The 56,903-nt window shown below is 59.9% G+C and carries 52 protein-coding genes (1 of these 52 running past the window's edge); 30 read left to right on the plus strand and 22 right to left on the minus strand.

Translation table 11 applies throughout. The annotated features are described in order from the left end of the window. Positions 1-525: 525 nt before the first annotated feature. From AC1DKH_RS14040 to AC1DKH_RS14060, 5 genes are all read right to left on the minus strand, one after another. Positions 526-1,236, minus strand: a complete 711-nt coding sequence (locus AC1DKH_RS14040) for an SDR family NAD(P)-dependent oxidoreductase (RefSeq protein ID WP_218429619.1) — start codon at positions 1,234-1,236, stop codon at positions 526-528. Positions 1,237-1,279: 43 nt separating this feature from the next. Beyond that, entirely contained in the window at positions 1,280-1,936 is a 657-nt protein-coding gene (locus AC1DKH_RS14045) for a DsbA family oxidoreductase (RefSeq protein ID WP_477753852.1), read from the minus strand. Beyond that, the gene (locus AC1DKH_RS14050; protein WP_007972813.1) at positions 1,933-2,154 is read right to left on the minus strand and encodes a tautomerase family protein; all 222 of its coding nucleotides are present in this window, start codon (positions 2,152-2,154) and stop codon (positions 1,933-1,935) included. The genes AC1DKH_RS14045 and AC1DKH_RS14050 overlap by 4 nt, the downstream gene beginning before the upstream one ends. Positions 2,155-2,493: 339 nt before the next feature. After that, positions 2,494-2,784 (minus strand): hypothetical protein, encoded by a 291-nt coding sequence (locus AC1DKH_RS14055; protein WP_477798457.1) that lies wholly within the window; start codon positions 2,782-2,784, stop codon positions 2,494-2,496. Positions 2,785-3,036: 252 nt separating this feature from the next. Next, a complete protein-coding gene (locus AC1DKH_RS14060) occupies positions 3,037-4,101 on the minus strand; it encodes a S8 family peptidase (protein ID WP_477798517.1) in 1,065 nt (354 codons plus the stop codon). A 267-nt stretch (positions 4,102-4,368) separates the two neighbouring features. Here AC1DKH_RS14060 and AC1DKH_RS14065 point away from each other — a divergent pair, with 267 nt between their 5' ends. From AC1DKH_RS14065 to AC1DKH_RS14075, 3 genes are all read left to right on the plus strand, one after another. Beyond that, on the plus strand, positions 4,369-6,303 hold the full coding sequence (locus AC1DKH_RS14065) for a RecQ family ATP-dependent DNA helicase (protein WP_477798458.1): 1,935 nt from the start codon (positions 4,369-4,371) through the stop codon (positions 6,301-6,303). 232 nt (positions 6,304-6,535) lie between these two features. After that, positions 6,536-7,762 (plus strand): 3-hydroxyacyl-CoA dehydrogenase, encoded by a 1,227-nt coding sequence (locus AC1DKH_RS14070; protein ID WP_477798459.1) that lies wholly within the window; start codon positions 6,536-6,538, stop codon positions 7,760-7,762. Between the two features lie 79 nt (positions 7,763-7,841). After that, the gene (locus AC1DKH_RS14075) at positions 7,842-8,276 is read left to right on the plus strand and encodes an acyl-CoA thioesterase (protein ID WP_477753848.1); all 435 of its coding nucleotides are present in this window, start codon (positions 7,842-7,844) and stop codon (positions 8,274-8,276) included. A gap of 68 nt (positions 8,277-8,344) precedes the next feature. On the opposite strand, the gene AC1DKH_RS14080 is transcribed toward AC1DKH_RS14075, so the two are convergent. The 4 genes from AC1DKH_RS14080 to AC1DKH_RS14095 all read right to left on the minus strand — a co-directional run bounded on the left by AC1DKH_RS14080 (position 8,345) and on the right by AC1DKH_RS14095 (position 13,349). Beyond that, positions 8,345-8,830: a glycine zipper domain-containing protein gene (locus AC1DKH_RS14080; RefSeq protein WP_477798460.1), complete on the minus strand. Its 486-nt coding sequence runs from the start codon at positions 8,828-8,830 to the stop codon at positions 8,345-8,347. Between the two features lie 354 nt (positions 8,831-9,184). Next, positions 9,185-11,533: an FdhF/YdeP family oxidoreductase gene (locus AC1DKH_RS14085; RefSeq protein ID WP_477798461.1), complete on the minus strand. Its 2,349-nt coding sequence runs from the start codon at positions 11,531-11,533 to the stop codon at positions 9,185-9,187. Beyond that, entirely contained in the window at positions 11,530-12,369 is an 840-nt protein-coding gene (gene fdhD, locus AC1DKH_RS14090) for a formate dehydrogenase accessory sulfurtransferase FdhD (protein WP_108216149.1), read from the minus strand. Before fdhD ends, AC1DKH_RS14085 begins: the two co-directional genes overlap by 4 nt. Before the next feature lie 92 nt (positions 12,370-12,461). Next, the gene (locus AC1DKH_RS14095) at positions 12,462-13,349 is read right to left on the minus strand and encodes a LysR family transcriptional regulator (protein ID WP_477753845.1); all 888 of its coding nucleotides are present in this window, start codon (positions 13,347-13,349) and stop codon (positions 12,462-12,464) included. Positions 13,350-13,477: 128 nt separating this feature from the next. Here AC1DKH_RS14095 and lysM point away from each other — a divergent pair, with 128 nt between their 5' ends. Beyond that, positions 13,478-13,918 carry a peptidoglycan-binding protein LysM gene (lysM, locus tag AC1DKH_RS14100; RefSeq protein ID WP_046040810.1) on the plus strand — a complete coding sequence of 147 codons (441 nt, stop codon included), beginning with the start codon at positions 13,478-13,480 and terminating at the stop codon, positions 13,916-13,918. A gap of 110 nt (positions 13,919-14,028) precedes the next feature. On the opposite strand, the gene yrfG is transcribed toward lysM, so the two are convergent. Further along, complete coding sequence (gene yrfG / locus AC1DKH_RS14105) at positions 14,029-14,691, minus strand: GMP/IMP nucleotidase (protein WP_150755608.1); 663 nt, start codon at positions 14,689-14,691, stop codon at positions 14,029-14,031. Between the two features lie 88 nt (positions 14,692-14,779). On the opposite strand from yrfG, the gene nudE reads away from it, so the two are divergent. Then, entirely contained in the window at positions 14,780-15,346 is a 567-nt protein-coding gene (gene nudE, locus AC1DKH_RS14110; protein ID WP_477798462.1) for an ADP compounds hydrolase NudE, read from the plus strand. Then, entirely contained in the window at positions 15,343-16,170 is an 828-nt protein-coding gene (gene cysQ, locus AC1DKH_RS14115) for a 3'(2'),5'-bisphosphate nucleotidase CysQ (RefSeq protein WP_477798463.1), read from the plus strand. The genes nudE and cysQ overlap by 4 nt, the downstream gene beginning before the upstream one ends. A gap of 139 nt (positions 16,171-16,309) precedes the next feature. Here cysQ and AC1DKH_RS14120 read toward each other — a convergent pair whose 3' ends face one another. From AC1DKH_RS14120 to rfbC, 4 genes are all read right to left on the minus strand, one after another. Further along, entirely contained in the window at positions 16,310-16,765 is a 456-nt protein-coding gene (locus AC1DKH_RS14120; RefSeq protein WP_477753842.1) for a YiiD C-terminal domain-containing protein, read from the minus strand. A gap of 41 nt (positions 16,766-16,806) precedes the next feature. Next, positions 16,807-18,201, minus strand: coding sequence for a sigma-54-dependent transcriptional regulator (locus AC1DKH_RS14125; protein WP_477759702.1), 1,395 nt, complete (start codon positions 18,199-18,201; stop codon positions 16,807-16,809). Then, positions 18,198-20,006 carry a sensor histidine kinase gene (locus tag AC1DKH_RS14130; protein ID WP_477798464.1) on the minus strand — a complete coding sequence of 603 codons (1,809 nt, stop codon included), beginning with the start codon at positions 20,004-20,006 and terminating at the stop codon, positions 18,198-18,200. The genes AC1DKH_RS14125 and AC1DKH_RS14130 overlap by 4 nt, the downstream gene beginning before the upstream one ends. Positions 20,007-20,099: 93 nt before the next feature. Beyond that, a complete protein-coding gene (rfbC, locus tag AC1DKH_RS14135) occupies positions 20,100-20,645 on the minus strand; it encodes a dTDP-4-dehydrorhamnose 3,5-epimerase (protein ID WP_320401895.1) in 546 nt (181 codons plus the stop codon). Between the two features lie 176 nt (positions 20,646-20,821). On the opposite strand from rfbC, the gene AC1DKH_RS14140 reads away from it, so the two are divergent. The 8 genes from AC1DKH_RS14140 to AC1DKH_RS14175 all read left to right on the plus strand — a co-directional run bounded on the left by AC1DKH_RS14140 (position 20,822) and on the right by AC1DKH_RS14175 (position 30,563). Then, on the plus strand, positions 20,822-23,734 hold the full coding sequence (locus AC1DKH_RS14140; RefSeq protein WP_477798465.1) for an aminotransferase: 2,913 nt from the start codon (positions 20,822-20,824) through the stop codon (positions 23,732-23,734). Between the two features lie 275 nt (positions 23,735-24,009). After that, positions 24,010-25,116, plus strand: a complete 1,107-nt coding sequence (aguA, locus tag AC1DKH_RS14145) for an agmatine deiminase (protein WP_477763771.1) — start codon at positions 24,010-24,012, stop codon at positions 25,114-25,116. 242 nt (positions 25,117-25,358) lie between these two features. Beyond that, a complete protein-coding gene (locus AC1DKH_RS14150; RefSeq protein WP_477753836.1) occupies positions 25,359-25,571 on the plus strand; it encodes a hypothetical protein in 213 nt (70 codons plus the stop codon). Between the two features lie 336 nt (positions 25,572-25,907). Continuing rightward, a complete protein-coding gene (locus tag AC1DKH_RS14155; RefSeq protein WP_477763770.1) occupies positions 25,908-26,579 on the plus strand; it encodes a DsbA family protein in 672 nt (223 codons plus the stop codon). A gap of 261 nt (positions 26,580-26,840) precedes the next feature. Then, positions 26,841-28,127, plus strand: a complete 1,287-nt coding sequence (locus AC1DKH_RS14160; protein WP_477798466.1) for an OprD family porin — start codon at positions 26,841-26,843, stop codon at positions 28,125-28,127. Between the two features lie 317 nt (positions 28,128-28,444). Then, a complete protein-coding gene (locus tag AC1DKH_RS14165) occupies positions 28,445-28,939 on the plus strand; it encodes a helix-turn-helix domain-containing protein (protein WP_477798467.1) in 495 nt (164 codons plus the stop codon). Continuing rightward, on the plus strand, positions 28,936-30,213 hold the full coding sequence (locus tag AC1DKH_RS14170; protein WP_477798468.1) for a type II toxin-antitoxin system HipA family toxin: 1,278 nt from the start codon (positions 28,936-28,938) through the stop codon (positions 30,211-30,213). Before AC1DKH_RS14165 ends, AC1DKH_RS14170 begins: the two co-directional genes overlap by 4 nt. Next, entirely contained in the window at positions 30,210-30,563 is a 354-nt protein-coding gene (locus AC1DKH_RS14175) for a DUF1493 family protein (protein ID WP_477798469.1), read from the plus strand. The genes AC1DKH_RS14170 and AC1DKH_RS14175 overlap by 4 nt, the downstream gene beginning before the upstream one ends. A gap of 58 nt (positions 30,564-30,621) precedes the next feature. Here AC1DKH_RS14175 and AC1DKH_RS14180 read toward each other — a convergent pair whose 3' ends face one another. The 3 genes from AC1DKH_RS14180 to AC1DKH_RS14190 form a co-directional block, all read right to left on the minus strand. Next, positions 30,622-32,163 (minus strand): phosphoenolpyruvate carboxykinase, encoded by a 1,542-nt coding sequence (locus AC1DKH_RS14180; protein WP_477798470.1) that lies wholly within the window; start codon positions 32,161-32,163, stop codon positions 30,622-30,624. 180 nt (positions 32,164-32,343) lie between these two features. Beyond that, positions 32,344-33,246: an Hsp33 family molecular chaperone HslO gene (gene hslO, locus AC1DKH_RS14185; RefSeq protein WP_477753121.1), complete on the minus strand. Its 903-nt coding sequence runs from the start codon at positions 33,244-33,246 to the stop codon at positions 32,344-32,346. A 228-nt stretch (positions 33,247-33,474) separates the two neighbouring features. Then, a complete protein-coding gene (locus tag AC1DKH_RS14190; protein ID WP_108216131.1) occupies positions 33,475-33,879 on the minus strand; it encodes an RNA-binding S4 domain-containing protein in 405 nt (134 codons plus the stop codon). A gap of 216 nt (positions 33,880-34,095) precedes the next feature. Here AC1DKH_RS14190 and rimB point away from each other — a divergent pair, with 216 nt between their 5' ends. Together rimB and rimK are read left to right on the plus strand one after the other, a co-directional pair. Continuing rightward, positions 34,096-34,575, plus strand: a complete 480-nt coding sequence (rimB, locus tag AC1DKH_RS14195; protein WP_477753119.1) for a retropepsin-like aspartic endopeptidase RimB — start codon at positions 34,096-34,098, stop codon at positions 34,573-34,575. Then, positions 34,572-35,477, plus strand: a complete 906-nt coding sequence (rimK, locus tag AC1DKH_RS14200; RefSeq protein ID WP_007972871.1) for a 30S ribosomal protein S6--L-glutamate ligase — start codon at positions 34,572-34,574, stop codon at positions 35,475-35,477. Before rimB ends, rimK begins: the two co-directional genes overlap by 4 nt. Positions 35,478-35,580: 103 nt before the next feature. Here rimK and AC1DKH_RS14205 read toward each other — a convergent pair whose 3' ends face one another. Both AC1DKH_RS14205 and ompR read right to left on the minus strand, forming a co-directional pair. Continuing rightward, positions 35,581-36,894 carry an ATP-binding protein gene (locus AC1DKH_RS14205; protein WP_414876977.1) on the minus strand — a complete coding sequence of 438 codons (1,314 nt, stop codon included), beginning with the start codon at positions 36,892-36,894 and terminating at the stop codon, positions 35,581-35,583. A 115-nt stretch (positions 36,895-37,009) separates the two neighbouring features. After that, complete coding sequence (ompR, locus tag AC1DKH_RS14210; RefSeq protein WP_007972873.1) at positions 37,010-37,750, minus strand: osmolarity response regulator transcription factor OmpR; 741 nt, start codon at positions 37,748-37,750, stop codon at positions 37,010-37,012. A gap of 362 nt (positions 37,751-38,112) precedes the next feature. Here ompR and AC1DKH_RS14215 point away from each other — a divergent pair, with 362 nt between their 5' ends. The 7 genes from AC1DKH_RS14215 to tauD all read left to right on the plus strand — a co-directional run bounded on the left by AC1DKH_RS14215 (position 38,113) and on the right by tauD (position 46,475). Beyond that, positions 38,113-40,437, plus strand: coding sequence for a Tex family protein (locus AC1DKH_RS14215; RefSeq protein ID WP_477798471.1), 2,325 nt, complete (start codon positions 38,113-38,115; stop codon positions 40,435-40,437). Next, positions 40,437-40,820, plus strand: a complete 384-nt coding sequence (locus tag AC1DKH_RS14220; RefSeq protein ID WP_056726920.1) for a PaaI family thioesterase — start codon at positions 40,437-40,439, stop codon at positions 40,818-40,820. Before AC1DKH_RS14215 ends, AC1DKH_RS14220 begins: the two co-directional genes overlap by 1 nt. A gap of 232 nt (positions 40,821-41,052) precedes the next feature. After that, complete coding sequence (gene gshA, locus AC1DKH_RS14225) at positions 41,053-42,636, plus strand: glutamate--cysteine ligase (protein WP_477753115.1); 1,584 nt, start codon at positions 41,053-41,055, stop codon at positions 42,634-42,636. Positions 42,637-42,862: 226 nt separating this feature from the next. Next, positions 42,863-43,840 carry a taurine ABC transporter substrate-binding protein gene (tauA, locus tag AC1DKH_RS14230; protein WP_477753114.1) on the plus strand — a complete coding sequence of 326 codons (978 nt, stop codon included), beginning with the start codon at positions 42,863-42,865 and terminating at the stop codon, positions 43,838-43,840. Positions 43,841-43,855: 15 nt separating this feature from the next. Beyond that, complete coding sequence (tauB, locus tag AC1DKH_RS14235) at positions 43,856-44,650, plus strand: taurine ABC transporter ATP-binding subunit (protein ID WP_477798472.1); 795 nt, start codon at positions 43,856-43,858, stop codon at positions 44,648-44,650. Continuing rightward, on the plus strand, positions 44,647-45,480 hold the full coding sequence (tauC, locus tag AC1DKH_RS14240) for a taurine ABC transporter permease TauC (RefSeq protein WP_477798473.1): 834 nt from the start codon (positions 44,647-44,649) through the stop codon (positions 45,478-45,480). The genes tauB and tauC overlap by 4 nt, the downstream gene beginning before the upstream one ends. 158 nt (positions 45,481-45,638) lie before the next feature. Continuing rightward, positions 45,639-46,475, plus strand: coding sequence for a taurine dioxygenase (tauD, locus tag AC1DKH_RS14245; RefSeq protein ID WP_477763763.1), 837 nt, complete (start codon positions 45,639-45,641; stop codon positions 46,473-46,475). A gap of 117 nt (positions 46,476-46,592) precedes the next feature. Here the strand turns inward: tauD and mgrA are convergent, their stop codons facing one another. Further along, on the minus strand, positions 46,593-47,630 hold the full coding sequence (gene mgrA / locus AC1DKH_RS14250; RefSeq protein ID WP_477798474.1) for an L-glyceraldehyde 3-phosphate reductase: 1,038 nt from the start codon (positions 47,628-47,630) through the stop codon (positions 46,593-46,595). Positions 47,631-47,867: 237 nt separating this feature from the next. Between mgrA and AC1DKH_RS14255 the strand changes: the two genes are divergently transcribed. Further along, positions 47,868-48,128 carry a hypothetical protein gene (locus tag AC1DKH_RS14255; protein WP_477753108.1) on the plus strand — a complete coding sequence of 87 codons (261 nt, stop codon included), beginning with the start codon at positions 47,868-47,870 and terminating at the stop codon, positions 48,126-48,128. 24 nt (positions 48,129-48,152) lie between these two features. Here AC1DKH_RS14255 and betT read toward each other — a convergent pair whose 3' ends face one another. Continuing rightward, positions 48,153-50,108 carry a choline transporter BetT gene (gene betT / locus AC1DKH_RS14260; RefSeq protein WP_477798518.1) on the minus strand — a complete coding sequence of 652 codons (1,956 nt, stop codon included), beginning with the start codon at positions 50,106-50,108 and terminating at the stop codon, positions 48,153-48,155. A gap of 376 nt (positions 50,109-50,484) precedes the next feature. Beyond that, complete coding sequence (epsC, locus tag AC1DKH_RS14265) at positions 50,485-51,411, minus strand: serine O-acetyltransferase EpsC (protein WP_477753107.1); 927 nt, start codon at positions 51,409-51,411, stop codon at positions 50,485-50,487. 190 nt (positions 51,412-51,601) lie between these two features. Between epsC and AC1DKH_RS14270 the strand changes: the two genes are divergently transcribed. The 6 genes from AC1DKH_RS14270 to AC1DKH_RS14295 form a co-directional block, all read left to right on the plus strand. Then, positions 51,602-52,594, plus strand: a complete 993-nt coding sequence (locus tag AC1DKH_RS14270; RefSeq protein ID WP_477753106.1) for a D-cysteine desulfhydrase — start codon at positions 51,602-51,604, stop codon at positions 52,592-52,594. Between the two features lie 296 nt (positions 52,595-52,890). Then, positions 52,891-53,691 carry a cystine ABC transporter substrate-binding protein gene (tcyJ, locus tag AC1DKH_RS14275; protein WP_223457337.1) on the plus strand — a complete coding sequence of 267 codons (801 nt, stop codon included), beginning with the start codon at positions 52,891-52,893 and terminating at the stop codon, positions 53,689-53,691. Beyond that, positions 53,691-54,356: a cystine ABC transporter permease gene (gene tcyL, locus AC1DKH_RS14280; RefSeq protein WP_477798475.1), complete on the plus strand. Its 666-nt coding sequence runs from the start codon at positions 53,691-53,693 to the stop codon at positions 54,354-54,356. Before tcyJ ends, tcyL begins: the two co-directional genes overlap by 1 nt. 4 nt (positions 54,357-54,360) lie before the next feature. Beyond that, entirely contained in the window at positions 54,361-55,116 is a 756-nt protein-coding gene (gene tcyN, locus AC1DKH_RS14285; protein ID WP_477753105.1) for an L-cystine ABC transporter ATP-binding protein TcyN, read from the plus strand. 485 nt (positions 55,117-55,601) lie between these two features. Continuing rightward, on the plus strand, positions 55,602-56,366 hold the full coding sequence (locus AC1DKH_RS14290) for a hypothetical protein (RefSeq protein WP_477798476.1): 765 nt from the start codon (positions 55,602-55,604) through the stop codon (positions 56,364-56,366). A 295-nt stretch (positions 56,367-56,661) separates the two neighbouring features. After that, positions 56,662-56,903, plus strand: partial view of an SfnB family sulfur acquisition oxidoreductase gene (locus AC1DKH_RS14295; RefSeq protein WP_477798477.1) — the 5' end (the start) only. 991 nt of this gene lie beyond the right edge of the window; 242 of the gene's 1,233 nt are visible here — the first part of the coding sequence; the start codon lies at positions 56,662-56,664; its stop codon lies beyond the right edge, outside the window.

Here is a 56,903-nt window from a genome sequence, read left to right on the forward strand (position 1 = left end):
CCGCATGCCCACATGCGGTGGGGCTTAATGCCTCTTCCACCGGGACACGACTGCTAAGCTTATCCACAATTGCTGATGCAAAAATCAGCAATCCGCCCTGGGTCAATTTTCAATCGGCAGGGTGGGTCAGTTTTCAATCAGCGCCGACACGAAGCCGGCTTTTTCAACACAATCGGCCGTCTGCTGCCTGTCGCCACGGGTAGCTCTATTTTCTACGGAGGGGATGATCGACAACGTTCGATCTCAGGAGGTTTACCATTCCGTATGCGGCTCTGAATGGTTTACTTGCAGACCGACAGCGTGGTGACATCTTAAAAGTCCCGAGTTCGATTCCACCGAACACCATAACCAGCTGATTTATTAATAGTTACTAGTTGGGGTACGCCGAATTTTCCAACGAACTCCAGACACCCGAAAAACCTAGCCCCGCCGAAACATACCGTTCGTCTGGTGCCGCACCATACAAAACAAAGCCCCTACAGAAATGCAGAGGCTTTGTTGTTTCCGAGCTTTAAAAAAGCGCTTTCAGTGCCCCGCGCTCTGACCACCATCCACATGCAGGATTTCGCCGGTAACGAACTTGGCGCCGTCCAGATACACGACTGCTTGTGCAATATCATCGATCTCGCCCATGTGCCCGACCGGGTGCAGATTGCCCAATGCTGCGTGGGTTTCTTCGCCGTGCATCGGGGTCTTGATGATGCCCGGGCTGACGGCGTTTACCCGAATCCCGCGCTTGGCGTATTCGATGGCCAGGGATTTGGTTGCCGCGTTGAGGCCGCCCTTGGTCAGCGATGCCAGTACCGATGGCACGCCGTCGATGGCGTGGTCCACCAGGCTGGTGGTGATGTTGACGACGTGGCCGCTGCCCTGTTTTTCCATCTCGGCGATGGCGAGTTGGGTGATGTAGAAGAAGCCGTTGACGTTCACCGACAACACATTGGCGTAGTCCTCCGCGGTGTACGCGGTGAACGGCTTGGCGATGAAGATCCCGGCGTTGTTGACCAGGGTGTCGATGCGACCGAAACGGGAAATCGCTTCACGGATGACGCGTTGGGCGGTTTCCGGCTCGCCGATGTCACCGGCCACTGTGTGAATGTCCGGATCGGTGGACGGCTTGATCGAGCGCGATGTGGCGACGATCCGGTAACCGAGTTCACGGAAGGCTTTGACCATACCGTCGCCGAGACCTTGGGATGCGCCGGTGATTACGATGACTTTTTTCGAACTGCTCATGATGAATACCTCTGACAATTAAAAGTGGGGTAGAAATCTGTAATCAGGCTTCGGCCGGTGCCTTGGCCATTTGTCTCAACATCTGTTCGTAGTACTCGACCGATTGCGAGCCGGACACCAGGTGATGACCGTTCAGCACCATGGCTGGGACCGAGTTGATGCCGTGCTGCTGGTAGTAGGTTTCAAGTTCCCGAACCTCATCGGCGAACGCACCGGACGTCAGCACCTCTTGTGCACTTGCCCCATCCAGCCCCGCTTCAGCCGCCAGACGCACCAGCGCCTGGTGATCACTCGGGTTCTGGCCTTCGCTGAAATAGCCCCGAAGCAAAACCTTCTTCAGCTCGACTTGCCGCCCTTCCTGCAACGCCCACAGCAACAAACGGTGCGCATCGAAGGTGTTGTAGAAGTGCGTGCGCTTCTCCAGATCGAACTTGAAGCCGATGGCTTCGCCGCGAGCGATCTGCATGGCCTTACCGGCGGCGATGTCGTCGGCGGTTCTCCCGTACTTGCGCATCAGGTGCTCGACCGCTTGCTCACCTTCGGCCGGCATGTTCGGGTTCAGCTCGAACGGCTTGTAGGTCAGCTCGACCGAGACCTCCCCGGCCACGTTTTCGATCGCCTGCTCCAGCGCCGTCGCCCCCAGTGCGCACCAGGGGCACACCACATCGGAGATGAAATCGATGGTGACGGAGGACGTCATGACTTCCCCTCTGCCTCGGCCAGTTGCTTGCGGTACTGGGTGGTGGTGATGCCGGCGTAACCCCAGTTATCGGTGTCGACTTCCTCGATCACGATGTGGGTCAGGTCAGGGCGTTTGTTGAGGACGCGTTCCAGTGTTTCAGTGATTTCGGCAATCACCTGAGCTTTCTGCTCAGTGGTAACGCCATCGCGGGTGATGCGTACGGTTACGAAAGGCATGAGGGAAACTCCAGTGACCTTCCCGTCGGGATGATGGGAGAGGCGTTGGAGATGAATGTATGGGGTTGGCGGGAGGGGATAAAGGTGGGAGCGGGAACTTCATTCGTTACGTGGTGTAATTAGTGCTGTAGAACGCCCGGCTCGCCCGAAGGCGTCCCGCACACAGCTGCCATGGCGATGCACTGCGAGGACATAAATGTCCGCGGTGCGAATGACGGCACAACTTGCTCCGGGCGGCGTTCCGACGATGGAGCCGAGAGCGCTGCGTTTAACCCGTAAACACGCGTTATCGTTGACGACCATCGCGAGCGAGCTCCTACAGGGGATTGTAGTGGTGCTTCAGTCGGTGAGTTTCGGCAAGCGTTGCCGGGCGATGTCGAGCATGTCGTTGCCGTCCTGGGTCAGCAGGTACAGGGCGCTGACGATCTTGGGGATGTCGCTCGCTTCGGCCTGTTTGAAACACGTGCAATAAAGGGTTTCGAGCAGGTCGCTGGCGGCGCGGATGCGTTGTCGGGCCGCGTCGAGGATCTCGATGGGGTCGGCCTCGGTATCGATGACCAGCACCGGGGTTTCGCTGTAGCTGGATTTAAGCGACTGATAGCGTTCGGTAGATGTCTTTAGCGAGGGCATTGATGTCTCAGTCCTGTAAGAGATCGGAGGTGATCCGGCAGGCCGCCACAGTATTTTCAGCCGCGCTAAAACTATGAAGAGTGTGGCGAAGCAGAGCAATACAGCCGCAATGGACAGGTTTTGTAGGGCGTTTACTGCCTTGGGAGGAATGCTCCTACGCACCCCCCAGGGTTTTATCGAAGAATGCTTCTACAGGAAATGATTCCTACAAAGCTGCGCAGAAAAATATGTAGGGTGCTCGATGGGCCGGACTCAATCGACTGCCGGTGCGGGAGGACGTCGCGACGCCGCATCAAGGTCGAGCAATCCTCGGCCGTAGGCTTCACTGTTGGCGTAGAGACCGGTCCGGTTTGCGGTTTCAAGCAAGTGGTTGCGCACTTGCTGTGCACTCATTTCTGGGTACAGGCTCTGGACTGCCGCCAACGCGCCACTGACCAACGCGGCGGCGGGGGACGTACCGGCAGTCTGGACGTATTTGCCGTCCTTGCCAGTGGTCAGCAATCCCTGGTCTGCGCCTGAGTCCCCACCAGGAACGGCGATGCACCAGGCCGCGGCGACACCACAATAGTTAGATTTGCCATTGATGGCACTACCATCGTTTTTCAATGCAACTACGGCGATCCAGCCCTTTTCCAACTCAGGGATGGCAAGGGGTAAACCCGGCTCTGCAAGAGGCTCTCGTTTGAGTTCATTACCGGTCGGAAACACAAATACCGCGCCTTGCTGAACCAGTTTTCGCGCGCTCGTCAGCGAGTCGGGCATGATCTGTTTGTAACGTGCTTCAGTGATTTCCGTTGCTGGAATGGCATTGGCCCACGAGTTGTTGAATATGCGCGCACCGAGATCGAACCCGGCTTGCCAGGAGCGGGAAATCTCACTGTCGAAGAAGAAGGGTTCGTTGTCGTCACCGAAACGGTAGGGGATCAGTTGAGCGTTGAACGCAACGCCGTGCATACCCCGGCCGTCTTTGTTGGCGGCCAGAATGCCGGCCATTTGAGTGCCGTGGCCAACGCGATCATGGGTACCGGGACGATTCTCGACATAGTCAAAACCGGGGTCGCGGACCCTGCCTTGAAATTCTGGCAGTTCGGCGTTCAGGCCTGAGTCAATCAACGCGACTGGTACGCCTTGGCCGGTGCCGCCACGTGCGTACAGGCGTGATGCCTGGATGACCGCCAACCCCTTTTGAGCGTGATACTCGGCTGTTTCGAATGTGCCCGGTTTGATTGCGGGCTTTTCGGGCGTGGTCAGACATCCACTGAGCAGCAGCGGCACTGGCAGCAACAGAGCAAATGGAAAAACAGTTCGTTGAAACATGATCGGTCCTTCGGCAGGGGCCGCGCACATCAGGCCTCCTGTTGTCATGAAGACTTCGCGCAGCGTTACGGGTGTGGGGGTGAACCATACCTGTGGGGGGAGACGGGCCGTCAGGTGGCAAAGTGCTCTGTGTGTTTCGATCTGTGGCGTCAGCAGGGCGTGTTGAGGCTGTATCATCCCGTATCGTTTATGCCCCGACCTTTTCTCGATTCGCTGCGATCACCGACTAGTCTTTTGGCTTTGCAGCGGTCAACGGAGTGACAGCTTATGCACAACACCCTGGAACAGGTTTTCGGTTATCCACAATTTCGACCCGGTCAGGAGGCGGCCGTCAGTGCCGTGCTGGCCGGGCGTTCGGCGGCGGCGATTTTCCCCACCGGTTCCGGCAAATCCCTTTGCTACCAATTGCCGGCGCTGTTGCTGCCGCACCTGACGCTGGTGGTCTCGCCGTTGCTGGCGTTGATGCAGGATCAGTTGGCGTTCCTGCAGCGCCACGGCATCTCGGCGGGCAGTATCGATTCGGCCCAGAGCCGCGATGACGCCAGTGATGTCATGGCCCGTGCCAAGTCCGGCGAGTTGAAGATTCTGATGATCTCAGTGGAGCGCCTGAAGAACGAGCGCTTCCGGCATTTTCTGCAGCAGGTGCCGATCTCGCTACTGGTGGTGGACGAGGCGCATTGCATTTCCGAATGGGGTCATAACTTTCGCCCGGACTACCTCAAGCTTCCTGACTATCAACGCCAGTTCAACATCCCGCAGGTGCTGCTGCTGACCGCAACGGCGACGCCCAAGGTCATCGCCGACATGCAGGCGAAATTCGCCATCGCCGCCGAGGATGTAGTGACCACCGGTTTCTATCGCCCGAACCTGAATTTGCTGGTGGAGCCTGTTCGCGGAGCGGACAAGCGCAGGCGCCTGGTCGAATGGATGAGCCAGCGTCCGGACCAGCCGGGCATCGTCTATGTCACCTTGCAAAAAACCGCCGAGCACATCGCCGAACACCTGAACCGCAATGGCATTCAGGCCGAGGCTTATCACGCCGGGTTGCCCCATGAGCAACGGGAAGCGATCCAGCGTCGCTTCATGGGCGGGCAGTCCAATTGCATCGTCGCCACCATCGCCTTTGGCATGGGCATCGACAAGAGTGACATCCGCAACGTGGTGCATTTCGACCTGCCAAAATCCATCGAAAACTACAGCCAGGAAATCGGCCGCGCCGGGCGCGACGGGCAGCCGTCGGACTGCCTGGTGTTGGCCAACCGCGACAGCCTCAACGTGCTGGAGAATTTCGTTTACGGCGACACGCCCGAGCTGGATGGCATCCGTTGCGTGCTTGACGAGATGCATGCCGCAGCACCCGAAGGCCAGTGGGAGTTTCTGCTGGGACCGTTGGCCGATCAGAGCAATATTCGCCAGTTGCCGCTCAAGACCTTGCTGGTGCAACTCGAGTTGCGCGGGTTGATCGCCCCGCGCTATGCGTACTACGCCGAGTACCGTTTCAAGTATTTGCTGGAGCCCGAGGCGCTATTGGCGCGTTTCGAAGGCGAGCGCAGGGATTTTGTCGCTGCGATCATCCAGACTTCCAGCCGCGCCCGGACCTGGGCCACGGTGAATTTCGAAGCGTTGTACGAGCAGCACCAGGCCGAGCGCAGTCGGGTGGTCAAGGCGCTGGATTACTTCCAGGAGAAGGGTTGGGTGGAGCTCGAAAGCAAGCAGATGACCGAGGTCTACAGCGTGCTGCAAAGCGGGTTCGACAACGTCGCGTTGAGCGAGGAGCTGCACGGCTATTTCACTCGGCATGAGCACACCGAAGTCGCGCGGATTCACGCGATGCTGGATCTGTTCGCTACCGACCGATGCCTGGGTTATCGCCTGGCCGAATATTTCGGTGACCACAATGCACCGCAGCAATGTGGACACTGTTCGGTGTGTCATGGACAGGTGGCGCGGCTACCGGCACCACCGGAGTTGCCGGCGCTTGTGGATAAAAATTTCGAAACGCTGTGTGGCGATTTTATCCACAGGCACGAGCAGCACACGGGCAACGTGCCCTCGGCTGAACGCGTGACACGGTTTCTGTGCGGGATCAGTGTGCCGTTGTTCACCAAGCTCAAGGCAAGGACGATTTCGGGGTTTGCGGCGCTGGAAGATTATCCGTATGCCGGGGTGCGGGAGTGGGCCGAGCAACATCTGGCAGGCTGAACCGTATCCCCTGTGGGAGCGAGCTTGCTCGCGATGAGGCCGGCACATTCAACAGTGATGGTGACCGACAAATCGCCATCGCGAGCAAGCTCGCTCCCACAGGGATTTGCGGTGTATTCAAAGGGCTACATCCATCCGCTGAATGTTGCTCATCACAGGAATAAATTTCAAAAAAAACCAGTGGCTGACTATGGTGATGACTGTCTTCGGATCGCCAACAAGAGAACAAAACATGAGCCAGACACCGTTGAATATTCAGCGCGCCGCCGTCATCGGCGCGGGCACCATGGGCCGTGGCATTGTCATGTGCCTGGCCAACGCCGGAGTGGCCGTGCAGTGGCTCGACAATAACCCGCAGATGCTGGAGCAGGCGCTGGTCACCGTGGCGGACACCTATGCCCACAACGTGCGCCAGGGCCGCATTGACCAGAGCGAAGCCGATGCCCGTGTGGCGCGCGTTACGGCGGCAGAGGGTTATACGGCCATCCGCGATGTCGACCTGGTCATCGAAGCGGTGTACGAAAATCTTGAGCTCAAACAGAAAATCTTCCGCGAGCTCGATGGCCTGCTCAAACCTGAAGCGATTCTGGCGAGCAATACTTCGGCGCTGGACATCGACGCCATTGCTGCGATTACGGGTCGCCCGCAGCAGGTCCTGGGCCTGCACTTCTTCAGTCCGGCGCACATCATGAAGCTGCTGGAAATCGTCCGTGGCGCGCAGACTGCACCGGCAGTTCTCGACGCGGCACTGGCGCTCGGCCAGCGCATGGGCAAGGTCAGTGTGGTGGCGGGCAATTGCGACGGCTTCATTGGCAACCGCATGCTCAATACCTACGTGCTCGAAGCGCGAAAAATGCTGCTGGAAGGCGCTTATCCCTACCAGGTGGACGCAGCGCTGCAAGGGTTCGGTTTCGCCATGGGGCCGTTCCGCATGTTCGACGTGGTGGGTGTCGACCTGCAGTGGCGCGCCCGGCAACTGTCCGGTGTCGGGCAGGACGCTCCAGAGGTTCAGGTGGATAACCGACTGTGCGAAATGGAGCGCTTTGGCCAGAAGAGTGGCAATGGCTATTACCACTACGAGCCGGGCAGTCGCCAGGCCGAACACGATCCGCAGGTCGACGCACTGGTGCTTCACGTCAGTGAGGCGTTGGGGTTCCAGCGCCGCGAGATCAGCCCGGAAGAAATTCTCGAGCGCTGCTTGCTGGCACTGGTCAATGAAGGCGCGAAGATCCTTCAGGAGGGCATTGCCAGGTCGGCTCACGACATCGATCTGGTCTACCTCAATGGTTACGGATTCCCGGCGGACAAGGGCGGGCCGATGGCCTGGGCGGATCAGCAGGGACTGGCGGACATTCATCGGCGCTTGATGGACCTTGAGACGCGTCAGGGCGATCACTGGCAACCGGCGCGGGTGATTGGTGAGCTGGCGGCGGCTGGCAAGGGCTTTGCAGACAAGTGATTCATGTGGCGCCTGCTCGCGAATGATCGCGACGCGGTTTCACCTTAGACTGCAGAACCCACTCCAGGAACTGACACTGATGTCCAACCCGGCAATCCAACGCACCGACTACCCGCACTTCCAACCCATCACCACCCGCTGGCACGACAATGACGCCTACGGTCACGTCAACAACGTTACCTATTACAGCTTCTTCGATACGGCGGTGAACACTTACCTGATCGAAGTCGGCGGCCTGGATATCCATGGCGGTGAGGTGGTGGGGTTCGTGGTGAGCTCGGCCTGTGATTACTTTGCATCCATTGCCTTCCCGGACCGCATCGAGATCGGTCTGCGGGTGGGCAAGCTGGGCAACAGCTCGGTGCAATACGAACTGGCTGTGTTCAAGCAAGGGGAAGACGAAGCCTGCGCGGCAGGGCGCTTCGTGCATGTGTTTGTCGATCGTGCGTCGAATCAACCCGTGGCGATTCCTGCCGGGTTGCGCGGGGCGCTGGAGTGTCTGGTGGTTCAGTAAGGCAAAAAAAATCGCAGCCCTTGGGCTGCGATTTTTGATGTACCAGTTATAGCGAGGCGATGGATGCCTTAGTCGTCGTCGTGCCAGCGATGCTTGTGGTGGCCATAGGCATGACCGCGGTGACGGTGGCCGTCACGGTAGTAACGACGATCGTCATGGTCACGATACGAACGACGACCGCCGCCTTCATCATCGTACTCTTTGCCCATGTAGTTACCCAGCGCACCACCGGCACCGCCGCCTGCTGCGGCACCGATCAGGCTGCCGCTGGTGCCGCCCATGCTGCGGCCGACCACGTTACCGCCTGCTGCGCCCAACGCACCGCCAAGGGCTGCTTCGCCACGGCTGTGTTTGTTTGCGCCGACGGCGCTACCACCCGCGCCACCCAGGGCTGCGCCGATGGTGGAACCTGTACTGCCGCCTAACGACTGACCGACGACCGAGCCTAGAACCCCGCCCAATGCGCCGCCTACACCGGCTTCGGTGGTGCCGCCAGCAGACGCGATACCGCTGACCAGGCCAAGGGACAACAAGAGAATCGAGGAGAACTTCATGGAGGAACCTCAAGGGGATGACGGCGCGATCCTGAGGCTCTGGAATGGGCGTGACAATCGAAATCCGACGAATAACACGACCTGTATACAATATTGCAAGTTACTGTTTTTCGGGCGGAACTTAACGTTTTTTTGCCGGTCTTTTACTACTTCGCAAAGGCCGTCTTCATGAGAAAGCGGCCTTTTTTGTGGGCGAAAGAAATGTGTTGGATCCGGAAGGCTCGTTGAGTGATCTGGCCTCATCGCGAGCAAGCTCGCTCCCACAGGGATTTCAGTCGAACGCAGATTTTGTGAACAACAGAAAAAACCTGTGGGAGCGAGCTTGCTCGCGATGGGGCCAGTTCAGACAACACATTACGCAGACCTGGCCATGATCAACCCGGTCTCACTCGCCGCTTCCAACCGGATCGCCACAAACTTCGATGTTGGCGTATGGCTGCCATCGCCGATGCTTTCCAGCGGCACCAACGGGTTCACTTCCGGATAGTAGGCCGCCGCTTGCCCGGCCGGGATATCAAACGCCAGCAGCGTGAAGCCTTTTACCCGACGTTCAACACCATCGTCCCAAAGCGAAACGATGTCCGCCTTCTGCCCCGGCTTGAAGCCCAGGCGGATGATGTCGGCTTCGTTGACGAACAACACATCGCGCTGTCCCTTCACGCCGCGATAACGGTCGTTGAGACCATAGATCGTGGTGTTGTACTGATCGTGGGAACGCATCGATTGCATGATCAGATCCGGCAGCACCCCGGTGGCGCGGGTACGTTCGTGCACCAGATCCTCGGGCAGGCTGTTTGGCTTGAAATTGGCCCGGCCCGATGCAGTGTTCCACTTGCGCGCACCGGCACTGTTGCCCAGGTAGAAACCGCCCGGATTCCTGACCTTCTCGTTGAAGTCCTTGAAGCCTGGAATGGTCTCGGCAATCAGGTCACGGATACGACGGTAATCGGCCACCAGCCAATTCCAGTCCACCGGGTGGCTGCCCAGGGTCGCGGCAGCGATGCCGGCCAGGATCGCCGGTTCCGAACGCATCTGGTTCGACAGCGGCTGCAGTTGACCATTGGAGGCGTGGACCATGCTGAACGAATCTTCGACAGTCACCGCTTGCGGGCCTTCGGTCTGGATATCGATGTCGGTGCGGCCCAGGCACGGCAGGATCAGCGCATCCTTGCCGTGGGTCAAATGGCTGCGGTTGAGCTTGGTGCTGATCTGCACGGTCAGGTCGCAGTTCTGCAGGGCCTGGAACGTGCGTGGGCTGTCCGGCGTGGCTTGGGCGAAATTGCCGCCCAGACCGATAAAGACTTTCGCCCGGCCTTCAGCCATCGCATGAATCGCCTCGACCACGTTGTGGCCGTTGTGGCGCGGCACCTTGAACTGGAAGCGACGCTCCAAGGCATCGAGGAACGCCACTGGCGGACACTCGTTGATGCCCATGGTGCGGTCGCCCTGCACGTTGCTGTGACCACGCACCGGACATAAACCGGCACCGGGCCGGCCGACGTTGCCGCGCAGCAGCATCAGGTTGGCGATTTCCTGGATGGTCGCCACCGAATGCCGGTGCTGGGTGATGCCCATGGCCCAGCACATGATGACGTTCTTGCCCTTGGCGTACATGCGCGCCGCTTGTTCGATCTCCACCAGCGTCAGGCCCGACTGCTCGACGATCTGCTCCCACGGCGTTTCGTCGATGGTCGCCAGGTACTCCAGCACATTGGCGCTATGTTCATTGAGGAAGTCGTGGTCGAACACCGCCGGTGCACCGGTTTTCTGCGCATCGCGCTCCCACAGCAGGAGGAATTTCGCCATGCCGCGCATGATCGCCATGTCGCCGCCCAGGGCCGGGCGGAAGAATGCGGTGTTGGTTGGCCTGTCGCCGTTGGTGAGCATTTCGATCGCGTGCTGCGGGTGCTGGAAACGTTCCAGGCCACGCTCCTTGAGCGGGTTGATGCACACCACTTGAGCGCCGCGCTTCACCGCTTCGCGCAGCGGTTCGAGCATCCGCGGGTGGTTGGTACCGGGGTTCTGGCCCCAGACGAAAATAGCGTCGGCGTGTTCGAAGTCGTCGAAGGTCACAGTGCCTTTGCCGACACCGACGCTTTGCGACATCGCGACACCGCTGGCCTCGTGACACATGTTCGAGCAATCAGGGAAGTTGTTGGTGCCATAGGCGCGCACGAACAGCTGATAGAGAAAAGCCGCTTCGTTGCTGGCCCGACCCGAGGTGTAGAACTCTGCCTGATCCGGGCTCGACAAGCCGTTCAGGTGTTTGGCGATCAGCGCGAACGCGTCGTCCCAGCTGATCGGCTTGTAGCGGTCGGTTTCGGCGTCGTAGCTCATCGGCTCGGTCAGGCGGCCCTGATATTCGAGCCAGTAGTCGCTTTGCTCCAGCAGCGAAGTGACGCTGTGTTTGGCGAAGAATCTGGCGTCGACCCGGCGTTTGGTCGCTTCCCAGTTCACCGCCTTGGCGCCGTTCTCGCAGAACATCACCATGCCGCCTTCTTTAGAATCACCCCAGGCGCAACCAGGGCAGTCGAAGCCGCCGTTCTTGTTGGTCTTGAGCATCATGCGCAGGTTTTTCAGCGCGTTGTCGCTGCTCAGCCAGGCCTGTGCGACGCTGATCAGTGCGCCCCAACCACCGGCCGGGCCTTTGTAGGGCTTGTAGCGAGGGACAGGTGTCTGGTCGGCTTGACGGTGTTGACTCACGCTTGTTTCTCCAACGTTGGGCTGTAGACCCGCGGTGCATTCTTCTGTGGCAGATGGATGAGGTTGAGGTTGTGGCGACGGGCCCATTGCACGGCAAGGCCCGTGGGCGACGACAGGCTGACCAGGGTCTGGATGCCGGCGCGCAAGACTTTCTGGATCAATTCGAGGCTGCAGCGGCTGGTGACGATCGCCAGCCCGCCAGCGGTCGGGATCTTCTGGCGGATCAATCCGCCGATCAGTTTGTCGAGGGCGTTGTGCCGACCGATGTCTTCGCGACCCAGCAGCAACTCGCCCTGATCATTCATGAACACCGCGGCATGTACCGCACCACTGTGCTGGCCAAGGGGCTGGAACGCGCCGATGCGCTGGCGCAGGCCGTCGAGCCATTCGGCAGGCGGCAAGGGTGCGCCAGGCAACACCTGAAGCTCGGGGAGTGCCTGCTCCACTGCTTCCACACCGCACAGCCCGCAACCGCTGGTGCCGGCCAGTTGCCGACGCTGCTGCTTGAGGTTCCAGAAGGCGCGGTTGGCGATGGTCACTTGCGCGTATTGCGCCGAGCCAGAGCCGGTCAGTTGCAGGTCATAAATATCAGTGGCGTCCTCGATGATCCCGCTGCCCAGGCTGAAACCGACAATGAAGTCTTCGAGGTCCGTGGGTGTCACCAGCATGACGGCCTGGCTGATGCCGTTGTAGGCAATCGCCAACGCGACTTCCTCGGCCAGCGCGGTGCTGGTCGATTCCGTGTCTGCAAGGTTGCTGTAACTGTATGTCTGGCTGGCGGCGGGCGCGGGCGTTTCGAGGGCAGGCGCCGCGCAGACTGGGCGCTTGGTGTTCATGGCATCACCGACGGTTTGATCAGCTTTAAGACTAGGCGTGACAACTTGTCACGTCTAATCGTTAGTACTGATGTACCGATAGATACTGTCGATCAAGCACTGGGCAACGATTGTCGATAAATCGCGAAACAGGCCTCCGCCAAGGCCGAGCGTGGCGCGCTGCGACGCATGATCAGCCCCAGCCGGCCCACGGTCTGGGCGTTTTCGATCGGTTGCAGGCGCAGATGATCGGTCAGCTCTTCCAGACCTCCGTCCAACGGCATCACGGCGCAGCACAAGCCACCGTGCACAGTTTGTAAAAGTTGATGCACGGCATCCGTTTGCAACAGCGGCTGTGGGGTGAGGCCGCGGCTGTGGAAGTTGTGGTCGATGGATTGGCGAAAGTGCATGCCGCTGGTGAGCATGCCCAGTGGCAGTTCGATCAATGATTCCCAGCTTAGCGGCGCCTCGCCAAAGCTGAAAAAGCGTTGGTCGTAGAGCAGACCCATGCGGGTTTCGCTGAAGGCCAGGGAGTCGAAATGTTCGGTGTCCAGGCGCTCCAGGTAGGAAACACCGAGGTCCAGGCGATTGTTCGCCAGTTGTTCGAGTATTTGCTCCGAACTCAGCGCCGAAAGCTCGAAGCGCAGGTTCGGATGCTCCCCGTGCAGGCGTTGAAGCAGCGGCAGCGGATCGAAGCTCGACAGTGGCACCACGCCCAGACGCAAGGTGCCGACCAGATTGCCGCGACAGGCGGCCGCCTCGGCATACAAGCCGTCGTACGCCGCCAGCACCGTGCGCGCCCAGGCCAGCACTCGTTCGCCCGGTGCCGTAAAACCTTCGAAGCGCTGACCACGATTGACCAGCGGCAGGTCGAGTTCTTCTTCGAGGCTGCGCAGGCGCATCGATAGTGTCGGTTGAGTAATGTGGCAGCGCGCGGCGGCCTGGCCGAAATGGCGGGTTTCGTCGAGCGCGATGAGGAATTTCAGCTGCTTGATGTCCATCTTCGCTCCTGGGCGCGGGAAGAGGCCGATTCTATCGCAAGCAGGGTCATTGGTCGGGCTGGATTCGCAAGTGACGGTCGTGGTCTAGGCTTTGGCGTCTGGAACCCCAAACCCAAGGAGAGTGCACCATGAGTCTTTTGAGCTTTGTGAAGGAAGCAGGCGAAAAACTGCTGGATTTGCTGACGCCAGGCAACGCCAACGCCAGTGAGCAGTTGAAGGAACACATCAGCAAGGTCGGCCTGGGCAACCCGAATGTGCAGGCGACGGTCGATGGCGACAAGGTCACGGTGACCGGTGAAGTGGCGAGTCAGGAAGAGAAGGAAAAGATCCTGCTGGCAGTGGGCAATATCGCCGGGGTTGGCAGCGTGGATGATCAGATTACTGTGACCGGGCCTGTTGTTGCTGCCGCGGTATTCGTCACGGTGGTGAAGGGCGACACCCTCAGCGCGATTTCCAAGCGCGTGTACGGCGATGCCAACAAGTACAACAAGATTTTCGAAGCCAATAAGCCGATGTTGTCGCACCCGGACAAGATCTATCCGGGACAGTCGTTGCGGATTCCCGAGTAATGCGAGGCCTGTAGGTGCTGCCGCAGGCTGCGATCTTTTGATCTTTATCTTCGTTTGTTTCATACCGCCAGGATCAAAAGATCGCAGCCTGCGGCAGCTCCTACGGTCAATCAAAGCCCCGCAATCAAATCCCGATAATCCCCGACCGCTGCAAACTCCGCCGTATCCTTCGGCCCCTTGCGGCTATCCGGTTCACGCACAGCCAGCAAATGCGCCACGCCAAAGTCCCGCGCACTGCGCAGGATCGGCAAGGTGTCGTCGATGAACAGGCTGCGCGCCGGATCGAAATCGATATCGGCTTGCAACGCATCCCAGAACTGCGGGTTTTCCTTGGGGAAGCCGTAGTCATGGGAGCTGATCAAGCGCTCGAAGTACGGCGCCAGCTCGATTTTTTCCAGCTTCAACGACAGCGCATCCCGATGGGCATTGGTGATCAGCACCACGCGCTTGCCGGCCCGTTTGATCGCCGCCAGAAAGGTGTCGGCATCCGGGCGCAGGGCGATCAGGTGCGCGGTTTCCAGTTTCAGGTCGCGCACCGACAGCTTCAGTTCGGCACTCCAGAAGTCCAGGCAGTACCACTGCAACTGGCCGGCATTGCGTTCGAACAACGGCTGCAATTCCATCTCGGCCATGGCCCGGCTGACCCCGTGCAGTTCGGCGTAACGCTGGGGCAGGTGCTCCATCCAGAAGTGGTTGTCGAAATGCAGGTCCAGCAGCGTGCCGTCCATGTCCAGCAGAACGGTATCGATGTCGGACCAGGGTAATGAAGGCATGGCAACGTCTCGGGTAGTAGAAAGATTTCTGGCGTAAACAATCGGGAAAGCCGCGTTATAGTAGCGCGTTCACGCCAAGGAGCTTTGCATGCGCCAGAAACCCACCATACTCGCCCGCGAAATTGTCGCCACCAGTCGATTGTTCTGCGTGGAAGAGCTGAAGTTGCGCTTTTCCAACGGCGTGGAGCGCACCTATGAACGCCTGGTCGGCAAGGGTGCCGGGTACGGCGCGGTGATGATCGTGGCGATGCTCGATGCCGAGCATGCGGTACTGGTCGAGGAGTATTGCGGCGGCACGGATGAATATGAAATGTCATTGCCCAAGGGTTTGATCGAGCCGGGCGAAGACGTGTTGGCAGCAGCCGAGCGCGAACTCAAGGAAGAGGCTGGTTTCGGCGCGCGGCAACTGGAGCACCTGACCGAGCTGTCGCTGTCCCCCGGTTACATGAGCCAGAAGATTCAGGTGGTGCTGGCCACCAACCTCTACGAAGAGCGTCTGGAAGGCGACGAGCCCGAGCCGATGCGGGTGGACAAGATCAATCTGCGTGAACTCTCGGCGCTGGCGCAAAACCCCCACTTTACTGAAGGCCGTGCCTTGGCGGCGCTGTACCTGGCCCGAGACCTGTTGACTCAGCGCGGAGCGTTCCAGCCATGAACTTCCCGCATCCGTTGATGGCACCTGTCATCGAGCTCGCCTTGCAGGCCGGTGAGGCGATCCTGCCGTTCTGGCGCACGGGCACGGCCGTCACGGCGAAGGCTGATGATTCGCCGGTGACCGCTGCTGACCTGGCCGCACACCACCTGATTCTGGCCGGGCTGACGGCGCTTGATCCGAGCATCCCGGTGCTCTCCGAAGAGGACGCCAACATCCCTCAAAGCGTGCGGGCCGGATGGCAGCGCTGGTGGCTGGTCGATCCACTGGATGGCACCAAGGAGTTCATCAGCGGCAGCGAAGAGTTCACCGTCAACATCGCCCTGATCGAAAACGGTCGAGTGGTGTTCGGCGTGGTGTCGATGCCGACCAACGGTCGTTTCTATGTCGGTGGCGCCGGCCTCGGTGCCTGGCGCGGCGATAAAGGTGGCACACCGGTGGTGATCAAGGTGCGTGATGCATTAGCGCCAGGCGAGTCGTTCACCGTGGTGGCCAGCCGTCGTCATTCGAGCCCGGAGCAGGAGCATTTGCTGGCGGGGTTGAGCGCGATCCTTGGCGAGCTGCAACTGGCCAATATCGGCAGTTCGCTGAAGTTTTGCCTGCTGGCCGAAGGGGCGGCGGATTGCTATCCGCGTCTGGCACCGACTTCGCAGTGGGACACGGCGGCAGCGCAAGGCGTGCTGGAGGGCGCGGGTGGTGAGGTGCTGGCGTTGAGCGGTGAGCCGTTCAGCTATCCGGCGCGGGAGTCGCTGTTGAACGCATTCTTTCTGGCTTTGCCGGCGAAGGCGGCCTGGCGGGAGAAGCTGCTGGAATTGGCTCGCGCATAAGATCGTTCCCACGCGCTGATGCAAATCTTTGTGGGAGCGAGCTTGCTCGCGATGGCAGTGTGTCAGGCAACTACAATGTTGGCTTTGACGACCCCATCGCGAGCAAGCTCGCTCCCACAGGTTTTGCGGTCGTCCTGGTTTAGCGGTGCAGCACGTACTGCCCGACAAACCTCACCGCATCCTCATCATGGCCTTCATTGACGACCCGCGTATGCAGCGTCAACCGCGCTCGGCTATATCGCTGGAACGTGGTCAGGAATTTCTTCCAGATCACCGGATCCGGTGCCTGGCAAATGGCGTTGGCATCGCCCGTCACTGGCAGCGGATAGCTGATCTGCCCTTCCTGAATCACGATGTGCCCGTCGGTAATGCCTTCTTCCTTGAGGCGCAGATGCAGCCAGCCCCAACCGGCCAGGACCGCGCCGCAATACAGGCTGCCGCCGAACATGGTGCTCTTGTGGTTGACGTTGGCTTCCAGTGGCAAGTGCAGGCGCAGTTGCTGGTCATGCCAGTCGAGCACTTTGAGGCCCATGTCCCGGGTGAGGGGAATGTCGTGATGGAGGACTGATTCCAGTTGTCGACTGTCGCGGCTCATTCAGGGGGCCTCTTGCTTGAAGTGGATGATTGGACGGTAGCTCAGTCGAGGTCGTCAGGGTGGGCCGAGGCACCACTGTCGGCGAAACTCAGACCGTGCTTGCGCAGTTTGTCATGCAGGGTCTTGCGCGGAATGCCGAGGGCTTCGGCGACGCTGCGCACGGAGCTGTGCGAGCGTGCCAGTTCGGCGGCAATGAGGGTTTTTTCGAAGTTCTCCACTTGCTCGCTCAAACCGCCGCTGACGGCTTCGACCCTGTTGCCAGCGCCGCCTTGCGGCGTGTTGTTGTCGAGGGCCAGTTCCAACCCGAGGGCAAAACGCTCGGCCGCATTTTGCAGCTCGCGCACGTTGCCGGGCCAGGTGTGGCGCAGCAGCAAGGCACGTTGTCCCGGTTGCAGTTCATGGGGCGGCAAGCCGTGGCGGGCACTGGCTTCATCGGCGAAATGCTGAAACAGCATCAGCGCATCTTCGCCCCGTTCGCGCAATGGTGGAATCCGCAATGGTGCGACATTCAGGCGGTAATACAAGTCGGCACGGAAACGTCCTTGATCCGCCGCCTGGCGCAGGTCTTCCTTGGTGGCGGCGATGATGCGGATGTCCAGCGGGATCAGTTGATTGCCGCCCAGGCGTTCGACTACCCGTTCTTGCAGCAAGCGCAGCAATTTGACCTGCACATCCAGGCTCATGCTTTCGATTTCATCGAGGAACAACGTGCCGCCATTGGCGAACTCGAACTTGCCGATGCGACGTTTCTGCGCACCAGTGAAGGCACCGGGCTCGTGGCCGAACAGCTCGCTTTCGACCACTGATTCGGCCAGGGCACCGGCGTTGATCGCCACGAACGGACCGTTGCGACGGCTTGATAAATCGTGCAGCGCCCGGGCCACGACTTCTTTGCCAGCGCCGGTTTCGCCGAGGATCAGTACATCGGCCTTGGTCGCTGCCAATGCACCGATCTGCTCGCGCAGGCGCAGCATCGAAGGTGAGTGGCCAACCAGGCGGGCGCTCAGCTCGTTGCGGTCGCTCAAGGCCAGCCGCAGGCTGCGGTTGTCCAGCACCAGCCGACGCAGGGCCAGCGCCCGGCGCACACTGTCGAGCAGGGCGTCGCTGGCGAAGGGCTTTTCCAGAAAGTCATAGGCCCCGGCGCGCATGGCCTGCACGGCCAGCGGCACATCGCCGTGGCCGGTGATCAGCAGCACCGGTAGCTCAGGGTCCTGGGCGTGCAGTTCGGTCAGCAGTTCGAGACCGTCCATGCCGGGCATGCGGATATCACTGACCACCACACCCGGCCAGTCGCGCTCCAGTTGCGCGGCCAGGCCCTTGGCTTCGGCCAGCGGCAGGATTTTCAGGCCCGCCAGATCCAGCGTTTGGCTCAGGGCCTGGCGCAAGTGGGGATCGTCGTCGATCAACACGACCTGAATGCGGTTGTCGATGGTCATGCACTTCGGTCCTCGGACGGTTGCAGGCTCACGCCCGGTGCGCCTGCGCGCAGCTTCAGGGTAATCAGGGCGCCGCCCTCCTTGTGATTGGCGAACGACAGTTCACCGCCGAAGGCGCGCATCAGGGTTTCGCAAATCGCCAGCCCCAAACCGAGGCCCTGGGTTCGGGTCTTGGTGGTGTAGAACGGCTCGCTGGCGCGCCCAAGGGCTTCCATGCAAAAGCCGGGGCCGTTGTCGCGAATGTACAGGTTGACGCCATCGGCCGTGGATTGGGCACTTAGCCAGAGTTTACGTGGCGGGCCTTTTTCCGTCAGGGCATCCAGGGCGTTGGCCAGCAGATTGCCGAGTACCTGGCGCAGGCGGGTTTCCCCGGCCTCAACCCACAGGGTGGCGGCCGGCAAGTCACGGATCAGCTCGACTTCCATGCTGCGTCGACGCTTGGCCAACAAGGCCAGGGCATCGTCCAGCGCCGGTTGCAGGGCGACGCTTTCCGGGGCATGCCGGTCGCGCCGGGCAAAGGCGCGCAAGTGGGCGATGATCGAGGCCATGCGACCGGTCAATTCGCTGATCAGCTTGAGATTGCCGCGGGCATCGTCGGTGCGCTGGTGATCGAGCAGCACCTCGGCGTTTTCCGCGTAGCTGCGAATCGCTGCCAGCGGCTGATTGAGTTCGTGGCTGATGCTCGCCGACATGGTGCCCAGTGCCGACAATTTGCCGGCCTGTACCAGATCATCCTGGGCGCGTACCAGTTCCTGCTGGGCTTGTTCGCGCTCCAGCACTTCCTGTTTCAGGCGCCGGTTCAGGCCTTCGAGATCGCTGGTGCGCTCGGCGACCCGACCTTCCAGCTCGTGCCGGGCCTTGGCTTCGAAAGCGATGCGTTCGAGGTAATGGCGGCGGCGCTGCATCATCAGGCCGAGCAGCAACATCAACACCAGCAAGGTTGCACCACCGATGGCCACCACCGTGCGCACCGGACGGTCGATCAAGGTGCGCGGGGCGAGGATGCTGACGTCCCAGCCGGTTTCGGCGATCTGCTGGGTCTGGGTCAGCCAGGCATTGGGATTGAATTTCAGCGGTTTTGGCTCGCGGGTTGGATAGGGTTGAATCGCGGTGATGGCCTTGCTTTCTTCCTCGTTCAACGGGCGGGTCGAGCGGAATCGCCACTCCGGTCGCGAGGTGAGAATGACCACGCCATTGTGGTCGGTCAGCAGCAGTTGTTCCGGGGTTTTGCCCCAGAGGCTTTCGGTGTGGTCGAGGTCGACCTTGACCACCAGCACGCCGACGATTTTATCGCCATCACGCACGCCAGCGGCGAAGAAGTAACCGCGCTTGGCGGAGGTGGTGCCCAGGCCGAAAAAGCGCCCGAGCCGCCCGGCCATGGCTTCGCTGAAATACGGCCGGAAGGAAAAATTGCGCCCGACGAAACTGTCGTGCTTGTCCCAGTTGGAGGCGGCCAGGGTCTTGCCATTGGCGTCCATCAGGTACATGACTTCGGCGCCGGTCTGGGTGGCAATATTTTTCAGCAGGTGGTTGGCGTTGCCTTGGGTGACGCCATCGTCCGGCGCACCGAGCACGGCGCGCAAGGCCGGCAGGTCGCCGAGGATCTGTGGCAACACTTCATAGCGATGCAGGGTACCCAGCAGGTTGGCGACGTAGAGATCGAGGGTCTGACGATTCTGACTGGCCAGCTCGCTACGGTAGTAACGCTCGGCGAGATGTTCCAGCGGCCACAGCAACGGCGCCAGGCACAGTGCCAGCAGGGCCAGGCTGCGCCAACGGGGTCTGGGAGGGAGAGTCGGTTTCATGAGCAGCATGCGCCTGTGGGTACAGGCGCATTATGCCTAGGCTTGCCCGCCTTGGGTCAGGTGCATCTTGATAGGCGAGCTTCAGCCGGCCTTTCAGGCAAAGACGTCAGCGTCCTTGAAAAATACCCCGGCCTGATCTTTCGCCGACAACTGCGGCGTGCCTTGCAGTTGCCAGTCGATGGCCAGGTCCGGGTCGTCCCAGCGAATGCTGCGCTCGGCGGAGGGCGTGTAGTAATCGGTGGTTTTGTAAAGGAACTCGGCAAACTCGCTCAATACGACGAACCCGTGGGCGAAACCTTCCGGGACCCAGAGCTGACGATGGTTGTCGGAAGACAGTCGCACTGCGACCCATTTGCCGAAGTGCGGTGAGCTGCGACGGATGTCTACGGCGACGTCCAGCACTTCACCGACCGTGACGCGAACCAGTTTTCCCTGGGTATTTTCCAGTTGGTAATGCAGGCCGCGCAGCACGCCCTTCTGCGAACGGGAGTGATTGTCTTGAACGAATTCAGTGTCCAGTCCGGTGGCCTCTTTGAAGGCCCGGGCGTTGAAACTCTCGTAGAAGAAACCACGTTCGTCGCCAAAGACCTTGGGTTCGAGGATCAGAACACCGGGCAGATCAGTGGTCACTACATTCATGGTGGCTCTCCAGCAGTGTGTGTTGAATGGCCGCCATTCTTGCGCAAAGCGCCGACCGAGGCGAGCACCAGAACAAAGCCCGCCCCCACAAATGCCCCCATGCCGCTTCCGGGGGGTTGCGTATCGCCCGAACCAGTGGCGATATAGGCGCCTAATAAAATTTCAGGGGTCGTTGTATGCCGCTCGCCACGTTGATTCATCGCGCCAGTTTGCCCAGCCCGCAGGTGTCTGCGGATCAAGCGCGAGCGCTGCTGGAAGAACATTACGGGTTCAGCGGCAGGTTGCAGGCCCTTGGCAGCCAGCAAGACCTGAACTACCGCGTCGACAGCGAGCAGGGACGTTTCGTCCTGAAAATCTGCCGTGGCGACTATTCGGTAATTGAGCTTCAAGCACAGCACGCCGGGCTCGGGCACTTGGGGGAGCACCCCGATGTGCATGTGCCGCGTGTTATCCCGGCGAAAAACGGTGCAGAACTTCTGTCTCTGGACATGGGTGGCCAGGCGGTCCACGTTCGCCTGCTCGATTACATCGAAGGCCAGCCGCTGACGAGCCTCGGCCATTTCAACCCGACGGTGGTGTCCGGCTTCGGTCGCCTGTGCGGTGAAATGGACCTGGCCCTGGCGGACTTCGACCATCCGGGGCTGGTGCGAACCCTGCAATGGGACGCCCGCCATGCTCACGCCCTGATCGCGCATTTGCTGCCGGTGATCAAGGATGAGGCCCAGCGCAAACTGATCGTCGAAGCGTCCGGGCAAGCCGAGCGGCATTTGCAGCCACTGCAAGACAAGCTGCCGGTGCAGGCCATTCACATGGATATCACCGACGACAACCTGGTGTGGCAGCGCGATGCGCAGCGCCATTGGCAGCTGCAGGGCGTGATCGATTTCGGCGACCTGGTGCGCACCTGGCGCATTACTGATCTGTCGGTGACCTGCGCCGCGCTGCTGCATCATGGCGAGGGCGATCCGTTCTGCATTTTGCCGGCGGTACAGGCCTATCACGCGGTCAATCCGTTGCAACACGAAGAATTGCTGGCGCTGTGGCCGCTGATCGTCGCCCGCGCGGCGGTGTTGGTGCTCAGCGGCGAACAGCAGGTCAGCATCGATCCGGGCAATGCCTACAGCCGCGATAACCTGGTCCATGAATGGGAAATCTTCCGTGTGGCCACGTCGGTGCCATTGGCGTTGATGGAAGCGGCGATCCTCACCGCCGTCGGCCAGAACCTGCCCACCATCGGCAGCGAAGGCTTCGCGCCGCTGTTGCCAAGCCTGGTGGGGCGTGAGTTCACGCTGATCGACCTGGGTGTGCTCAGCCCGCATTTCGAGGCCGGGAACTGGGAGCAGGAGCGTGTCGATCAGCGCCTGCTGGATGAAGCCGCTGCGGCACATGGCCTGGCGGCCAGTCGCTACGGACAATACCGCTTGTCCCACACCCGCCCGGACAGCGCCGCTGAACCGGACACTTGCCCGTTGCACGTCGAGTTGCGTGTGCCGCTGGGCACGGCGGTCGAAGCGCCGTTTGCCGGGGTGGTGCATCACCCATCGGCGGGCGTGCTGCAACTGGACGGCCCGCAATTGAGTGTGCGGCTTTGGGGCGTCACGCCGTCGCTGCACAGCGGCGCAGCACTGGTCAAAGGCCAGGTACTGGGCTCGGTCAGCGGGCCATTGATCGTGCAGTTGTGCCGTGGCGCGTCGATCAATGCGCCGCTGTTCTGTACGCCTTCGCGCGCGGCAGCCTGGCAAGCGTTGTGTCCATCACCGGCAGCGTTGCTGGGGCTGGCGTGTGACGCCGAAGCTGAGCTCGACGGAGCGACGTTGCTGGCCCGGCGCGACGCCAGTTTCGCCCGTACGCAAAAACATTATTACGTCGACCCGCCGCGCATCGAGCGCGGCTGGCGCAACCATTTGATTGACATGCAGGGTCGTTCCTACCTCGACATGCTCAACAACGTTGCGGTATTGGGCCACGGTCACCCGCGCATGGCGGCGGTTGCCAGTCGCCAGTGGTCGTTGCTCAATACCAACTCGCGCTTCAACTACGCGGCCGTGGCCGAGTTCTCCGAACGTTTGCTGAAGCTGTCCCCTGACGGCATGGACCGCGTGTTCCTGGTCAACAGCGGTAGCGAGGCCAACGACCTGGCGATTCGACTGGCGTGGGCCTACAGCGGCGGTCGCGACATGCTCAGCGTGCTGGAGGCTTATCACGGCTGGACGGTGGGGGCCGACTCGGTGTCGACCTCGATCGCCGACAACCCCAAGGCCTTGAGCAGTCGCCCGGACTGGGTGCACCCGGTGACCGCGCCAAACACCTATCGCGGTGAATTCCGTGGCCCCGACAGCGCGCTGGATTATGTGCGTAGCGTCGAACACAACCTGGCGAAAATCGCCAAGCAGAATCGCCAATTGGCCGGTTTCATTTGCGAGCCGGTGTATGGCAATGCCGGCGGCATCTCGCTGCCACCGGACTATTTGAAACAAGTCTATGCCATGGTCCGGGCGCGGGGCGGCGTGTGCATCGCCGACGAAGTGCAGGTGGGCTACGGGCGCATGGGCGATTTCTTCTGGGGCTTTGAAGAACAGGGCGTGGTGCCGGATATCATCACCATGGCCAAGGGCATGGGCAACGGTCAGCCACTGGGCGCGGTCATCACCCGTCGGGAAATCGCCGAAGCGCTGGAGGCCGAGGGTTACTTCTTCTCCTCTGCTGGCGGCAGCCCGGTCAGTTGCCAGGTCGGCATGGCGGTGCTGGATGTAATGGAAGAGGAAAAACTCTGGGAAAACGCCCAGGTCGTCGGCGGGCACTTCAAGAAGCGCCTCGAAGCGTTGATCGATATTCATCCGTTAGTGGGCGCGGTGCACGGTTCCGGTTTCTACCTGGGCGTCGAGTTGATCCGCAATCGCGAAACCCTGGAGCCGGCCACCGAAGAAACCACCGCGCTGTGCGATCGCTTGCGTGAACTGGGGATCTTCATGCAGCCGACCGGCGATTACCTGAACATCCTCAAGATCAAGCCGCCGATGGTCACTTCGCGCCAGAGCGTGGATTTCTTCGTGAACATGCTGTCGAAGGTGCTCGAAGAAGGCCTGTAAACACATCCCCTGTAGGAGCGAGCCTGCTCGCGATAGCGGTCTTCCGGTCAAAAAAATGGTGACTGATATGGCCTAATCGCGAGCAGGCTCACTCCTACAGGGCACTGCTGTGGTAGTTCGATTGATATCGGCTTTTTATCGATTGTTTTTGTAACTATGGATGTAAGTTGCTTTAAAAGCCGATATTTATCGGATATAAAGTGGCACAGTCCACGGCGTGTACCAATGCGCTTCCATTTCTGTCAGGCATCAATGCCACTCCGGAGTCCTGAGCCATGACCACGTTGAACAGCACCCCTCGCGCCGACGGCTTCTACATGCCAGCCGAATGGGCACCCCAAACCCAGACCTGGATGATCTGGCCCGAGCGCCCGGACAACTGGCGCCTGGGTGGCAAACCGGCACAATCCGCTCATGTGGCAGTGGCCAAGGCCATCGCCCGTTTCGAACCGGTGACTGTGGCGGTTTCCGCCGGCCAGTACGAAAACGCCCGTGCCCGTCTGGACGTGCCGAATATCCGTGTGGTGGAAATGTCCAGCGACGACGCCTGGGTCCGAGACTCCGGTCCGACCTTCGTCATCAACAACAGTGGCGAAGTCCGTGGCGTGAACTGGGACTTCAACGCCTGGGGCGGCTTCGACGGCGGCCTGTATTCGCCGTGGAACCGCGACTCGCAGGTCGGCGGCAAGATCCTCGAGATCGAGCGCAGCCCGCGTTACCGCACCGAAGGCTTCGTGCTGGAAGGCGGCTCGATTCACGTCGACGGTGAAGGCACGCTGATCACCACCGAAGAATGCCTGCTCAACCGCAATCGCAACCCGCACATGAATCGCGCGGAAATCGAAGCGGTCCTGAGTGCGAACCTGGCTGTGGATAAAATCATCTGGCTACCGGATGGCTTGTTCAACGACGAAACCGACGGCCATGTGGATAACTTCTGCTGCTACGTGCGTCCGGGTGAAGTGCTGCTGGCCTGGACCGATGATCCACAGGACCCTAACTACCCGCGCTGCCAGGCGGCGATGAAAGTGCTGCAAAGCAGCACCGACGCCAAGGGCCGCCCATTCACGGTGCACAAGATGCCGATCCCGGGTCCGCTGTTTGCGACTGAAGAAGAGTGCGCCGGTGTCGATCCAGTGGATGGTACTCAGGAGCGTAACCCGACGGTTCGTCTGGCCGGTTCCTACGTGAACTTCCTGATCGTCAACGGCGGCATCATCGCGCCGAGCTTTGACGACCCGCAGGATGGCCCGGCAAAGGAAATCTTGCAGAACCTGTTCCCGCAGCATGAAGTAGTGATGGTGCCTGGCCGCGAACTGTTACTGGGGGGTGGCAATATTCACTGCCTTACCCAGCAACAACCCGCGCCGCACAAGGAGTGAGTGAGGTCGTAACAGCTTGAGTTGATTGCGAAATCCCTCAGGCTGTCGATTAGCCACCAGCGTTGCACGGAGCCCGCGGCCCTACAGGCCTGCGGGCTTTTTTGTATCCGCTTGGCCACACTTCAGAAACCTTGGCACAGCTCTTGTATCCCTGCTGTTGTACTCGGGGTGGGGAGGACTTCGATGTTCTGTCATAAACCTTGGATAAGTTAGCCGCTCACAAACCGGGAGAGAGCGCTGAAATGAACGCCGAAGTGAATGTTATGGGCGAAAAGGCGTTGCATCCCCTGGCAGTAAACAGCGAATCGCTCCAGATCCTGGCGCACTGGTTCAAGTCCAATGGAATGCGTCAGATCAGTGAAGCTGATCCGCGCCGGACGATGATCGAGCGTTACCCTGCTGGTTTATTCAGCGAGGCGGAACTGGATGCGTTGTGGGATGTAATGGAAGGATAAGAAGAACAACAACGGATTGAACAAGAAAAAGCGCTGCCGGGATGGCAGCGCTTTTTTTTGTGCGTGTTTTGCATGAACGACTGTAGGAGCTGGCTTGCCAGCGAAGGCCATCTGTCATTCACCATCAATGTTGAATGTGCAAACCTCTTCGCTGGCAAGCCAGCTCCTACAAGTTTTGCGGTGTTCAGGTCACGGTCCCCCAGGCTACGCGGCGCCCAGCTCGTTCCTGCGGGAGCATTCGACCGATTCCTGAAACAGACTGAAAGCCGTTCCGGTGTTTTTCAGTCATGAACTCAGGACTAATCTGCCGGCATCGATTTTTGCCGGAGCCTTGCCATGATCCTCCACTACATCTACGACCCGTTGTGCGGTTGGTGCTACGGCGCCAAACCGCTGGTGCAGGCCGCCCAGGCTGTGCTGCCCGTGATTGCCCACGGCGGCGGCATGATGACGGGGGCCAATCGGCAAAAGGTTTCGCCACAACTGCGCAGTTACGTCATACCCCATGACCGGCGTATCGCCGAATACAGCGGGCAGCCGTTCGGTGAAGCCTATTTCGAAGGTTTGCTGCGTGATCACAGCGCTGTGTTCGACTCGGCTCCACCCATCGCTGCGGTGCTGGCGGCCGAGCAAATGGGAGGTCGCGGGCTGGAGTTGTTGGGGCGTTTGCAAAGTGCTCACTACGTGGAGGGGCGTCGCATCGCCGATGAGTCGGTACTGTTTGAACTTGCCCACGGCATGGGGCTGGACCGCGAAGCCTTCGAAAAAACCTTCAGGGCGGCTGACACCGAAGGCCATATCAGGAACAGCCGGGCTCTTTTGGCCAAGGTCGGCGGGCAGGGCTTTCCGACCCTGGCGCTTGAGCACAATGACCAATTCACCCTGATCGATATCGGGCCATGGCTGGGCAAACCCCAGGCATTTGCGCAGTGGTTGAGTCAGTCGCTACCCGATCAGGGATCATCCATTTCCATAGCAGCCTGTGGCCTCGATGGCTGCAGTGATTGAATATTCCTGCCGCGTAAAGGCATTTCTTAGACGGTTTTCACCTGTTTTTAGAAGATTCATGAAATTGACACATCGTTGAGGGCGCAGCTACGATTCGGCCCAACGCCTGTGGCCGACCGCCACGATCAAAAATTATAAAAAGGCCCGCCGCGAGAAATCGTGGGCGGGCCTTTTTGTTTTCGTCATGAAAAAAGAGCGCGATAGCGCCGTTTCGGGAGTTCGACACAGCGCGTATCAACCGGAAATAAGGAAAAGAACACGATGTTGAACAAGCGAATCAGCCTGATCGTCCTGGGGATGTTGAGCGCTACACAAGCCACGGCGAACGACCAGGCCGAATCCAAGGGTTTTGTTGAAGACAGCAGCCTCAAAGTGCTGCTGCGCAACGCCTACATGAACCGTGACTTCAAAGACGGCAACCCGGATAAATCCGAGTGGGGCCAGGCGGCTATCGGCACGTTCTCGTCCGGCTTCACCCAAGGCACCGTGGGTGTGGGTGTGGACGCTTTCGGGTTGTACGCACTGAACCTGGAACGCAGCGAAGACCGTAGCGGCGCGCAAGGCATCGACTTCTTCAAAAAGGGCGACAGCGGCCAGCCGGCTGACGACCTGTCCAAGGGCGGCGCAGCGATCAAGTTCCGCCTGTCCAGCACCACCCTGACCTACGGCGACCAGATGCCGGCCCTGCCGGTGCTGAACTACGACAACTCGCGCCTGCTGCCGGAAAGCTACACCGGCACCTTGATCACCTCCAAAGAGATCAAAGGCCTGCAACTGGACGCCGGTCGCTTCACCGCCGAATCGCGTAAAAGCGCCGAAGGCCGTGACAGCGGTGGCTTGAAGTCGATCAACGTATTGGGCGGTAGCTACCAGTTCACCGAGCAATTCAAGGCCGCGCTGTACGCTTCCGACGTCGAAGACGTGCTGAAGAAACAATACGTGAACGCCAACTACGTGTTCCCGATCGACAAGGATCAGTCCCTGACCCTGGACTTCAACGGCTACCGCACCAAGCTGGAAGATTCCTACGTTCGCGAAAACGGTATCACCGGCGACGACAACAAGATCTGGAGCCTGGCGGCCACCTTCATCACCGGCCCGCACTCGTTCACCCTCGCGCATCAGCGCAGCACCGGCGACAGCAACCTGGGCTACGCCTACGGCGGCTACCAGAAAGACCAGGGTCGCGTCGGCGACGGTGGCAACACCATCTACCTGGCGAACTCCTACTGGTCCGACTTCAACGCCGAAGACGAACGCAGCTGGCAGGTGGGCTACGGCCTGGACTTCAGCACCTTCGGTGTACCGGGCCTGAGCTACAACGTGGCCTACGTGCGCGGCGACAACATCACCACTTCCACCAGCGAAGGCGGCACCGAGCGCGAGATCTTCAACCAGATCAAATACGTCGTCCAAAGCGGCCCGGCCAAAGACCTCAGCGTGAAACTGCGCAGCTCGGTCCTGCGCGTGTCGCAGAAATCGAGCGAGTACAACGTCAGCGGCAACGAAGTGCGTGTGTTCGTGGATTACCCGATCAATATCTTTTGATGATCGGTTGTGGTGTCGAGGCCTGATGCAAGGCTGAGAATGAAGAAGCCCCGGTTGGTTCGGGGCTTTTTTGTGGCTCATTGTCCCGTCCTGAAATAGGTTTACACCTGTTTCAGGACGGGACAGTACACTAAAGTGGAATTATTCTGGCTGTTTAAATATAAAGCAGCTGGAATAATGGCAGTTAGCATGTCTTCCGAAAGGAAATCAGCGTCACGAGAATGGTGTCTTTTTCAATGCCCCAATCGCCGCTCATTTTTTCCTTTAAGTGCTATTATTCTGGCAGTTATAGCGCCTTAATGAAGGAATATTGGCATATGGCCAAGAAGACAGCTCCACTCTTGCCCGCCGCTTCCAGACTACTTTCCGAGTTCGGCGAGCGACTGAAACTCGCTCGCCTACGCCGCAAACTCACAGCTAAACAAGTCGCTGAGAGGTCGGGCATGTCACTGACAACCTTGCGCTCTCTGGAATCAGGTGGCTCAGGGGTGACCATCGGCGCCTACCTGTCTGTCATGCAAGTTCTGGGTCTGGAAAAAGACTTGAACAAACTCGCGGCAACCGATGAGGTGGGGCGGCAACTGCAGGACGCACAACTCAAACCCAAGGCAACCTCAGTCAAAGACTCGAACCTACGAGTACGCCGAATAAGCGCAGTAAAAAAAGCCTCCCCAATACCTGAAAAAGATACTGGAGTGATTGAAAGTACCACCCACACAGAAGAGCTATCCGCTGACTTCCCCTTCAACACCCACTCACTTTCCAGTCTGTTGACCAAGAAAAAAACCAAGCCCGCGACAGGTGAAAAATGACGCAAATTGCGGTGTATGCCGATTGGGAATCCTTGAATGGGCCCAGACGTCTCGGTTTCTTGCATGCCCGAAAAGCCCGCTCCACGGACGTCTTCGAGTTTGAATACGACGCCGCTGCGTTAGCTGACCCCGAGTTGAACTTCACACCCCTGGACCCTCGAATCGGGCTCTATGAGGGTCGTCAGTTCCCGGGGCAACATCAAAGCCGATTTGGCGTGTTCGCTGACTCAAGCCCGGATCGGTGGGGTCAACTGTTGATGAAGCGGCGACTGGAGCGCGATATCCACGACGGCTTGGCTGCCAAAGGCAGCAAGCTCCACGAGTCGGATTTCCTGTTAGGCGTACATGACCTCTATCGGGTCGGTGCAATCCGCTACAAGCTCAATGACCAAGGCAACTTTCTCGATGATCGCGATGGCGTGGCCGCCCCACCCTTCATCGAGTTGCGGGCGTTGGAACAAGCAAGCCGAGCTCTGGAAAACGATCCGGACAACACCTCACTCGATGGCCGCGAGTGGCTGAGAATGCTGATCGCACCTGGAGGCTCACTGGGTGGCGCCCGCCCCAAGGCCAGCGTTGCAGACGAGCACGGTCACTTGTGGATTGCCAAGTTCCCCAGCACCCGCGACGACTATGACATTGGCGCTTGGGAACTGGTGGTGAATGCCTTGGCCAGTCATTGTGGCCTGCGAGTCGCGACCGGTATCGCCCGACGCTATGCCAGTGATCATCACTGCTTCATGGTCAAGCGATTCGATCGTACTGAACGGGGTGGCCGACTGCATTTTGCCTCAGGCATGACCATGACTGATCGCGTTGACGGTGACGATGCCTCCGTCGGCGCAAGCTACCTTGAGTTAGCCGAAGTGCTCATGGAACATGGCTCGCAAACCAACGCTGACCTTCGAGAGTTGTGGTCTCGGATTGTTTTCAACATCCTGGTCTCCAACACCGACGACCACCTGCGCAACCATGGTTTTATCCTTGATCCGGATCGTGGATGGCGATTGTCTGCCGCCTATGACATGAACCCGGTGGCCCACGCCGACGGCTTGAAGCTCAACATCACCGATACCGATAACGCACTGGATCTGGAGCTGGCCCGGGAAGTGGCAGAGTATTTTCGGGTCGGTCGTGCGGATGCAGAAAACATCATCGACAGCTTCAAAGAAGTTGTCAGCCAATGGCCAACACTAGCGGGGGCTTTGGGGCTATCGAAACGTGAGCAGGATAATATGGCGCCTGCATTTCGATTAGCGGAACCTATGCAATGAACCTCGCCCCCAACCTCCCTGACGACCACTTGATGCAGCAACTCATACAACTGCTGCATGAAGAACTCGGTCTGCCCGAACGCAAAACCATCAGCCTCGGCACCTCGATCAACTTCGACCTGGGTTGCAACGGCGCCGATGCTCAACACCTGATCGAAACCCTGGAAAACCACTTTGCCATCGATTTCGTGGATTTCGACAGCTATCGCTATTTCCAGCCCGACGGCCACGATGTGAATCTAAAGCGAAAAGCCAAGGGTCGCGGCGAGAAGGTGCCATTGACCATCGGCATGCTCTACCGGGCCGTTCAGGCTCAGCGCTGGGACACGCAGGAGTTGGAAGGCCTGTAACGACGCGCACGAAAAAGCCGCCCCGAAGGGCGGCTTTTTCATTGCATCAAACCAACGCTTACAGCTTTGGACCAGCGGCCTTGATCGCGTCGCTCACTTCGAACTTCTTGAAGTTCTCGATGAACAGGCCGGCCAATGCTTTGGCGGCTTCGTCGTAGGCGGCTTTGTCGGCCCAGGTGTTGCGTGGGTTCAGCAGGCCAGTCTCAACGCCCGGTACGGCCACTGGCACGTCGAGGTTGATGGTGTCCAGGTGCTCGGTCTCGGTACCGATCAGCGCGCCGCTCTGGATCGCTGCGATCACGGCGCGGGTGGTCGGGATGTTGAAGCGCTTGCCGACGCCGTAGCCACCGCCGGTCCAGCCGGTGTTGACCAGGTAGACCTTGGAGCCGAAGCCGCGGATGCGCTTGATCAGCAGCTCAGCGTATTCACCGGCCGGACGCGGGAAGAACGGTGCGCCGAAGCAGGTGGAGAAGGTCGACTTGATGCCGCTGCCCGAACCCATTTCGGTCGAACCCACCAGTGCGGTGTAACCGGACAGGAAGTGGTAAGCCGCTTGTTCTTCGTTGAGGATCGACACTGGCGGCAGCACGCCGGTCAGGTCGCAGGTCAGGAAGATCACAGCGTTCGGCTCGCCACCGAGGTTCTTCTCGGAACGCTTGGCAACGTGCTCCAGCGGGTAGGCGGCACGGCTGTTCTGGGTCAGGCTGACATCGGCGTAGTCGGCGTGCTTGGCGTCATCGATGACGACGTTTTCCAGGACTGCGCCGTGCTTGATGGCTTTCCAGATAACCGGTTCGTTCTTCTCGGACAGGTCGATGCACTTGGCATAGCAACCGCCTTCGATGTTGAACACCACGCCTTCGCCCCAACCGTGTTCGTCGTCACCGATCAGGTAACGGCTTTCGTCGGCGGACAGGGTAGTCTTGCCGGTACCGGACAGACCGAAGAACAGGGTCACGTCGCCCTCTTCGCCGATGTTGGCGGCGCAGTGCATTGGCAGTACGTCGGCAGCCGGCAGCAGGAAGTTCTGCACCGAGAACATGGCTTTCTTCATTTCACCGGCGTAACGCATGCCGGCGATCAGCACTTTCTTCTGTGCGAAGTTGAGGATCACGCAGCCGTCGGAGTTGGTGCCGTCACGCTCTGGCACGCATTCGAAGTTGGCAACGTTAAGCACCTGCCACTCTTCACGACCCGCCGGGTTGTACTGAGCCGGGTTGATGAACAGGCAACGGCCGAACAGGTTCTGCCAGGCGGTCTGGGTGGTCATCTTCACGGCCAGATAGTGCTCGGAAGCCGCACCTACATGCACGTGGGAAACGAAATGCTCTTGCGCGTTATTGAATGCCTCAACGCGAGCCCACAGGGCGTCGAACTTGTCGGCCGGGAACTTGCGGTTGATCGGGCCCCAGGCGATGGCGGCCTGGGTGCTTGGCTCTTCAACGATGAAACGATCGACTGGCGAACGGCCGGTACGGTGACCGGTACGAACAACCAGTGCGCCGGTATCGGCAAGCTCGCCTTCACCGCGGTTGAGGGCTTCTTTAACCAGATCATCAACACTCAGATCGGTGTACACGGCATTGTTGGCTTGCGTCATGAGGTTCCCCGTCGGCCAGTGGCCGAGTGCTCCAAACGTTTTTGTAGTAGAAAGTCGTGCACTACTACCGCGAAAAAAGTGGGCCGGATTATGCCAGAAAAGCCCAAAAAGAGTAGGCCCCTCCTGTCGTAACGGCATTAATCCGGCGGCAGCCAGTGAATTTACCTGCGCTGAATCGTTTTAGTGACGGGTATCTGACGGCGTCTCGATACCCGCACCGGCGAACAATTGAGTCACGTCGGCGGCATCGAACAGGTAGCGCTGGTTGCAGAACTGGCAATCGATCTCGATGTTGCCACCGTGCTCGACCACCAATTGCTGCGCGTCTTCCATACCCAGACTGACCAGCGCATTGGCTGAACGTTCGCGGGAGCAGCTGCAGCGAAAGCGCAACTTCTGCACATCGAACAGACGCACCTGCTCTTCGTGGTAGAGACGATGTAGCACGGTTTCGTTGTCCAGGCCCAGTAGTTCATCGGCGGTCAGGGTGGTGGCCAATGCGGTGAGGTGCTGCCAGCTGGCAGCGCGGTCCTCTTCGTCTTTAAGGCGGTCGGCGGGCAGTTGCTGCAGCAACAGGCCACGGGCGCGGCGGCCATCGGCGCAGAGCTTGATACGCGTGCCAATCTGCTGCGACATGACGAAGTAGTTGGTAAAGCAGTCGGACAACGTTTCGCCATCCAGATCGACGACGCCCTGGTAGCGTTGGCCCTGTTTCGGGTCGACGGTCAATGTCAGCGAGCCATCCGGCATCAAGTCGGCCAGGGTAGCGTCGGGGGCAATGCGGTCCGCTTCGTAACGGGCCAGGCCACGAATATCGCGCTCGCTGGAGCACTCGATCATCAGCAGCGGGATCGGACCTTCGGAGCGGGCCTGCAGGATCAGCAAGCCATCGAACTTCAACGCGCCGACCAGCAACGATGCAGCCGCCATCAGCTCGCCGAGCAGTTGCGCGACCGGCTGCGGGTAGGCGTGTTTGGCCAGGACTTCGGCGTAGCTGAGCTCCAAAGAGACCAGCTCGCCACGGGTGTCGCTGTCATCGAAGATGAAGCGTTGGGTGAAGTCGTTATCCGATAGGTCGGTCATAAGTCTGGGTATCTGAAGTGGTGACAAAAGTGATTACAGAATTCGAGGTTACGCCTTGGCCATAGCGTCTTGCTGTCTGGTTATGGCTTACAGGCCGGCGACTGCGTGCGCTTTACGACGAATGGCACTGCCAATGGCTCATGCAGGGTAGGCGAATTACCCCATATGGCTACGCGCAAGCACAATTACAAGTCTTTGCCTGTATGAGTGATCGACGGACCCGGTCAATCATTCGTTGCTGCTGCCACGAAACTTGAACAGATCCCGCCGCTGTTTCTTGCTCGGTTTGCCATCGGTGCTCACGCCCAGAGCGCCTGCTTTACGCTCGGCGGCGGCGTTTTCGCGCTTGGCGATGCTGGCTTCGGTTTCGGCGTACAGCATCTGCGCTTCCGGCGCGCCACGGCGAACGATCGACAGCGCCTGGACCACCACCGTGCGCTCGTCGAAACCGGTACGAATCACGAATTCATCGCCGATACGTGGCTCCTTGCCGGGCTTGCAGCGCTCACCCCGGCAATGCACCTTGCCGCTTTCAATCGCCGCTTTGGCCAAGGCCCGGGTTTTGTAAAAACGCGCAGCCCATAACCATTTATCGAGGCGGACTTTGTCGTCCTCTTCGTTTTTTTGTGCCATGGAATTTCCTCATTCTGAAATATTGGTGAACTGTACTACCGTTTCTGTCGTACCAAGAATTACTCCGTCCCGGACTACAATGCTGACATTCCATAACCTCCTTGCGGGGCTGGAAATCCGGGCCGTAGATATCTGTCGCCTTTTAATCATTATTCTGCGTGAATACCGCGAATTCGGTCGCCTGCGGCCACCGCGGCTTCTACCGGTTGAGCAATATTGAAGACATTTGACCATTTGACCGTTATCGGTCTGCGCGAGTGGGTGGCGCTCCCTGATTTGGGAGTCGCCGGCCTTCGGGCAAAAATCGATACCGGCGCCAGCACCTCAAGCCTCCACGCCACCGAAATCGAGCCGTTCGAGCGCGACGGCGAGCAGTGGGTGCGTTTCACGGCACACCTGGGCACGGTGGTGCAGTTACGTCACCGTCGCTGCGAAGCACCGCTGGTGACAAGGAAAACCATTAAAAGCTCAAACGGTCACGCGCAGGTGCGATACGTGATCAGCACCACCCTGGCCCTTGGTGATCGGGTCTGGCGGGTCGAGTTCACGCTCGCCTGCCGCAAGTCCATGCGCTATCGCCTGCTGCTCGGCTCCAAAGCCCTGATCCACGGCCAGTTGGTGGTCAATCCGGGCATCAAGTATGTACAAGACAAGCCGGTGTTCCCGGTATCTACCTCCTCCACAGGTGTTGCATGAAGATCGCTGTGCTGTCGCGGAACCCGCGTCTGTATTCCACCCGTCGTCTGGTCGAAGCCGGTACCGAGCGTGGCCATGAAATGGTGGTGGTCGACACCTTGCGCGCCTACATGAACATCGCCAGCCACAAGCCGCAGATCCACTACCGCGGCAAACCGCTGGAGGGTTTCGATGCGGTGATTCCACGGATCGGTGCGTCCGTGACCTTTTATGGCTGCGCAGTGCTGCGCCAGTTCGAAATGATGGGGGTATTTCCACTCAACGAATCGGTGGCCATTGCCCGTTCGCGGGACAAGCTGCGTTCGCTGCAATTGCTGTCTCGTCGCGGGATCGGTTTGCCGGTGACCGGCTTTGCCCACTCCCCCGATGACATTCCCGACCTGATCGAAATGGTCAACGGCGCGCCGTTGGTGATCAAGGTGCTGGAAGGTACCCAGGGCATCGGCGTGGTGCTGTGCGAAACCGCCACGGCCGCGGAATCGGTGATCGAGGCATTCATGGGCCTCAAGCAGAACATCATGGTTCAGGAGTACATCAAGGAGGCTGGCGGGGCGGATATTCGCTGCTTCGTCGTCGGTGACAAGGTGATTGCGGCGATGAAGCGCCAGGCCAAACCCGGCGAGTTTCGCTCCAACCTGCATCGCGGTGGCAGCGCGAGCCTGATCAAGATCACACCCGAAGAGCGCATGACAGCGTTGCGTGCGGCGAAGGTCATGGGGCTGGCGGTGGCGGGAGTGGATATCCTGCGCTCCAATCACGGGCCGCTGGTGATGGAAGTGAACTCGTCGCCGGGGCTTGAAGGGATCGAGACCACCACCGGGAAGAATGTGGCGGGGATCATCATTGAGCATCTGGAGAAGAATGGTGGGCCGAATATGACGCGGACCAAAGGTAAGGGTTGAGCCTGAAAAGATCGCAGCCTCGCTTCGCTCGACAGCTCCTACGGGGGATCGCATTTTTCTGTAGGAGCTGTCGAACGAAGCGAGGCTGCGATCTTTTCAGCCGTTAAACCGCATCCCGCGGCAACATCAACCCCAACGGCAACCGCACCCGCGCTTCCAGCCCACCACCCGAGCGATTGCGTAGTTCGACATTCCCGCCATGCATCGAAGCGATCCGCTTCACGATTGCCAATCCCAACCCGGTGCCCTTGCCGCCGCGGGCACGATCGCCGCGGGTGAACGGGTTGAAAATCGCCTCCAGCTCTGACGGATCGATCCCCGCGCCACGGTCCATGACACTCAGGACCACATACGGCGCACTGGTATCCCCGGACACATATGCCGCCACTTCCACCCCGCTGCCGGCGTGATGCAGAGCATTACCGATCAGGTTGTTCAGCAGCCGCTTCATCGATACCCGACGCAGCGGGAACGGCTGGATCGGCTCCAGGCGCAAATGCACTTTCTCTTCGTTCTGGTTGTACGGCGCGGCGACTTCACGAACCAGATCGCTCAGGTCCACTTCTTCCACCGACTCATCACGTCCGTCACGAATGAACGCCAGGAACTGGTCAAGAATCGCGTCCATGTCTTCGATGTCACGGATCATGTCGTCCGTCAGGTCACTGTGGTCGCCCATCAGCTCCAGGGACAGCCGCAAGCGGGTCAACGGCGTACGCAAGTCGTGGGACACCCCGGCCAGCATCAACTCGCGTTCGCGACCGGCCTGCTCGACGTCTTCGGCCATCTGGTTGAAGGCGCGGTAAACCTCGGTCATCTCACTCGGCGTATCGCTGATCGGCAGGCGCACGCTACGGCCCTGGCCGAGTTGCCGTGCGGCATACACCAGACGCTTCAAAGGTTGATTGAGCTGGCTGACGAAGATCCAGGCCGAAGCGGTGGACAGCAGGCCAATAGCGAGGAACCAGCCGAGCACGTTCCAGATTTTCTGACCGCGCAACGGATGCGGATACAGCGGCACTTTCAGCCAGCCTTCACCCAGGCTCGGAGCACGAACCCACAGTGCCGGGGGAGAATGCATGCGTAGTCGCACTTCGGTGTCCGGCCCCAACTCGGTCTGCATCTGTCGCTGGTAAATCTCACTGTAGGGCCAATGTTGCTCGCCTTCCGGGACACCGGCGCCCACTACCCTGATCAGGGGTGCACTATCGGCAATCTTTGCGCGGTTCTCTTCATCAGCCGCCCAGTAGGCACGCAACACCAGGGCGACACCGTGGCTGTATTGGCGGTCCACCAGCACGTCTTCGTTCATCAGCAGATAAACCAGGGTCAGCGCCTTGGAGAAGAGAACGACGATGAGCACCAGCCAAAGGGTGCGAGAAAAGAAGCTCTGGGGAAACCAAACGGGGGTTTTCATGGATAGCCGTTAAACACTTGCAGGAGCGAGCGATGCTCGCATATTGCGGATCGCGAGTCTGCGGACAGGATCGATTGATCCGTTGTCCGCATGACCCGCTCCTACAAATCGCCAATCACTTGGTGGCGGTACCATCCGGTACAAACACGTAACCCACGCCCCAGACAGTCTGGATGTAACGCGGTTTGGACGGATCGGGCTCGATCATCCGGCGCAGACGGGAAATCTGCACATCGATGGAACGCTCCAGGGCATCCCACTCGCGACCACGGGCCAGGTTCATCAATTTGTCGCGGGTCAGCGGTTGACGCGCATTCATCACCAGGGCCTTGAGCACAGCGAATTCACCGGTGGTGAGCATGTGCACTTCTTCGCCGCGCTTGAGCTCGCGGGTGGCCAGGGACAACTCGTAGTCACCGAAGGTCACGCTTTCGTCTTCGCTGCCCGGAGCGCCAGGCACCGGCGCCGACTGGCGACGCAATACCGCCTTGACGCGAGCCATCAACTCATCGGGGTTGAACGGCTTGGCCAGGTAATCGTCGGCGCCCAGTTCCAGGCCCTTGATGCGGCTCAGCTCGTCGCCCTTGGCGGTGAGCATGATGATCGGAATCTGGTTGTTCGCGTTGCGCAGACGGCGGCAGGCGGTCAGGCCGTCTTCGCCGGGCAACATCAGGTCGAGGACGACCAGGTTGAACACTTCGCGCGCCAGCAGGCGATCCATTTGCTCGGTATTCGGTACGGCGCGGGCGCGGTAGCCCTTGCTGACGAAAAAACGTTCCAGCAGGCTGCTCAGCCCCGGATCGTCGTCAACGATAAGAATTTTTTCGCCTTCAGCAGTTTGTGCAGTGCTGCTCATTGGATGCTCCCTTTGATCTCGGCGCGCATTATGGCGTAGCTGCCGTTATACGCACCGTGTGCATTGTTAGCAGATTTTTCCTATACCGCCAGAAAACCGGCCATTGCACCGGCAACCCGCGATGCCCCCGAATGCCGTAACGCTGGTTATAATGCCCGGCCTTTTGTGTCAGGCAACATCAGACAGGTACTACAGACGGACTCCATTTATTTTCATGGCGTCGGCAGTAATTGTTCGATTTCACGGGTCAACGGGATACCTTTTGATCCAGGTAGCGGTGCAGGCCAGGCCGCTCAACCAGACTCGCCGAGGCCCTATCTCTGCGCCTGCGAGCCTGCTTTCACAATTTGTCAGGTGGTTTTATGGACAGCATCAACAGCCGCATCGCCGAGGAACTCGGTGTACGCCCACAACAGGTCGAAGCGGCCGTCGCGCTACTCGATGAAGGCTCTACCGTTCCCTTCATCGCCCGTTACCGGAAAGAAGTGACCGGCAGCCTCGACGATACGCAATTGCGTCATCTGGAAGAGCGCCTGCGCTACCTGCGAGAACTCGACGAACGGCGTATCAGCATCCTCGCCAGCATCCAGGAGCAGGGCAAGCTGACCCCGCAACTTGAACGCGACATCAAGCTCGCCGACACCAAGACCCGTCTCGAAGACTTGTACCTGCCGTACAAGCAGAAGCGCCGCACCAAGGGCCAGATCGCCCTGGAAGCCGGCCTCGGCGAACTGGCCGACGGCCTGTTCAACGACCCGGCCCTGAGCCCGGAAACCGAAGCCGCACGTTTCATCGACGCCGAAAAAGGCGTGGCCGATGTGAAGGCAGCCCTCGAAGGCGCCAAGTACATCCTGATGGAGCGCTTCGCCGAAGACGCCGGCCTGCTGGAAAAGCTGCGCAACTACCTCAAGCAGGAAGCCACCCTCAGTGCCCGCGTGATTGCCGGCAAGGAAGAGGAAGGCGCCAAGTTCCGCGACTACTTCGAACACGACGAACCGCTCAAAAGCATGCCGTCGCACCGCGCCCTGGCGATTTTCCGCGGCCGCAACGAAGGCATTCTCAGCTCCGCGCTGAAAGTCGGCGAGGAACTGCCGGGCACCATGCACCCGTGCGAAGGCATGATCGGCCAGCAATTCGGCATCCAGAACCAGAACCGCGCCGCCGACAAATGGCTGGGCGAAGTGGTGCGCTGGACCTGGAAGGTCAAGCTCTACACCCATCTGGAAACCGACCTGCTGGGTGAGCTGCGCGATGGCGCGGAAACCGAAGCGATCAACGTATTCGCCCACAACCTGCACGACCTGCTGCTGTCGGCCCCGGCCGGCCCGCGCGCCACTCTGGGCCTCGACCCGGGCCTGCGCACCGGTTGCAAGGTCGCCGTGGTCGACTCCACCGGCAAGCTGCTGGATCACGCCACGGTTTACCCGCACGTGCCGCACAACAAGTGGGAGCAGACCCTCGCCGTGCTCGCCGCCCTGTGCGCCAAGCACTCGGTGGACCTGATCGCCATCGGCAACGGTACCGCCAGCCGCGAGACCGACAAGCTGGCCGCGGAACTGATCAAAAAATACCCGGCCATGAAAATGACCAAGGTCATGGTGTCCGAGGCCGGTGCATCGGTTTACTCGGCATCGGAGCTGGCTTCCAAGGAATTCCCGGACCTCGACGTGTCGATCCGTGGCGCCGTGTCGATTGCCCGTCGCCTGCAAGACCCGCTGGCTGAGTTGGTGAAGATCGATCCGAAATCCATCGGCGTCGGCCAGTACCAGCACGACGTGTCGCAGCTGAAACTGGCCCGTGGCCTGGATGCGGTGGTCGAGGACTGCGTGAACGCCGTCGGCGTGGACGTAAACACCGCGTCCGTGGCGCTGCTGGCACGGATCTCCGGCCTCAACGCGACCCTGGCGCAGAACATCGTCAGCCACCGCGACGAGCACGGCGCGTTCAAAACCCGCGCTGCGCTGAAGAAAGTCGCCCGCCTGGGTGAAAAAACCTTCGAACAGGCCGCCGGCTTCCTGCGCGTCATGAACGGCGAAAACCCGCTGGACTCGTCGGCGGTTCACCCGGAAGCCTATCCGCTGGTTCAGCGCATCGCCGCCGAAACCGACCGTGACATCCGCTCGCTGATTGGCGATGCCACGTTCCTCAAGCGTCTCGATCCGAAGAAGTACACCGATGAAACCTTCGGTTTGCCGACGGTCACCGACATCCTCCAGGAACTGGAAAAACCCGGCCGCGATCCGCGTCCCGAGTTCAAGACCGCCGAGTTCCAGGAAGGCGTCGAAGACCTCAAGGACCTGCAACCGGGCATGATCCTCGAAGGCGTGGTGACCAACGTGACCAACTTCGGTGCCTTCGTCGATATCGGCGTTCATCAGGACGGTTTGGTGCACATCTCCGCACTTTCGGAGAAGTTCATCAAGGATCCACGGGAAGCGGTGAAGGCCGGTGACGTGGTGAAAGTGAAGGTCATGGAAGTCGACATCCCGCGCAAACGCGTGGGCCTGTCGATGCGCATGAGCGACACCCCGGGCGAGAAAATCGACGGTGCTCGCGGCGCGCGTCCGGGGTCGGCTCCACGCCAGTCCCAGAACACCGCACCGCGCAAGGAAACCACGGCGACAGCACCGGGCAACAATGCCATGGCTTCGTTGTTCGCCAATGCCAAGCAGTTGAAGAAACGCTGATGGACATTCCCGCCGGGCTGACCGAAAGCGCGTTTTTCAAGCTGCTGGGCTGCCGCTTGCACAGTCTGGAAACCGGGGTGGCGCAAGTCGCCCTGGCGCTGGAACCCGAGCTGCGCAATCGCGGTGGCAAGCTGCACGGCGGGGCCTTGTTCAGCCTGGTGGACATTGCCATGGGGCTGGCCTGTTCCAGCACCCACGGCTTTGACCAGCAGAGCGCGACCATCGAGTGCAAAATCAACTACATCCGCGCCGTCTCGGACGGCGAGGTAATGTGCACGGCGCGGGTGATCCACCCGGGTCGCCGCACATTGGTGGTCGAGGCCGATGTGGTGCAGGGCGACAAACTGGTCGCAAAAGCACAAGGCACGTTCGCTGTCCTGTAGATAGTCTTCCCCGATTTGAGTTAATTTCGGCGCAATGACCTGTAGGAGCGAGCTTGCTCGCGATGAACGTCAGGGCGCCGTTTTCAATCAGGCACCCCTCGTTATCGTTAACCTCCATCGCGAGCTAGCTCGCTCCTACAAAACCAGGCGAAAACGCCAGTTTTAACTTCACCCTTGTAGACCGTCTTGCCCACCCCCATATTGGGGCGACTGACGCGTGAAGGAATCCAACTTGAGCGAACTTCTCAACCGCCGCCTGGCTCTGCTCGGCGAGCGCGCTAACCTCTCTCTGCTCGAACAGTGCCTTCACGGCATCGAACGTGAATGCCTGCGCGTGACCGATGAAGGTCGCCTGGCGCAAACGCCGCACCCGGAAGAATTGGGTTCCGCGCTGACCAATGAACAGATCACCACCGACTATTCCGAGTCGCTGCTGGAGTTCATCACCCCGGCCCTGCCCGATCCTGCCGATACGCTGGCGAGCCTGGACAGCATTCACCGCTTTGCCTACAGCAAGCTCGGCAACGAGTATCTGTGGAGTCCATCGATGCCGTGCCCGTTGCCGGCCGAGGAAGACATCCCGATCGCCTATTACGGCACGTCCAATATCGGGCAGCTCAAGTACGTCTACCGCAAGGGTCTGGCCCTGCGTTACGGCAAAACCATGCAATGCATTGCCGGCATTCACTACAACTTCTCCTTGCCGGAAAAGCTCTGGCCGTTGCTCAGGCAGGCCGAGGGTTTTGTCGGCACTGACCGCGACTTTCAGTCGTCCTCCTACATCGCCCTGATCCGTAACTTCCGCCGCTACAGCTGGCTGCTGATGTACCTGTTCGGCGCCTCGCCAGCACTGGACGCCGGCTTCCTGCGCGGTCGTTCACATCAGCTGGAGCAACTGGATCCGCAGACTTTGTACTTGCCTTACGCCACCAGCCTGCGCATGAGCGACCTGGGTTATCAGAGCAGCGCCCAGGCCGGCCTGACGCCGTGCTACAACGATCTGAACAGCTACACCGACAGCCTGCGCAAAGCGGTGGCCACGCCGTATGCACCCTATGTCGAAGTCGGCACCCACCAGGATGGCGAGTGGGTACAGCTCAACACCAACATCCTGCAGATCGAAAACGAGTACTACTCCAACATCCGCCCGAAACGCGTGACCTACACCGGTGAACGCCCTATCCAGGCACTGATGGCCCGAGGTATCCAGTACATTGAAGTGCGCTGCCTGGACATCAATCCGTTCCTGCCGATGGGCATCGACCTCACCGAGTCGCGTTTCCTCGATGCGTTCCTGCTGTACTGCGCGCTCAATGACAGCCCGCTGCTGACCAACACCAATTGCGGCAACGCGACCTCGAACTTCCTCAGCGTGGTCAAGGAAGGTCGTCGTCCAGGCCTGCAGCTGCAACGGGATGGCCAGCCGGTTGACCTCAAGGAATGGGCCGGCGAGTTGCTGGAGAAAATTGCTCCATTGGCCGCGATGCTCGACCAGAGCCATGGCGGCGATGCCCACAGCAAAGCGCTGGACGCCCAGATGGCCAAGGTTCGGGACCCGTCCCTGACGCCCTCGGCCCAGGTGCTGGCAGCGATGGCCGAGCACAAGGAGAGCTTTACCCAGTTCTCACTGCGCCAGAGCCAGGCCCATGCCGAGTTCTTCCGCAGCGAGCCATTGGCGGCTGAAGAACAGGCGCAGTTTGAAGAGCGGGCACGTTCGTCCCTGGCTCAACAGGCTGAGCTGGAGCAGAACGAAGTCGGTGATTTCGATGTGTTTGTCGGGGCGTATCAGGCGAGCATTCTGGCGATCAGTAACTAATCGGCGCCTGTAAAAAAGATCGCAGCCTTCGGCAGCTCCTACATTGGAATGCGTTTCCTGTAGGAGCTGCCGAAGGCTGCGATCTTTTTGTTTCCAGCCCATTCACAATGATTCACCGGGTGCTCCCCTCATAAGCTAATTCGAAAAAGTTATTTATTTTCTAATTCTTAGATCATTTAGTCTCTTTCTCACGCCGACTCTCGGTCGCCTGACAAGGAGCTTTCTGATGAAACTGACTTTCCCTCTACGCTTGCTGGCGGCCGCTTCCTTGGTTACCGCAAGTTTTTTTGCCCAGGCGGCCGACTTCACCGTCGCCTACCAGACCACCGTTGATCCGGCGAAAGTCGCCCAGGCCGACGGCGCTTACGAAAAAGCCACCAAGGCCGATATCAGCTGGCGCAAATTCGACAACGGTGCCGATATCATCGCTGCCATCGCCTCCGGCGACGTGCAGATCGGCTACCTCGGTTCCAGCCCTCTGACCGCCGCCATCACTCGCAAAGTCCCCGTAGAAACCTTCCTCATCGCCACCCAGATCGGCGCCGCTGAAGCCTTGGTCGCCCGCGACGGTTCCGGGATCAAGACCCCGCAAGACCTGATCGGCAAAAAAATCGCCGTGCCATTTGTGTCCACCGGTCACTACAGCCTGCTCGCTGCGCTCAAGCACTGGAACATCGACCCATCGAAAGTCACCGTCCTCAACCTGGCTCCACCCGCGATCATTGCCGCCTGGAAACGCGGTGACATCGACGCCACTTACGTCTGGGATCCGGCCCTCGGTGTCGCCAAGGAAAACGGCAAGGTGTTGATCACCTCCGGCGAACTGGCCAAGTTCGGTGCACCGACCTTCGACGCCTGGATCGTGCGCAAGGATTTCGCCGAGAAGCATCCGGAAATCGTCACCGCGTTCGCCAAAGTGACCCTGGACGCCTATGCCGATTACCGCAAAGACCCGCAAGCCTGGCTCGCCAACCAGGGCAACGTCGACAAACTGGTGAAGCTCTCCGGCGCCAAGGCCAGCGACATTCCGTTGCTGCTGCAAGGCAACGTCTACCCGCTGGCGGCTGACCAGGTGCTCACCCTCGGCGCGCCAACCACCAAAGCCATCACCGACACCGCGGCGTTCCTCAAGGAACAAGGCAAGGTCGAGGCCGTGCTGCCGGACTACGCACCGTACGTCAGCGCCAAGTTCATCACCAACTGATCGGGAGTCAATGCAATGGCCTTGCTACAGCTGGAGCGCATCAGCGCACAGTACCCCGGCAACCCGGAACCGGTGCTGGCGGATATCTCCCTGAGCCTGGGGCCCCGGCAATTGCTGGTCGCCCTCGGCCCGTCCGGCAGTGGCAAGACTTCGCTGTTGAACCTGATTGCCGGTTTCGTCGAGCCCAGCGCCGGGCGCATCACCCTCGACGCCGTGCCCGTCAAAGGCCCGAGTGCCGAGCGTGGCGTGGTGTTCCAGGACGACGCGTTGCTGCCGTGGCAAAACGTACTGGCCAATGTCGGGTTCGGTCTTGAGCTGGCCGGTATCGCACGGGACAAACGCGAAGCCCGCGCCCGGGAAATGCTCGCCCTGGTCGACCTTTCCGGTTTTGAACAGCGCCGCATCTGGCAGCTTTCCGGTGGCCAGAAGCAGCGTGTCGGCCTGGCCCGCGCCCTCGCCGCCGACCCGCGTGTGTTGCTGATGGATGAGCCTTTCGGTGCCCTCGACGCCTTCACCCGCGAGCAGATGCAGGAACTGTTGCTGCAAGTCTGGCAACGTACCGCCAAACCGGTGTTCCTGATTACCCACGACATCGAAGAAGCCGTGTTCCTCGCCACCGACCTGATTCTGCTGGCACCAAACCCGGGGCAAATCGTCGAGCGCCTGAGCCTCGATTTCGGTCAGCGCTATGCCGCCGGTGAATCGGCCCGCTCGATCAAATCCGACCCACGCTTTATCGAAACCCGCGAACACGTACTCGCCAAAGTGTTCTCCCAACGCAGTGCCGCCCAGTGGCAGGAGCGCGCATGAGCAGTTACCAAACTCCCGTCGCAGCGATCAAGCCAGGCACTCCCGTGACTCCGGTGCCACGCAGCTTGAGCACGCGCTGGATCAGTGTGCTGACACTGTTCGTTCTCGTTGCTATTTGGTGGGCCGTGACGGCGACCAGCTTGATCGAACCGCTGTTCCTGCCGCCACCTTCCGCCGTGCTGCAAAAAGGCTGGCTGCTGGCGACTTCAGGCTACATGGATTCAACCCTGTGGCAGCACCTCGGCGCGAGTCTGGGCCGCATCGGCCTGGGCCTCGGCTTTGCGATTCTCACCGCCGTGCCGGTGGGCATCGCCATCGGCGCCAACCGTATCGCCCGTGGTGTGCTCGACCCGCTGATCGAGTTCTACCGGCCGATTCCGCCGCTGGCTTATCTGCCACTGATCGTGATCTGGTGCGGCATCGGCGAATTGTCGAAAGTGCTGCTGATCTACCTGGCGATCTTCGCCCCGATTGCCATCGCCACCGCCACCGGTGTGCGTACGGTCGACCCGGCCAAATTGCGTGCCGCGCAGTCGCTCGGTGCAACGCGCGTGCAGTTGATTCGCCACGTCATTTTGCCGAGTGCCTTGCCGGATATCCTGACCGGTGTGCGCATTGGCCTCGGTGTGGGTTGGTCGACCCTGGTCGCCGCCGAATTGATTGCCGCCACCAGCGGTCTTGGCTTCATGGTGCAATCGGCTGCGCAGTTTTTGGTCACCGATGTGGTGGTACTGGGGATTCTGGTGATCGCGCTGATCGCCTTCGCGATGGAGTTGGGCCTGCGTGCCCTGCAACGCAAACTGGTGCCGTGGCACGGCCAAAATCACTGAATATTGAACACCCCTGTAGGAGCGAGCTTGCTCGCGATGGACTCAAGAGCGCCGCGTTTAGCCAGTAAACACGCGTTATCGTTAACGACCATCGTCGGAACGCCGCCCGGAGCAAGCTCGCTCCTACAGTTGGCACCTCCAGATTGAAGAGAACCACCATGAGCCACCTGACCATCGTCCCCTTAAGCTCCGCCCTCGGTGCGCAAATCAGCGGCGTCGACATCAGCCAGCCACTGAACCTGGAGCAGCGCGATGCCATCGAACAGGCCCTGCTCAAGCATCAGGTCCTGTTCTTTCGCGAGCAGCCGATCACGCCACAGCAACAGGCGCGATTCGCCGCGAATTTCGGCGACCTGCACATTCATCCGATCTACCCCAATGTGCCAGAACAACCAGAGGTACTGATCCTCGACACCGCCGTCACCGACGTACGCGATAACGCGATCTGGCACACCGACGTGACCTTCCTGCCGACCCCGGCCATGGGCGCGGTACTCAGCGCCAAGTTGCTGCCGGCGTTTGGCGGCGACACGTTGTGGGCCAGCGGGATCGCGGCGTATGAAGCCCTGTCGGCGCCGATGAAAACCTTGCTCGAAGGGCTGACTGCCACCCACGATTTCACTCGTTCATTCCCGCTGGAGCGCTATGGCAACACGCCCGAGGCGCTGGTCCAGTGGGAAGAGGCACGACGCAAGAATCCGCCGTTGTCGCACCCGGTGATCCGCACGCACCCGGTGAGTGGGCGCCGCTCGCTGTTCGTCAACGAAGGTTTCACTTCGAAGATCAACGAACTGTCGGAAACCGAGAGCGAGGCGATTCTGAAGTTCCTGTTCGCCCATTCAACGCGGCCGGAGTTCACCATTCGCTGGCGCTGGCAGCAGGACGACATTGCGTTCTGGGACAACCGCGTGACCCAGCATTACGCGGTGGATGATTACCGGCCGGCGCGGCGGGTGATGCAGCGGGCGACGGTGTTGGGGGATGTGCCATTTTAAGATCAAAAGATCGCAGCCTTCGGCAGCTCCTACATTGACTGCGTTCGCCGCAAATATTACGGTCGAACATTGATCCTGTAGGAGCTGCCGAAGGCTGCGATCTTTTGCTTTTCAGGGTTATTCCGCCGTCGAAGGCTTCTCCCAAAGATTGACCCCACCCTCCCGGGCAAACCGGTCAATCTCCGCCAGTTCCTCTGCACTGAAGCTCAGGTTCTTCAACGCCCCGACGTTCTCGATGATCTGCTCCGGCCGGCTCGCGCCAATCAATGCCGACGTGACCCGTGGATCGCGCAGGGTCCAGGCCAGTGCCAGTTGCGCCAGGCTCTGGCCACGACGCCTGGCGATTTCGTTGAGTGCCCGCACTTGGGCAATGTTGGCCTCGGACAAATGCGATGCCTGCAACGAAGCACCGCCCGGACGGTTGACCCGCGCATCCGCCGGCACGCCGTTGAGGTACTTGTCGGTCAGCAAGCCCTGGGCCAGCGGGGTGAAGGCAATCACGCCGGTGCCGAGTTCGTCGGTGGTGTCCAGCAGGTCTTTTTCCACCCAGCGATTGAGCAGGTTGTAGGCCGGCTGGTGAATCAGCAGCGGCACTTTCCACTCTTTGAGCAACGCCGCCATTTCGCGGGTTTTCACCCCGGAGTAGGACGAGATTCCGATGTACAACGCCTTGCCCTGCTGCACCGCCGTGGCGAGTGCGCTGGCGGTTTCTTCCAGCGGGGTGTCCGGATCGAAACGGTGAGAATAGAAGATGTCGACGTAGTCCACGCCCAGGCGTTGCAGGCTCTGGTCAAGGCTGGCCAGCACGTACTTGCGCGAACCACCGCCCTGACCGTAAGGGCCGGGCCACATGTCCCAACCAGCCTTGCTGGAAATGATCAGCTCGTCGCGGTACTGCTTGAAGTCTTCACGCAGTAAACGGCCGAAGTTGATCTCGGCGCTGCCGTACGGCGGGCCGTAGTTGTTGGCCAGGTCGAAGTGGTTGATGCCCAGGTCGAACGCCGTGCGCAGCAATGCGCGCTGGGTATCGATCGGCGTGCTGTCGCCGAAGTTGTGCCACAGTCCCAGGGACAGCGCCGGCAACACCAGACCGCTGCGGCCTACGCGGCGGTAAGGGATGGAGTCGTAGCGGTTTTCGGCAGCGGTGTAAGTCATCGAATCCTCTCTTGTCGGTCTTGAATCTGGTATCGACTGCTTCGCCAGTCGTCCAGCATACGCCCGCACGGACGCCAAAAAACCTGGGATTCGACTAAATGCTGAAACGTTTCACAGAAAATTAATCTGCCCGGAGAATTGAACAAAACAGCGACAGGCTTGCGTGATCCGGGTCGACAGGAACAAAGTCGCCGAAGCAACGAAGAAGCGATAGCTATCGCAAGGATGGAGCAAGCCATGCACACCACGATCATCATCACCTTCGGCCTGGTCCTGCTCGCGATGATGCTGTTCATCGGCGAGAAACTCGGCTTCAGCCGTCAGACACTCACCTACAGTTTCGTGATCCTGTGGCTGGCGTTGACAGTGATCAACGGCGCCATCGGCGTGGTGACCGCCGGACAGGCGTTGAGTACGGAACTGGGGATCGGCACGATGGTGTTCAGCATTCCGGTGGCGGCGCTGGTGTTGTTCATGGTGCTGAGCGCCGAGACCTGAAAAGCCCCGGCGCCCTGCCCGCGATCAACGCACCAGATGCAGGAACTGCATGTGCCGTTCGTACTGGTCGAGGATGTCGTTGATGATCTGCTCCTTGGTGTAACCCACCAGATCGTAGTTTTGGCTGCCCTCGCTCAAATGCACTTCGGCGCGGTAGTAACGACGGTTGTTGAGTTCCTTGGAACCCATGCCACCCCGGGCAAACGACGGCGTAAAGTAGCCGCGCATTTGCACCTGGTAGATAAATGGATGTTCGTCACCGTGACCGATTTCCAGGCTGACGCTGTCGTTGACCGGTTCTGGATGCGTGATGACCTTGAGGCCCTTCTCGATGAATACCGCCGAGACCTCTTCAATCGCCGGGCGCACCGTCGTATCGAGGAAGCGATAGACCTCATCCCGCGACGGGAAATGCACCGCCTGGCTCAAACGCTGACGCCAGCCGCCCCGCCGTGATCCGGACACCGGTGCCAGTGAATGCATCTGTGCAATCTGCTTCTGCGATTCCAGATAAAACGCTTTGTGCAGCCCCCACATCATCAACAGCAGAATCAACGAGAACGGCAGAGAGGTCAGGACCACCGCCGACTTCAACGCATCGATGCTGCCGGAAAACAGCAAAGCACTGGTCACCAGTGCGGTCATCGCCCCCCAGAACACCCGCAGCCATTTCGGCCCGTCTTCATCCGGGTTGCCGCCCTTGGCGGACAGCGTCGAGAGCACCACGGTGCCGGAGTCGGCGGAGGTGACGAAGAACACGAAGCTGATGAACACCGTGACCGCGATGACGGTTTTGCTCCACGGGTAGGTTTCCAGCAGCAGATAGAGCGTCATCGACGGATTGTCGATGGCCGACATGCCGAGCGCGCTCATGCCGTGGTTGAGTACTTGATCGATGGCGCTGTTGCCGAAAATCGACATCCACGCCAGGGTGAAGCCGAGCGGGATCAGCAGCACGCCGAAGACGAATTCGCGAATGGTCCGGCCACGGGAAATCCGTGCGATGAACAGGCCCACGAACGGCGACCATGCGATCCACCAGGCCCAGTAGAACACCGTCCAGCCGCCCAGCCAGTCGCTGGGTTTGCCGTAGGCGTACAGATCAAAACTCTTCATCGGCAAGGCGCCGAGATAGTCGCCGACGTTCTGGATCAGCGTGTTGAGCAAGTGCTGCGTGGGGCCGGCGAACAACACGAACAGCAACAGCGCACAGGCCAGCAGCATGTTGATGTCGGACATCACTCGCACCCCCTTGTCGACGCCGGATACGGCAACGATGATCGCTGCACCCATCATCAAGGTGATCAGGCCGACCTGAATCCATTGGGTATGGGCGATGCCGAACAGGTAGTCGAGACCCGAGTTGAGGTGCAACACGCCGAAGCCCATGTCGGCGCCGAGGCCGAACACCGTGGCGATGATGCCGAAGCCGTCCACCGCGTAACCTATCGGGCCGTTGATGCGCTTGCCGATCAACGGATACAGCGCCGAACGCAGGGCCAGTGGCAGGTTATGCCGGTAGGCAAAGTAAGCCAGCGCCATGCCGACAAAGGCGAACACGCCCCAGCCATGCAGGCCCCAGTGCAGAAACAGAATCTGCATCGCCTGGCGCGCCGCCTCCGCCGTACCGGCCTCGCCTTGGGGCGGTTGCAGCATGTGGGTCAGCGGCTCGGACACACAGAAGAAAAATAGAGTGATGCTGATCCCGGCGGCGAACAGCATGCCGGCCCAGGACAGGTAACTGAATTCGGGTTCGTCGTGGTCGGCACCGAGCTTGATCTTGCCGTAGCCGGACAAGGCGGTGACCACCACGAAGACCAGATACAGGGTCATCGCCAGCAGGTAATACCAGCCGACCGTGTTGGCCGCCCAGTTTTGCGCCGCCAGCAACCAGGCACCGGCCTGCTCTGGCATGGCGATGACAACGACACCAAACAACAGGATGAAACTCGCCGAGAACCAGAACACCGGCGGATTCATGCGGATCAAGCCGCTTGGAGGGATGGACGATGCACTCACGTTCGGTGCACCTCGGAGGGGAAAATCGTGGCTGTAGAAATCGGACTCAGCAAAGGCAAGCCTCCTGTTGTGAGCGGGCAGCGAACCGCCGGTTTAACTTGAATGAACGTTCAAGTTAAACATGGATAGGGGGCTAAGGACTAATCGCAGGGCTCGGCGGTAGCTTTCCTACACTAGCTTAAGGAAGGGGATGAGGCGGGATTTGGGGGGTTCTGTAGGAGCTGCCGCAGGCTGCGATCTTTTGACTTTTGCGGTGCACTTGAAAAGATCGCAGCCTCGTTTCACTCGACAGCTCCTACAGCCAGCGAAAACTATCTCTCACCAAAAAGCCGGGGCATTACTTCTGCGCCCCATCATCCAACTGCAGATTCGCCTGGGTCAGGTTGCTGCCCGCCGGCACGCTACGGGTTAGCCAGACATTGCCACCGATGGTCGAACCCTGACCGATGGTGATCCGGCCAAGAATCGTCGCCCCGGCATAAATCACCACGTCATTCTCGACAATCGGATGCCGTGGCTGGCCCTTCTGCAACTGACCGTCTTCGTCCGCCGGGAAGCGCTTGGCGCCCAAAGTCACCGCCTGATAAATCCGCACGCGCTCGCCGATGATCGCGGTTTCGCCGATCACCACGCCGGTACCGTGGTCGATAAAGAAACTGCGGCCGATCTGCGCGCCGGGGTGAATGTCGATGCCGGTGGCCGAGTGGGCTATTTCCGCGCTGATCCGCGCCAGCAACGGCAGCCCGGCACGGTACAAATGGTGGGCCAGCCGGTGGTGAATCACCGCCAGAATCCCCGGGTAGCACAACAGCACTTCATCGACACTGCGGGCCGCCGGGTCACCGTGATAGGCCGCGAGCACGTCGGTGTCCAACAGGCTGCGCAACCCAGGCAAAGCGAGGGCGAAGTCCTGAATGATCTGGATGGTTTTGGCTTCGACCTCGGTATCGGCCTGGGCGCTGTGGCGCGCGGCGTAGCGCAATTCGAGTCGCGCCTGGGCCAACAGCGCATTCAGCGCCACATCCAGCGTATGACCGACGTAGAAGTCTTCACTCTCCTCACGCAAGTCCACCGGCCCCAGGCGCATCGGGAACAGCGCGCCGCACAGGGCTTCGAGAATCTCTGCCATGGCCGCCCGGGAGGGCAGTTCGCGACCGCCCTGCTCGCCGCTGGCCCGGCCGTTTTGTGCACGCCACTGCTCACGTGCCGTGCGCAGCTGACTGACGATGGTCTGCAATTGCCAATGGCTGGAACGCTCACTCACGGTAAAAACTCCTCACGGGCGACCGGACTGTCTGGCCGCACTGACGGCGATTACTTTACGGCAAGGGTCACGAGGCAAATTAAGAACCAATAGTGCTGTGCTCAGTTCGATTGGCTATAAGCGATTGACGGTTGCCCAGGCTTTGGGGCCTGCCTATAGTCCTGAGATCTTCCACGGCCAGTACGGACCCATGATCAAACAACAACTCGCCCGCTTTAACCGCCTCGACCTGCTCGGTCAGCCCACCGCCCTGGAAAAACTCGAACGCCTGTCGACCTGGTTGGGCCGCGACGTGTACGTCAAGCGCGATGACCTGACGCCGCTGGCGATGGGCGGCAACAAGCTGCGCAAACTCGAGTATCTGGCCGCCGATGCCTTGGCCCAGGGTGCCGACACCTTGATCACCGCCGGCGCGTTGCAATCGAACCATGTACGCCAGACGGCCGCCATTGCCGCCAAGTTGGGTCTGGGCTGCGTAGCCCTTCTGGAAAACCCTCTCGGCACTAACGACAGCAATTACACCGGCAACGGCAACCGCCTGCTGCTTGACCTGTTCGATGCCAAGGTCGAATTGGTGGAAAACCTCGACAACGCCGACGAACAACTGCAAGCCCTGGCTGGCCGACTGCGCAGCAACGGCAAGAAGCCCTATCTGGTGCCGATCGGTGGTTCAAATGCGCTGGGCGCCCTGGGCTACGTGCGCGCCGGGCTGGAACTGGCCGAACAGATCAAGGACACCGGCCTGAAGTTCGCCGCCGTGGTCCTGGCCTCGGGCAGCGCCGGTACCCACAGCGGCCTGGCACTGGCCTTGAGTGAAGCACTGCCGGATCTGCCAGTGATCGGCGTGACGGTTTCGCGCAGCGATGAAGATCAGCGGCCAAAGGTTCAAGGCCTGGCCGAACGCACCGCCGAGCTGCTGGGCGTGAACCTGCCGGACGCTTTCAAAGTCGAGTTGTGGGACGAGTATTTCGCCCCGCGTTATGGCGAACCGAACGCAGGGACACTGGCGGCGGTGAAGCTGCTGGCAGGTCAGGAAGGCTTGCTGCTGGACCCGGTCTACACTGGCAAGGCCATGGCGGGGTTGCTGGATGGGATCGGGCGTCAGCGTTTCGACGAAGGCCCGATTATCTTCCTGCACACCGGTGGGGCGCCGGCGTTGTTTGCCTATAAAGATTTTCTGTAGGCGATTCAGAAGATCAAAAGGTCGCAGCCTGCGGCAGCTCCTACATGGATCGGCATGCACCTGTAGGAGCTGCCGCAGGCTGCGATCTTTTCCTATGGCACCGAATATTCAATTAACGAATAACAAATAGAATATTTATTATTTTATTATCTAACTGTGTCGTCTTATAGTCACGCCGCAGGCGAATTTGCAAGGAGACGCATAAGCTGCATTAAGGCAGGATATTGCAGTCGTCCGAATCCCGAATTTGCCAACTTTCCTTAAGCGTCTTCCATAAGAAAACACAGGGGCTTGTCATGAATTTTTCCGCACTACGTCGCAATCTGCTGGTGGGCTCGCTGGGCCTGGCACTGAGCGCCGGCCTGATTGGCCAGGCGGTTGCCGGTGAGCAACTGCAAAAAATCAAAGACGCTGGCGTGATCAACGTTGGCCTGGAAGGCACCTACCCACCGTTCAGTTTCGTCGACGCCGACGGCAAACTGACCGGCTTCGAAGTCGAGTTCTCCGAAGCCCTGGCCAAAGAGCTGGGTGTCAAAGTCAAACTGCAACCGACCAAATGGGACGGCATCCTCGCGGCCCTGGAATCCAAGCGCCTGGACGCAGTGATCAACCAGGTAACCATCTCCGAAGAGCGCAAGAAGAAGTATGACTTCTCCGAGCCCTACACCGTTTCCGGTATTCAGGCACTGGTGCTGACGAAGAAGGCCGCCGAGCTGAACATCAAGTCCGCCGCCGACCTGTCTGGCAAGAAAGTCGGCGTAGGCCTGGGCACCAACTACGAAGAGTGGGTGAAAGCCAATGTCCCAACCGCTGACATCCGCACCTACGAAGATGATCCGACCAAGTTCCAGGACCTGCGTGTCGGCCGTATCGACGCCATTCTGATCGACCGCCTCGCCGCGCTGGAATACGCCAAGAAGGCCAAGGACACCACCGCCGCCGGTGATGCGTTCTCCCGTCAGGAAGCCGGCATTGCCCTGCGCAAAGGCGAGCCTGAACTGCTGGCCGCGGTGAACAAGGCAATCGATAAGCTGCGCGCCGATGGCACCCTGAAAAAGCTCTCGGAAAAATACTTCAACGCAGACGTCACTCAGTAATGGGAGAAGCTTTCCAACTCGCACTGGACTCCGCGCCCTTTCTGCTCAAGGGCGCGTATTACACGGTCATCCTCAGCCTGGGCGGGATGTGCTTCGGCCTGGTGATGGGCTTTGGCCTGGCGCTGATGCGCCTGTCGCGTTTCAAACTGGTGAGCTGGATCGCCCGCATCTACGTGTCGTTCTTTCGCGGCACGCCGTTGCTGGTGCAACTGTTCGTGATCTATTACGGCTTGCCGCAATTGGGTCTGGAACTGGATCCGCTGCCGGCGGCCCTGATCGGCTTCTCGCTGAACATGGCCGCCTACGCCTGTGAAATCCTGCGTGCCGCGATCAGTTCCATCGAGCGTGGCCAGTGGGAAGCGGCTGCCAGTATCGGCATGACCCGCGCGCAGACCCTGCGCCGGGCCATCCTGCCGCAGGCGATGCGCACCGCATTGCCGCCGCTGGGCAACAGCTTCATTTCGCTGGTCAAGGACACCGCGCTGGCCGCCACCATCCAGGTGCCGGAACTGTTCCGCCAGGCACAGCTGATCACCGCCCGCACCTTCGAAATCTTCACCATGTATCTTGCCGCCGCACTGATCTACTGGGTCCTGGCCACGGTGCTTTCGCACCTGCAGAACCAGTTGGAAGCGCGGGTCAATCGGCACGACCAGGAGTCCTGACCCAATGATTGTCGTGGAAAAACTGACAAAGCAGTTCAAGGGTCAAGTCGTGCTCAACGGCATCGATCTTGAGGTCAAGGAAGGCGAGGTGGTCGCGATCATCGGCCCTAGCGGTTCGGGCAAGACCACCTTCCTGCGCTGCCTGAACTTTCTGGAAGAACCCACCAGCGGCCGGATCAAGGTCGGCGATATCGAGGTCGATACCAGCCGTCCCCTGAACCAGCAGCAGAGCCTGGTGCGGCGTTTGCGCCAGCATGTGGGCTTCGTGTTCCAGAACTTCAACCTGTTCCCCCATCGCACCGCTCTGGAAAACGTTATCGAAGGCCCGATCATCGTCAAGAAGATCCCGCACGCCGATGCCGTTGCCCTGGGTAAAAAGCTGTTGGCCAAGGTTGGCCTGGCGGGCAAGGAAGACGCTTACCCGCGTCGCCTCTCCGGTGGCCAGCAACAGCGCGTGGCGATTGCCCGGGCGCTGGCGATGGAACCGGAAGTGATCCTGTTCGATGAACCGACCTCGGCCCTCGACCCGGAGCTGGTGGGTGAGGTATTGGCGACCATCCGCGGCCTGGCCGAAGAGAAGCGCACCATGGTGATCGTCACCCACGAAATGGGCTTTGCCCGGGACGTGGCCAACCGTGTGGTGTTTTTCGACAAGGGTGTGATCGTCGAGCAAGGCGAAGCGAAGGCGTTGTTTGCCAACCCGAAAGAAGAACGAACCAAACAGTTCCTTAGCAAGTTCCTGAATAACGCTCACAACTAATAATCCTGCGCAACAGCGGTAATCTTCCACGGATGGAAGTTACCAACCCCTTCGAAATACGCGCCATTAATATCAAACTAAACCAATCTACTCGAGATGCATATCTTGTGCGCGCACGCGGCACATACATATGCATCTCAACAATTAAACAGTGCCAATCCAATCAGATCACCCATCGCAAGACAGTGCTTGCGACTTGCACAAACCCGCCCGTATTTCCCCGATTTCAGCGGATAAATTCGACGCAACGGCGTGGTTTACTTACTTGGGAGCGTAGGAACTTTCTGAATAGCACCACACACCACCCACAACTAACAAATCTTATTGACACCTGATCTTCCTGGCTCTTATCTAGCCTCCAGCCAGCGACACTCATCACGTTTGAATCATTATTTAAACTCAAAGTAATGAATGGTTTTTCTGTTCGATTATTGGTTTTTGATATTCCAGAAACGGACTTCGTTGCAAGACTTCAAGGAGACTTCATGAACAGCACCTCGAACAAATCCGGGCTTGTGGCCCCAACCCTGGCGCAATCCAACAAGACCGGCATCAACGTCACTTGCGCGGCGCACCTGCTGATCGAGGTCGCGCCCTACCCCGCCATGGACGAAGGCGACCTGATTGAACTGTTCTGGGACAACTGCTACGTGGCCTCCCGCGTGCTGACGGCCAGCGATGTCGGCCAACCGGTGCAGCTGCGGGTGCCTGAAAGTTTTGTCGCCAACGGTACCTCGTGCATTCACTACCGGGTCATGCAGGTTGGCAGGGGCCCGGCGATATCGGCCAGCCGCAACGTGCAGATCAAACTCGACTGCCCAGGCGGCCAACCCTCCGCGCTGTGCGGCGATGAAAACCAGTGCCTGGCACCGGTGGGCATTCCCGAGGCGATTCGCCGTCAGGGGGTCAATCCGAGCCAGGTCAAACGCGGTGTTCCCTTGACCATCCAGCCGTACCTGAACATGGCCGTCGACGACGAAATCACCCTGCGCTGGGGTGATGTGCGCATGGATCTGCCACGGCTCAAGTCCGCCGATGTGGGCCAGCCGATTCAGGTCTGGATACCGCCGGCCATCATCCTCGAAGCCGGCGAAGATCTGCGGCTGGAAGTGACGTACTGCATTCTCGACAGGGTGGGCAACAACTCCCGCTGGGCGCCGGCTCGGGTGCTGAAGATCGGTTGTGCCAATTCTTATCTGAAAGTCCTTCCGAAAAAAGTGCTCAAGGCTGCCGAATCCCGCAAGCAATGAGTCCTGGCTTGAAATCAAAGGATCGCAGCCTGCGGCAGCTCCTACGCGCATCGTCGTCAACCCTGTAGGAGCTGCCGCAGGCTGCGATCTTTTGACCTTCTATGCATATTCCTAAAAGTTAGTTCATAAAATATTTATACGCGTTTAGGGTATATACACCGGACCACCGGACATCCTTGTTTTCATGCGCCGCCACAAGCAGCGCTTCCATAAGATGTGAGGTAGGTATGGTCCGGAACACAATCACCCCAGTGCAGATCGCCAGGGCATTGCGTGCAGCCAAGGAGCGGCACTGATGTCCAGTCTGGCAGATGCAATCGTCCAGAGTGACCTGGACATCGCCCCGCTGTTGTTGCCCGCAAAAGTCTTGCGCAATGACGCTCAAGCCATCAAGGCGGCCCACGAACTGGCGCAGCTCGCCCGCCTGCAAGCAGCCAAACGTGACCGGCAGCGCAAGCTGCCGTGGGCGGAAATCGAAGAGTTCACCCGCAGCGGCCTGGGCAGCATTTCCATCCCCCGCGAGTACGGTGGCCCGCA

The sequence above is a fragment of the Pseudomonas sp. 05L36 genome, from assembly GCF_056398125.1.

Excerpts from the sequence above, each read along its gene's own strand:
- rfbC (WP_320401895.1), bottom strand. The coding sequence starts at position 20,645 with ATGAATGTAGTGACCACTGATCTGCCCGGTGTTCTGATCCTCGAACCC.
- tauB (WP_477798472.1), top strand. The coding sequence starts at position 43,856 with ATGGCCTTGCTACAGCTGGAGCGCATCAGCGCACAGTACCCCGGCAAC.
- tauA (WP_477753114.1), top strand. The coding sequence starts at position 42,863 with ATGAAACTGACTTTCCCTCTACGCTTGCTGGCGGCCGCTTCCTTGGTT.
- tcyL (WP_477798475.1), top strand. The coding sequence starts at position 53,691 with ATGGGAGAAGCTTTCCAACTCGCACTGGACTCCGCGCCCTTTCTGCTC.
- AC1DKH_RS14070 (WP_477798459.1), top strand. The coding sequence starts at position 6,536 with ATGAGCCAGACACCGTTGAATATTCAGCGCGCCGCCGTCATCGGCGCG.
- AC1DKH_RS14055 (WP_477798457.1), bottom strand. The coding sequence starts at position 2,784 with ATGCCCTCGCTAAAGACATCTACCGAACGCTATCAGTCGCTTAAATCC.
- AC1DKH_RS14120 (WP_477753842.1), bottom strand. The coding sequence starts at position 16,765 with ATGAGCCGCGACAGTCGACAACTGGAATCAGTCCTCCATCACGACATT.
- AC1DKH_RS14095 (WP_477753845.1), bottom strand. The coding sequence starts at position 13,349 with ATGGACATCAAGCAGCTGAAATTCCTCATCGCGCTCGACGAAACCCGC.
- AC1DKH_RS14270 (WP_477753106.1), top strand. The coding sequence starts at position 51,602 with ATGATCAAACAACAACTCGCCCGCTTTAACCGCCTCGACCTGCTCGGT.
- AC1DKH_RS14065 (WP_477798458.1), top strand. The coding sequence starts at position 4,369 with ATGCACAACACCCTGGAACAGGTTTTCGGTTATCCACAATTTCGACCC.
- aguA (WP_477763771.1), top strand. The coding sequence starts at position 24,010 with ATGACCACGTTGAACAGCACCCCTCGCGCCGACGGCTTCTACATGCCA.
- AC1DKH_RS14140 (WP_477798465.1), top strand. The coding sequence starts at position 20,822 with ATGCCGCTCGCCACGTTGATTCATCGCGCCAGTTTGCCCAGCCCGCAG.
- AC1DKH_RS14060 (WP_477798517.1), bottom strand. The coding sequence starts at position 4,101 with ATGTTTCAACGAACTGTTTTTCCATTTGCTCTGTTGCTGCCAGTGCCG.
- lysM (WP_046040810.1), top strand. The coding sequence starts at position 13,478 with ATGAGTCTTTTGAGCTTTGTGAAGGAAGCAGGCGAAAAACTGCTGGAT.
- AC1DKH_RS14170 (WP_477798468.1), top strand. The coding sequence starts at position 28,936 with ATGACGCAAATTGCGGTGTATGCCGATTGGGAATCCTTGAATGGGCCC.
- ompR (WP_007972873.1), bottom strand. The coding sequence starts at position 37,750 with ATGAGCAGCACTGCACAAACTGCTGAAGGCGAAAAAATTCTTATCGTT.
- AC1DKH_RS14155 (WP_477763770.1), top strand. The coding sequence starts at position 25,908 with ATGATCCTCCACTACATCTACGACCCGTTGTGCGGTTGGTGCTACGGC.
- AC1DKH_RS14190 (WP_108216131.1), bottom strand. The coding sequence starts at position 33,879 with ATGGCACAAAAAAACGAAGAGGACGACAAAGTCCGCCTCGATAAATGG.
- AC1DKH_RS14045 (WP_477753852.1), bottom strand. The coding sequence starts at position 1,936 with ATGACGTCCTCCGTCACCATCGATTTCATCTCCGATGTGGTGTGCCCC.
- AC1DKH_RS14050 (WP_007972813.1), bottom strand. The coding sequence starts at position 2,154 with ATGCCTTTCGTAACCGTACGCATCACCCGCGATGGCGTTACCACTGAG.
- AC1DKH_RS14040 (WP_218429619.1), bottom strand. The coding sequence starts at position 1,236 with ATGAGCAGTTCGAAAAAAGTCATCGTAATCACCGGCGCATCCCAAGGT.
- tauC (WP_477798473.1), top strand. The coding sequence starts at position 44,647 with ATGAGCAGTTACCAAACTCCCGTCGCAGCGATCAAGCCAGGCACTCCC.
- cysQ (WP_477798463.1), top strand. The coding sequence starts at position 15,343 with ATGAACTTCCCGCATCCGTTGATGGCACCTGTCATCGAGCTCGCCTTG.
- tcyJ (WP_223457337.1), top strand. The coding sequence starts at position 52,891 with ATGAATTTTTCCGCACTACGTCGCAATCTGCTGGTGGGCTCGCTGGGC.
- AC1DKH_RS14290 (WP_477798476.1), top strand. The coding sequence starts at position 55,602 with ATGAACAGCACCTCGAACAAATCCGGGCTTGTGGCCCCAACCCTGGCG.
- AC1DKH_RS14125 (WP_477759702.1), bottom strand. The coding sequence starts at position 18,201 with ATGACCATCGACAACCGCATTCAGGTCGTGTTGATCGACGACGATCCC.
- AC1DKH_RS14160 (WP_477798466.1), top strand. The coding sequence starts at position 26,841 with ATGTTGAACAAGCGAATCAGCCTGATCGTCCTGGGGATGTTGAGCGCT.
- AC1DKH_RS14205 (WP_414876977.1), bottom strand. The coding sequence starts at position 36,894 with ATGAAAACCCCCGTTTGGTTTCCCCAGAGCTTCTTTTCTCGCACCCTT.
- betT (WP_477798518.1), bottom strand. The coding sequence starts at position 50,108 with ATGAATCCGCCGGTGTTCTGGTTCTCGGCGAGTTTCATCCTGTTGTTT.
- yrfG (WP_150755608.1), bottom strand. The coding sequence starts at position 14,691 with ATGCCTTCATTACCCTGGTCCGACATCGATACCGTTCTGCTGGACATG.
- fdhD (WP_108216149.1), bottom strand. The coding sequence starts at position 12,369 with ATGAACACCAAGCGCCCAGTCTGCGCGGCGCCTGCCCTCGAAACGCCC.
- hslO (WP_477753121.1), bottom strand. The coding sequence starts at position 33,246 with ATGACCGACCTATCGGATAACGACTTCACCCAACGCTTCATCTTCGAT.
- rimK (WP_007972871.1), top strand. The coding sequence starts at position 34,572 with ATGAAGATCGCTGTGCTGTCGCGGAACCCGCGTCTGTATTCCACCCGT.
- AC1DKH_RS14080 (WP_477798460.1), bottom strand. The coding sequence starts at position 8,830 with ATGAAGTTCTCCTCGATTCTCTTGTTGTCCCTTGGCCTGGTCAGCGGT.
- AC1DKH_RS14175 (WP_477798469.1), top strand. The coding sequence starts at position 30,210 with ATGAACCTCGCCCCCAACCTCCCTGACGACCACTTGATGCAGCAACTC.
- nudE (WP_477798462.1), top strand. The coding sequence starts at position 14,780 with ATGCGCCAGAAACCCACCATACTCGCCCGCGAAATTGTCGCCACCAGT.
- mgrA (WP_477798474.1), bottom strand. The coding sequence starts at position 47,630 with ATGACTTACACCGCTGCCGAAAACCGCTACGACTCCATCCCTTACCGC.
- AC1DKH_RS14220 (WP_056726920.1), top strand. The coding sequence starts at position 40,437 with ATGGACATTCCCGCCGGGCTGACCGAAAGCGCGTTTTTCAAGCTGCTG.
- AC1DKH_RS14075 (WP_477753848.1), top strand. The coding sequence starts at position 7,842 with ATGTCCAACCCGGCAATCCAACGCACCGACTACCCGCACTTCCAACCC.
- AC1DKH_RS14215 (WP_477798471.1), top strand. The coding sequence starts at position 38,113 with ATGGACAGCATCAACAGCCGCATCGCCGAGGAACTCGGTGTACGCCCA.
- AC1DKH_RS14255 (WP_477753108.1), top strand. The coding sequence starts at position 47,868 with ATGCACACCACGATCATCATCACCTTCGGCCTGGTCCTGCTCGCGATG.
- AC1DKH_RS14180 (WP_477798470.1), bottom strand. The coding sequence starts at position 32,163 with ATGACGCAAGCCAACAATGCCGTGTACACCGATCTGAGTGTTGATGAT.
- AC1DKH_RS14150 (WP_477753836.1), top strand. The coding sequence starts at position 25,359 with ATGAACGCCGAAGTGAATGTTATGGGCGAAAAGGCGTTGCATCCCCTG.
- tcyN (WP_477753105.1), top strand. The coding sequence starts at position 54,361 with ATGATTGTCGTGGAAAAACTGACAAAGCAGTTCAAGGGTCAAGTCGTG.
- AC1DKH_RS14165 (WP_477798467.1), top strand. The coding sequence starts at position 28,445 with ATGGCCAAGAAGACAGCTCCACTCTTGCCCGCCGCTTCCAGACTACTT.
- AC1DKH_RS14130 (WP_477798464.1), bottom strand. The coding sequence starts at position 20,006 with ATGAAACCGACTCTCCCTCCCAGACCCCGTTGGCGCAGCCTGGCCCTG.
- tauD (WP_477763763.1), top strand. The coding sequence starts at position 45,639 with ATGAGCCACCTGACCATCGTCCCCTTAAGCTCCGCCCTCGGTGCGCAA.